The sequence below is a fragment of the Rhizobium sp. Root1334 genome (assembly GCF_001426665.1).
In the GTDB taxonomy this organism is placed as follows: Bacteria; Pseudomonadota; Alphaproteobacteria; order Rhizobiales; family Rhizobiaceae; genus Pararhizobium.
Window position 1 is genome coordinate 1,414,730 of sequence record NZ_LMEY01000001.1, and the last position, 56,574, is coordinate 1,471,303.

The window sequence follows — 56,574 nt, forward strand, 5'->3', positions numbered from 1 at the left end:
CACCGACATGCAGGCCAAGGGCCTTGGCACCGAAATCGACCGTAGCGAGCTTACCCGCGGCGACCTGGTGTTCTGGAAAGGCCACGTGGCGATCATGGAGGACGACAAGACGCTGCTGCATGCCAACGGCCATACGATGACCGTTTCGCATGAGGGTCTTGAAGAATCGATCCAGCGGATCGGCTGGCTCTACAACAAGCCGACGGGTTTCCGCCGGCCCTGATCGATAGAGATCAATAGCCGGCTTTGCGATCGACCAGATGCTCCAGCGGCAGGCCGCTTTCAAAGCGGTCCATCTGCTGCTCGGCATGGACAAACAGCGCCTTCACATCCGAGGATGCCGCCACGTGCGGCGTGACATAGACGTTTTCCATCTCCCAGAACGGGCTGTCGCGATCCAACGGCTCCTGCTCGAACACATCGAGCGAGGCGCCGCCCAATACGCCGGATTGCAGGGCAGCGATGATGTCGGTACCGACCTGGCTGCCGCCACGGCCGCCGTTGATCACGACCGGTGCGCCCAAAGGCCCCTTGCGGCTGAGCTTGGCAAACAGCGATGCATTCAGGATGCCCCTGGTCTCGGCCGTCAGCGGTAACAGGCTGACGAGGAAATCGGTTCTGGCCAGGAAGGCATCCAGCGCGTAGCCATCAAAGGTTTCAACGCCATCGATCGTCTTCTTCGAGCGTGACCAGCCGATCGTCCTGAAGCCCATGACACCGAGTTTGCGGATGGCATCTTGCCCCAAAACACCAAGACCCATGACACCGACGGTCACATCAGCGGCTTCCGGCTGGCTGAGATCCTCCCAGACATGCGCCTTGGCACGCGCCTCGTAGGCCCGGTGCTGGCGCAGATGCATCAGGCAGTTCATCACGACCCATTCGCTCATCCGCGTCGTCAGGCTGCGGTCAACGAAGCGGACGAGTGGCACATCGGGCAGGCCCGGCAGTGTCAGCACGTGATCGACGCCGGCACCGCCCGAGAACACCACCTTGAGATCCGGTGCGCGGGAAAACAGATCCGGATCGGATTTCCAGACGACCGCGTAATCGATGCCGGAGAGATCGCGGCCCTTATGCTGGGGATCGGCGAGGTTCAGAACCTCGCGTCCCGGGAACGCACCCTTCAGGCCGTCCTCGACTTCACGCGGAATGAACTTCAGATCGACGATGACGGGGCTTTTTGCGGACATGACAACGGTCTCTATTGGCGGACGGCGGGCACATCGACCGCCTCCATGTTGAAGGCGGCAGCCATCAGCGCTTTGGTGTAATCTTCCTGCGGCGCGGTGAAGATACGCTCGGAAGGGCCCTGCTCGACCACTTTGCCAAGCCGCATGACGATCATGTCATTGGCAAGGGCGCGGACGACTTTGAGGTCATGGCTGATGAAGAGATAAGCGAGCGAATGCTTGGCCTGCAGATCGCGCAAGAGATCAACCACCTGCGCCTGCACGCTCATGTCCAGAGCGGAGGTCGGCTCATCGAGCATGACGAATTGCGGTTTCAGCACCATGGCGCGGGCAATGGCGATGCGCTGGCGCTGGCCGCCGGAGAACTCATGCGGATAACGCCAGCGGGTTGCCGCGTCGAGACCCACCTCTTCGAGCGACGCAGCCACGCGCGCATCGCGTTCTTTTTCGGAAAGCGACGGCTCATGCACCTTCAGACCCTCGGCGATGATATCGCTGACGGCCATGCGGGGGCTGAGCGAACCGAAGGGATCCTGGAAAACGATCTGCATCCGATTGCGCAACGGGCGCATCTGCTTGAACGAATAGCCGGCGATGTCATTGCCGATAAAGCTCACACGGCCCTTGGACGAGATCAGGCGTGTCAATGCGAGACCGAGCGTCGTTTTGCCCGAACCGGATTCGCCGACGACGCCAAGGGTCTGGCCGGCGCGCAGCGTCAGGTCGATACCATCGACGGCCTTGACATGATCGACGACCTTGCGCAGGAAGCCGGCCTTGATCGGGAACCAAACCTTCATATCCTCAGCCTGCATCACCACCGGCTTCGACGTATCGGAGACCGGCGGCACGCCCTTCGGCTCGGAGGCGAGCAGATGGCGGGTATAGGCATGCTGCGGATTGGCGAAAATCTCCGCCGTCGGGCCGGTTTCGACGATCTTGCCCTTGGTCATGACGCAGACACGGTCGGCGATCTTGCGGACGATGCCAAGATCATGGGTGATGAACAGCATCGACATGCCGTGCTCATCCTTGAGCGTCTTCAACAGCGCCAGGATCTGCGCCTGCACCGTCACGTCGAGCGCGGTGGTCGGCTCGTCGGCGATCAAAAGCTCCGGACGGTTGGCGAGCGCCATGGCGATCATCACACGCTGGCGCTGGCCGCCCGACAGCTCATGCGGATAGGCGGCAAGGCGCTTTTCCGGCTCGCGAATGCCGACCTGATTGAGCAATTCCAACACCCGGGCGCGTGCTGCCGCTCCCGTGATGCCCTGGTGCAAATCAAGAATTTCGGCGATCTGCCGCTCGATCGAATGCAACGGATTGAGCGACGTCATCGGCTCCTGAAAGATCATCGTGATGTCGTTGCCGCGCACCTGGCGCAGGTCCGCATCGGACGCCGTCATCAGGTCCTTGCCATTAAACAGGATTTCACCGCTCGGATGGCTGGCCGACGGATAAGGCAGAAGCTTGAGGATGGAATTGGCCGAGACCGATTTTCCCGAGCCGGATTCGCCGACCAGCGCGACCACTTCGCCACGCTTGATGTCGAAGGAAACGCCATCAACGGCCGTCGTCGTCTTGCCGCCCTGATGGAAGGCGACAGAGAGGTTGCGCACGGAAAGGAGTGTGTCTGTCATCGTCGCGCTCACCGGAAAGTCTTCCTTGGATCGAAGGCATCGCGGGCGGCTTCGCCGATGAAGATCAGCAGCGACAGCATCACCGACATCACCACGAAGGCGGTCAACCCGAGCCACGGCGCCTGCAGATTGGACTTGCCCTGGCTGATCAACTCGCCCAACGAGGCAGAACCCGGCGGCATGCCAAAGCCGAGGAAATCCAGCGACGTCAGCGTCGTGATCGAGCCGGAGAGAATGAACGGCAAGAAAGTCAGTGTTGCCACCATGGCATTGGGCAGAAGATGACGGAACATGATCGTCCGGTTGTTGACGCCGAGCGCGCGGGCGGCGCGCACATATTCGAAGTTTCGCGCCCGCAGAAACTCGGCCCGGACAATACCGACAAAGCCAACCCACGAGAACAGGAGCATGATCCCGAGCAGGATGAAGAAGCCCGGCGGCAGGATCGCGGCGATAATCAAGAGGATGTAGAGCACTGGCATAGACGACCAAATTTCGATGAAGCGCTGCAAGAGAAGATCCGTCCAGCCGCCGAAATACCCCTGCACGGCGCCAGCAGTAACGCCGACGATGGCGGACGCGATCGTGAGGCACAGGCCGAAGAGCACGGAGATGCGGAAGCCGTAGATCATCCGCGCTGCCACGTCGCGCGCCTGATCGTCGGTGCCCAGCCAATTGAGATTGCCGAGCGTGCAGCCGGGATCGTTTTCGCCTTGTGGATAGCCGGAGCAGCGCTCGGCCTTGTCCATCAGCCAGAACGGCTTGGTAGGCGCCGAGTGAGGAATGTTGGAATTGGCCGTCTGGTAGGAATAGCGGATCGGTGGCCAAATCATCCAGCCGTTGGCCTTGATCTCATCTGAGATTTCCGCCGAGCCGTAATCGGTGATCGCCAGGAACCCCATGTCGCCGAGGAATTTCTCTTCCGGATATTGCACCAGCGCCGGGACCAGCAGTTCGCCCTTGTAGGACACCAGGATGGGCTTGTCGTTGGCGATGAACTCGGCGCACAGGCTGAGGCCGAACAAAACAAGGAAGATCCAGAACGACCAGAAGCCGCGACGGTTGGCCTTGAAATTATCCCAGCGGCGGCGGTTGACCGGCGACAGACGGCCGGTGCGGCCGGTCGCAAGAATTGGATCGGTGGAGACGATGTCAGCAGCCATCAGACGTCCCTCCTATCGAAATCGATGCGAGGATCGACCCAGGTATAGACGAGGTCAGACAGCAGGCTGACGAACAGGCCCATCAGCGAGAAGATGTAGAGCGTTGCAAAGACGATTGGATAATCGCGCTTGACGACGGCGTCATAGCCGAGGCGGCCGAGGCCATCGAGCGAGAAGATATATTCCGTCAAAAGCGAGCCGGTGAAGAAGGCGGTGATGAACGCTCCGGGGAAACCGGCGATGATGATCAGCATGGCATTGCGGAAGACGTGACCGTAGAGAACCTGGCGCTCATTAAGCCCCTTCGCCCGCGCAGTCGTGACATACTGCTTCTTGATCTCATCAATGAAGGAATTCTTGGTGAGCAACGTCGTCGTCGCGAATGCCGACATCAACAGCGTGATCAGCGGCAGGGTCATGTGCCAGAAATAGTCGAGAATCTTCTGCCACCAGTTCAACTGGGCGAAATTATCCGAGACGATGCCGCGCAAGGGGAACCAGTCAAGGAACGAACCGCCGGCAAACAGCACGATCAGCAGGATACCGAACAGGAAGCCGGGCACCGCATAGCCGACGATGATGATGCCTGACGTCCAGACATCGAAGGTCGAACCATCGGAAATGGCCTTCTTGATCCCCAGCGGAATGGAAATCGCGTAGGAAAACAACAGGATCCACAGGCCGAGCGAGATCGAGACAGGCATCTTGTCGAGGATCAGATCGACCACAGACGTGTTGCGGAAGAAGCTTTCGCCGAAATCGAAGCGGATATAATTCCACATCATCTCGCCGAAGCGCTCGAGCGGTGGCTTGTCGAAGCCGAACTGCTTTTCCAGCTTCTTGATGAATTCCGGGTCAAGGCCCTGCGCGCCGCGATACCGACCCGAGGAATCATCGGAGAACGACTGCCCGAAATCACCACTGCTCCCGGACAACCGGTCGCCGCCCTGCTGGCCCGTCAGATCGGAAATCACCTGCTCGACGGGCCCGCCAGGCGCGAACTGGATGACGGCGAAGGAAATGGCCATGATGCCGACGATCGTCGGGATCATCAGGAGAAGGCGTCGCAGGATATAGGCACCCATCAGCGGCTACCCGCCAGGATTTGCTGCCGGTCTTTTTGTGCCGGTGCAATCGCGAACGCAAAACCGTTGCGCCCTTTTGCTGGAAGTGCTTTCGCACGCCGCGTGGATTTCAAGTCGGTCAAGCCCAACCCTTCCCGTTTTGCCGCCGCGCATAGCTTGCGGACCGGCAGGCCCCGCCGGCAAGCGGCGGGGGTGATTCGTCATCGCTATATGGAACCCAGCCAGCCTTCCGGCGCAACCCCCAGCTTATTTTGCGGCATTTTTCGACCACCAGACATCCGGGAATCCCATGCTGTAGTAGGGTAAATCCGGCAGATGAGTCAGGTGGTTCCAATAGGCGACCTGCACCGATTTGGAATAAAACATCGGTACCAGATAATGATGGGCGAGCAGCACACGGTCGAGTGCGTGGGTGGTTGCCACCAGCTCTTCCCGGTTTGGCGCGAAGATGATCCTGCGGATGAGTTCGTCAATTGCCGGATCGGCGATGCCCGCATAGTTTCTTGAGCCCTGCTGATCGACAGAGGCGGAGCCCCAGTAGTCGCTCTGCTCGTTGCCCGGCACCAGCGTCTGCGCCCAGATGCCGTAGATCATGTCATAGTCGAAGCTTCTGACGCGATTGGTATATTGTGAGGCGTCGACCGTGCGGATACGGGCATCGATGCCGATATCATTCAAGCTCTTGATGTAGGGCAGGACGGTGCGCTCCTGGGACGCATTGGACAGGAGGATCTCGATACCGAAAGGTTCCCCGGTCTTTGTGTTCACCAGCTTCCTGTTCTTCAGCTCGTAGCCCGCCTCCTTGAAGAGCATCATGGCCTTGCGCAGGTTCTCGCGCGCCTTCTGCGGATCGCCGGCCACCGGATTCGTATAGGGCGTGGTGAAAACAGCGGCAGGAACCTTGTCCTTCAACTCCTCCAGGATTTCCTTCTCGCGGCCCTCCGGCAAGCCTGAGGAGGCAAGCTCGGTGCCCCAGAAATAGCTGTCGATGCGATTGAGCCTGTTATAGGCGAGAGTGCGGTTGAGACCCTCAAAATCATAGGCGTAGTTCAACGCCTCGCGCACCCGCTGATCCTTGAATTTTTCGCGGCGCATGTTCGGTACGAAGGCCTGCATGATGCCGGTGGCGCGCAGGGGATTTGCGATTTCCTCGCGAATGATGCGGCCATCCTTCACGGCGGGAAAATCATAGGCCGTCATCCAGTGGCTGGAGCTGTTGTCCCGGTAGAAATCGACATTGCCGGCGCGGACAGCTTCGAACTCGATGGTCCTGTCGCCGAAGAAGGTGTAGGTGATCGCGGCAAAATTGTTCTGGCCAACGTTCACGTTCAGGTTCTTGCCCCAATAGTCGTCACGCAATTCGAAGCGGATCGAATTGCCCGCGTCGAACGACGCGATCTTGTAAGGTCCGGAGCCCATGACCGGTTCCAGCGTCGTACGGCTGATATCGCGCTTGTTGCCCTTCGCGTCCTCGCCCTCCCACCAATGTTTCGGCACGATCGAAAACTGGCCGAGAATGTTTGGCAGTTCGCGATTGTTCTTCTCGTCGAAGCGGAAGGTAACGTCGCGCTCGCCGGTCTTTTCAGCCGAGATCACATGACGGTAATAGTTGGAAAGAAGGGGGTTATGTTCCTTCGACATCTCGAAGGAGAAAATGACGTCTTCCGGCGTCACCGGCTTGCCGTCCGCCCATTTGGCTTCAGCACGCAACCGGAACGTGGCGGAGGAAAAGTCGTCCGGATACGCGACGCCCTCGGCGAGCAGTCCGTAGGAAGCGGTGATCTCGTCCTCAGCGGATTTTAAAAGCGTGTCGAAGACCAGCGACGCGACACCGGACGCCGCCTCGCCCTTGGACAGGATCGGGTTGAACGTGTCGTAAGTCCCGGTTTCGGAAAGTTTCAGCTCGCCCCCCTTGGGCGCATCTGGATTGACATAATCGAAGCGGGCAAAACCGTCCTTGTGCTTCAGCTCACCGATCGTGGAAATGCCGCCATGCCAGACTGGCTCTTGAGCCACCACCGGTCCCGTTGCCAGAAGGATGGTTGCTGCCAAAGCCAATGCGCGTCTGAGAATCATGCCAATTCGCCTCTTCCGTTTTTCATTTTTTCGCTGCTTGAACGACAGAATAGGCAAAATGCAGGCAATTGACAGAAGCTGCCTCAAATCGGACCGTTTTTTTGGGTCACGGTTGCGTGTCCCGCAAGGCTGACACAAAGACAGTGTGTCAGGGTTGGCACGCAAATCGCAGCTGGCGCCGCTTCTGCGCGGACGGCCACGCGCTATCAGGAAACGGACGGCATATGACATCGACAAAGGCAGGTTTTCTTCGGCATCTCGGATCGGCGGCGCTGGCAGGGATGATCGGGCTGAGCCTTGTTGCAGGCGATACAGCGGCGGCTGACGATACGCCGGCCAAGCAGATTTTCGGCAAGGTTCAGCTCCCAAGCGAAGCAGCGCCAAACCCGATCGGATTTTACGCCAAGGGCTGCATGGCCGGGGCCGTGGCGATCCCGACCGATGGGCCGACCTGGCAGGCGATGCGCCTGTCGCGAAACCGCCGCTGGGGCAATCCGGCAATGATCCAGCTCTTGGAGAAATTTTCGCAAGACGCCGTCCAGCTCGGCTGGGGCTCCGGTATCCTGATCGGCGACATTTCGCAGCCGCGCGGTGGGCCGATGATTACCGGACACGCCTCGCACCAGATCGGGCTCGACGCGGATATCTGGTTTCAGCCCAAGCCCTCACAGCCGCTTTCCGCGCAGACACGCGAGGACATGCCGTTCATCTCGATGCTCGACAAGAAGAAATTCTTGACCGTCAATCCCGACCGCTGGACGCCGACCCATGCCAGACTGGTGATGCAGGCGGCAAGCTATCCGCAGGTGGAGCGCGTGTTCGTCAACCCGGCGATCAAGAAGAAGCTCTGTGATACATGGACCGGCGATCGCGACCTGCTCGGCAAAGTGCGCCCCGTTTATGGCCATGACGAGCATTTCCATATTCGTATGTTCTGCCCGCCGGGCACGCCGAGCTGCAAAGCGCAGGCGCCTGTTGCAAGCGGTGACGGATGCGACAAATCACTTGCCTGGTGGTTTACCAAGGAGCCGTGGGCAGCACCTAAAAAAGACCCGAATGCAAAGCCGGTGAAGCCGCGCTTCACAACCCTGTCGGACCTGCCGAAAGCCTGCACGGCCCTGCTCGCAGCGCCCGCGGCCTCGGAACAGGCGGCCACCTTCGGCTCGGCCTATGTGGCACCGCAGCCAACGGCCGGCGACGCGGCGATCCAGCAGGCCATTCATGCTGCCAACAACGACCTGCCGGACAACGACATTCCAGTTCCCATGGCCCGTCCTGCCCTGCAATAGGCTTAGGGCACTGTACAGTTCGGTGCTTTTCAACTGCCGAGCAGTGCTATAGAGAAAATCAAATCGATTTAATTCGAGACTTTTCTTGATCTGGATGACGCCGGGAGTTCTGTGATGACCAGCCAGAAATGCGTGGCGCTGATTGCGCACGATCAGAAGAAAGACGACATGGCCGCGTTTGCGCAGGCCAATGAAGCCGTCTTTGCCGGCTGGAGAATCGTTGCTACCGGCACGACCGGCGGCCGGGTACAGGAGGCCTGTCCAAGCCTTGACGTGACTCGGCTGAAAAGCGGCCCGCTCGGCGGCGACCAGCAGATCGGGGCGATGATCGCCACCGGCGACGTGCAGATGCTGATCTTCTTCACCGATCCCCTGACCGCGATGCCGCATGATGTCGACGTCAAGGCGCTGATGCGGCTTGCCACCGTCTACGACATCCCGATGGCGCTGAACCGGGCGACGGCAGAACGGTTGATCGACTTCAACCAACCCTGATACAGCTCTTTTCCAGCCTTCAGTCCGCACGATCATAACGGAACCTTCCATGTCCACGCTCCCAGATACCGACAGCGGCCTCACCTTTCCGATCCTGATCGGCGACATTGGTGGCACCAATGCCCGTTTCGCGCTGTTGATCGACGCCTTTGCCGAACCGAAGCTGTTTCCGATCATTCCAACGACCAGCTACGCCAGCATCGAGGAAGCGCTGCAGACCAGCATTCTGGACAAGACCTCCGTCCAGCCGCGCTCGGCGATCATCGCGGTGGCAGGCCCGGTCAAAGGCGACGAGATCCCGCTTACCAATGCCGGATGGGTGATCAAGCCGAAGGACATGCTGACGGCGCTATCATTGGAAGACGTGATCATCATCAACGATTTCGAGGCGCAGGCGCTTGCCATCGCTTCGATCGGCGACGAGGGCCGGGAACAGATCGGCCCCGGCTCTATTCTCGAATCCGCCTCCTGCGCCGTGCTTGGGCCAGGGACCGGTCTTGGCGTCGCAGGCCTTGTCCACGCCCAGCACACTTGGTTTCCGGTTCCCGGCGAAGGCGGCCACGTGGATGTCGGCCCGCGTACGGAACGCGACTACCAGATCTGGCCTTTCCTCGAGCCGATCGAGGGACGCATTTCCGCCGAACAACTGCTCTGCGGCCGTGGCATCATGAACATTTACCGCGCCGTCTGCGAATCAAAGGCGTGGGATCCAAAACTTGCCGATCCGGCCGCTGTGACCACCAATGCACTGGCCGGCACCGATGCGGCAGCGGAAGAGACCATCTCGCTGTTTTCGACCTATCTCGGCCGCGTCGCCGGTGACATGGCGATGATTTTCATGGCGCGCGGCGGCGTCTTCCTTGCCGGCGGCATTTCGCAAAAGATCCTGCCGGCATTGAAGAAACCGGAGTTCCGCCAGGCCTTCGAAGACAAGGCACCCCATTCGGCGTTGCTCAAGACCATCCCAACCTTCGTGGTCACCCATCCGACCGCAGCCCTTTCCGGTCTTGCCGCCTATTCGCGCACGCCGTCACGCTTCGGTGTGGCAACGGAGGGACGGCGCTGGAGAACTTGATGCCGCCACAGCGGCCCAGACTCGCCAAACGGGGATCAAGGTACTATAGAGCCCGGTGAAATAAGGCGCCTCAGAGGCGCGCCGGGTTTTAAGGAAACCAGCTTGAAGCAAGCCAAGACAAAGCTCCCAGCAGTCGATCGTGAGACCATTACCAGCGTCCTCAAGCGCGTGATCGCTGAAAACGGGCGCGCTCATCTGCGTGGCTATATCTTCGCCATCATCTGCCTCGCCGTCGTCGCCGGCACGACCGCCTTTACCGCCTGGATCATGGAATCGGTCGTCAACGAAGCCTTCGCCAACAAGCGCGCAGACATCGTCGTTTATATTTGCGGTGCGATCTTTCTTGCCTTCGTGCTGCGCGGCTTTGCCACATACGGTCAGGCCGTTGCGCTATCGAAGATCGGCAACAATATCGTCGCCAGCTACCAGCGGCGGCTTTACTCGCACCTGATGGCACTGAGTGTCGGTTACTTCAGCGATACGCGCTCGGCCCGCATCTCCGCCCAGATCAGCCAGAACGTTTCCGGCATTCGCGACGTGCTCAACATGACGGTCACGTCGCTCGCACGCGACTTTCTGACATTGGTGGCCCTGATCGGCGTGATGATCAGCAAGGACTGGCTGCTGACGCTGATCGTTTTCGTCGTGGCGCCGCCTTTGCTGATCGGTCTTCGCTACATTTCGCGCCGGCTGCGGCAGGCGACCCGCGAATCGGTCGAGATCAATAGCCACGTGCTCGGCGCCATGCAGGAAACCATTCAGGGCATCACCATCGTCAAGGCGTTTACGATGGAAGATCAACTGAGAACCAAGGTCGAGACGATCATCGACCGGGCCGAAAACCGGGCCAACCGCATTGCCCGCCTCAGCGAACGCACCGCGCCGATGACCGAGACCTTTGCCGGCTTTGCGATTGCCAGCGTGCTGGCCTACGCCGCCTTCCGGTCGATCTATGACGACGTGCAGCCCGGAGCATTCTTCTCCTTCGTGACGGCGCTGCTGATGGCCTATGACCCGGCCCGGCGCCTGGCACGGCTACAGGTTTCGCTGGAGCGCGCCGTTGTCAATGCGCGGATGATCTACGAAATCCTCGATATGGTCCCGCATCAGCGAGACCTTCCGGATGCTCGCCCTCTGCAGCTCGCAGCGGCGGCTATCGAATTCAAGAACGTCCGCTTCTCCTACAACAACGGTGACGAAATCCTCAAGGGTGTCAGCTTCGTCGCAGAAGGCGGCAAGACGACAGCGCTTGTCGGGCCATCCGGCGCCGGCAAATCGACCGTCATCAGTCTCATTCCACGTTTCTACGATCCTTCCGGCGGCGAGATCCTGATCGACGGGCAGGACATCGCCCATGTCACCAAGCAATCGCTGCGCAACGGGCTCGCCTATGTTTCGCAGCAGCCTTACCTGTTTGAAGGCTCGATCCGCGACAACATCCGCTATGGCCGCCCCACAGCCACGGATGCGGAAGTCGAGGAAGCCGCGAAACTGGCCTATGCGCATGACTTCATCCGCATGCAGCCGCAGGGGTACGACACCGCAGTCGGTGAAAACGGGGTGACTCTCTCCGGCGGCCAGCGGCAGCGGCTTTCGATCGCCCGCGCATTGGTGCGAAACGCCCCTATCCTGCTTCTTGATGAAGCAACTTCCGCGCTCGATACCGAATCGGAAGCAGCGGTGCAGAAGGCGCTCGATCACGCCATGAGCGGCCGTACCGTCGTGGTCATCGCCCACCGCCTGTCGACCGTCGTCAATGCCGACAAGATCATCGTCATGAAGGACGGGATCGTCGCCGAGGAAGGCACGCATGAGGCGCTTGCGCGGCGCAGTGACGGCCTCTACGCTCGCCTGCATAATCTGCAAGGCAGCGCAGGGCCACAACCGGTTGCGGACGCCGAAACACTGATTTGAGGAAATGAGACTGGCATGAGCGGGACAGACATGAAACTTGTTGTGGTTGGAGCCGCCGGCCGGATGGGCCAGACGCTGATCCGCACCATCAATGCCATGCCGGGCGCGGCCGTTTTTGCCGCCGTCGAGCGACCGGGCTCGCCTTTCATTGGCCGTGACGCCGGCGAGATTGCCGGGCTTGGACCAACCGGCGTCGTGATTACCGACAAGCCGCTCGAAGCCTTTGTCGAAGCGGAAGGCGTACTCGACTTCACCGCGCCTGCGTCCTCCGTGGATTTTGCCGGTCTCGCAGCCCAGGCCCGCATCGTTCATGTCATCGGCACCACCGGCTGCTCGGTGGAGGATGAAGAAAAGTTCAAGGCTGCCGCCCGCCATGCCCGCATCGTCAAATCCGGCAATATGAGCCTCGGGGTCAACCTTCTCGGCGTGCTGACGCAACAGGCCGCCCGCGCGCTCGGGCCGGAAAGCTGGGATATCGAAATCCTTGAGATGCACCACAGGCACAAGGTGGACGCGCCCTCTGGGACGGCGCTGCTGCTTGGTGAAGCGGCCGCCAGGGGCCGCGAGATCGGCCTCGCAGACCATTCGGTCAGGGTGCGCGACGGCCATACCGGCGCCCGCGTCGCCGGGACCATCGGCTTTGCCACGCTACGCGGCGGTTCCGTCATCGGCGAACATTCCGTCATCCTTGCCGGCGAAGGCGAGCAGGTGACGCTGTCCCATTCTGCGACCGACCGGGCGATCTTTGCCCGTGGCGCCATTACAGCCGCGCTCTGGGCACGCAGCCAGAAACCCGGCTTCTATTCCATGCTCGACGTGCTCGGGCTGTCCTGATCCCTTAAAACTCCCCGGAGGAATTTCTATGAGCGGCACCCTCGTCCTTGTGCGTCACGGCCAGAGCGACTGGAACCTGAAGAACCTGTTTACCGGCTGGAAGGATCCTGACCTGACGCCGCTTGGCATCGAAGAAGCCAATGCCGGTGGCAAGGCGCTCGCCGATTATGGCATCAAGTTTGACGTCGCCTTCACATCGGTGCTCACCCGCGCCCAACACACGCTGAAACTCATCCTCGACAATCTCGGCCAGCCCGATCTGGAAACCATCAAGAACCAGGCGCTCAACGAGCGCGACTATGGCGATCTCTCCGGCCTCAACAAGGACGATGCCCGCGCCAAGTGGGGCGAAGAGCAGGTGCATATCTGGCGCCGTTCCTATGACGTCCCGCCGCCAGGCGGCGAAAGCCTGAAGGATACCGGCGCCCGCGTCTGGCCCTATTACATGACCGACATCCTGCCGCGCGTGCTGGCCGGCGAGAAGGTGCTGGTTGCCGCACACGGCAACTCGCTGCGCTCGCTGCTGATGGTTCTCGACCGGCTGGACCGCGAACAGATCCTCTCGGTCAATCTCGCGACCGGCGTGCCGATGGTCTACAAGCTGAAGGCGGATTCCACTGTCGCTTCCAAGGAAGTGCTCGGCGACATGTCCGGCGCCCATTGAGCGTTGCGATTGGATGAATTCACTGAAAAGGGCCGCTCGAAAGGCTGGCCCTTAACTTGAATGTGAACGTCACTTCGTCGCAAAAACCGGGTTTTGGCGCCTGACTTTTTGCGACGGAAATGCGCTGACTTGGTATCGTTCGCGTTCCGCCGCGGGTTCCGCAATTTTACGGACGCGAATGACACGCTCCTGTTTGTCCTTAAGTCAGTCAGTCTCAGGAAAATGCTGATAGTGCGCGCCGGTAATGCCGGCTGCATCAAAGGCTGCTTTCAGTGCCTCGCTGATTCCCGGGTTCGGCATAACGATGAACTTATCAATCCAGACATGGTGGCCGCCAATCTGCGACCGGTTGAAGACCAGTTCTTTCTTGCTGCCGTCCAGGAACCAGAGATTGCGAAACTCGAATGTCGTCTTGGCGCGATCAACCGTATCCAGGCGGTTGCAGGGAACAAACCAGAAGCGGTGCGCCGCATGACTGCCATCCTCCCATACAAACTCGATGGGAAAGAACTGATGGACGTTTGGTTCAAAGTTCTCGATGACGTCCTTGATCTTCACACTCACGGCCAATCCAAAGGCATCGTAGATATCCAGAATCGGCCGCTTCGGCCCTGAGAGTTCGATCTTCGTTGGAACATGTGCCACCTCGATCGGCCGGCCGTAATACGAGTAGTTGGGCCGAATGCGAACGCCAACATCCCGCGTGACATCGATGGGCCGAATCTTGTCAACATCACCATCCAGGGCTCGGTAAATGTAACTGTAAACCTCTTCGCTCTTGTGGCTGAGAAAATAGACCATGCCGCTCCTGCTCTACCTGGCGCAAAACTGGAGTGTTTTGACTAGGTTTCTTGCTCGATAGTTGCACCATCAGCACCGAACGATTTACAACCATCAGGAGAATGCCTCATGGATTATCCAATAAGTTAACGCACCGGCAACGCCCCTGCCTCCGGCGGATCGCGCTTGATGCGTTTATGTTCTCCTGATTTGGCTGAAGGCCGCGCAAGCGGCCCTTTTCATGTCAGACCTTGCCGGCCTCCCAGCCGAGCATCGCCCGCTTGCGGGTAAGACCCCAGTGATAGCCGGTCAAGGCGCCGCTTTTGCCGAGCGCCCGGTGGCAAGGAACGACGAACGAGATCGGGTTGCGGCCGACGGCAGCACCGACAGCGCGCGAGGCGGTGGGCTGGCCGATATCGCAGGCGATGTCGGAATAGGTGACGGCCTTGCCCATCGGGATCTTCAACAGCGATTCCCAGACGCGGATCTGGAAGTCGGAGCCGATCAACACGACACGCAGCGGTTCCTCAGCACTCCATTCCCTGGCATCGAAAATCCGGGCCGCGTAACCCGCGGTCGCCGCACTGTCTTCTATGAACTGCGCATTCGGCCAGCGGCTGGCCATGTCCTCGAAGCTGGCCTTCTCATCGCCGGCATCGTTGAAGGCCAGACCGGCCAAGCCGCGATCGGTGACCATCACCAGCGCCACGCCGAACGGGCACGGATGGAACCCGTAACGGATGGTTAGACCGCCGCCGCGTAGTTTCCACTCGCCGGGCGACATCGCCTCATGCGTGACGAACAGGTCATGCAGGCGTGACGGGCCTGACAGGCCGAGTTCGAAACTGGTTTCCAGAAGCGGCAGTTCCTCCTGACGCAACAGGCGCTTGGCGTGATCGAGCGTCACAGCCTGAAGGAAGGCCTTGGGCGACAAGCCCGCCCAACGCGTAAAGGTTTTCTGCAGCTGCGTCGGCGACTGGCCGAGATCACTGGCAATGGCATCGAGGGATGGTTGATCGCGGTAATTTTCGGTCAGCAACTCGACCACACGGCTGACCGTCTCGTAATCGCTGCCGTGCGGCGTGATATCGGTAGGCTTCGATGTCTTGATGTCCATGGTCGTATCTCCTTGATGCCAGAGATAATCATTCCAACCAGGGTATCGCCACCCGATTCTTGATCTACCGGCGTTTCACCGTCGCCAGCGCACCGGAAAAGGCCGTGGCAAATGTCTCGCGATCGTCGCGGTTGAGGAAGGAGCCGATATCGGTGGTTCGCTGCCGGTCGCTGAGCTGCATCGAGACGATGCCGATCTCCTGATGGCGCGAAATGTTAAACCGCGTCCAGAAGGGATTGAACCGATGCTCGGTCATCCGGCCTGCCGGGTTGAACTTGCGTACGCAGACATCGGTGCGGGACACGCGGATTTCCTCGCGGGCGCAGGCGGAGCGGTAGTTCAGCCAGAAGGCGCCGAACAGAAGCAGGAAATCCAGCCCGAAGAAAAAGACGATCGGCCAGGCGCCGATGACGACGAAAACGAAGATATGGACGAGACACATCAGGGCGGCGATGAACAGGAAGACCTTGAAGCCCCTGATCCCGAGCGAGCGGTATGGCGTCAGCTCGGCTGCGAAAACCGGCTGTTCTTCCCTGACACTCTCGGCGTTGCCATCGTTCATGACGAATGACTATAGATGCAGGATGAAAAACGTGAAGCCAAAATCAGCAATCAAGCCGGCGAAAGCAAAATCTGCGACAACCGGCCGCTCCAGAACGAAGCCGAAAACGATATACAGCAAGGCGGAAATCGAGGAGATCTTCCGGCGTTTCTCGATCCAGCGGCCCGAGCCGAAGGGTGAACTAGAGCACGTCAATCCGTTTACGCTGGTCGTTGCGGTGGCGCTATCGGCGCAGGCGACCGACGCAGGGGTCAACAAGGCGACGCGGGCGCTTTTTGCCATCGCCGACACACCGCAAAAGATGGTTGATCTGGGAGAGGAGCGCGTTCGCGACTACATCAAGACCATCGGGCTTTATCGCAACAAGGCCAAGAACGTCATTGCGCTCAGTGAAAAACTGATCGCGGATTTTGGCGGCGAAGTGCCGCGCACCCGCGAGGAACTGATCACGTTACCTGGGGTTGGCCGCAAGACTGCCAATGTGGTTCTCTCCATGGCCTTCGGGCAGGCGACCATGGCTGTCGATACCCATATTTTCCGCATCGCCAACCGGCTCTGTCTAGCGCCGGGGAAAACCCCGGACGAGATTGAGCACCAGTTGATGCAGATCATCCCCGATCACTATCTCTACCATGCGCATCATTGGCTGATCCTGCATGGGCGCTATTGCTGCAAGGCGCGCAAGCCGGAATGCCAGCGTTGCGTGATTGCCGATATCTGCAAGGCGGCGGAGAAGACCAGCGAGATGCCCGCACCGCTGGTCGAGCTGCCAGCTCAGATCATCTGATGGAAATGCCGTCAATCAGGGCGGCGATCGCCGCCTCATAGTGGTCGCGCCTGCCGCCTGCTTCGATGGCCAGCGCCGCCCGGTCGAAGGATGCGGACAATAGCTGGGCGAAGGCGTCAAGCAGTGCGACGTCCTTGCCGTTGGCCGAAAACAGATCTGCCAGGCCAGCCTTCAGGCTTGCCTCGACATGCTCCGCATCGATAACCTGCAGGTTGGGCAGGCCGAGAATGGCAGGCCCATCGAGCAGGAGAAGCCGTGTGCGGCCAGGCACGGCCATTGCATCGAAATAACCGCGTGCACCCGTGAGGAGAGCGTCCCGCGCATTGCTCAAGCCAGCGGCCGAGGCCTCGATCTCTGCCCCCACCTGACGCGCCTCGTCTGCGACGATGGCTGCAAACAGCGCCTTCTTGTCCTCGAAATGATGATAGAGCGCGCCGCGTGTGACACCGGCTGCGCTGGCGATGTCAGGCGTCGCCGTCTCGGCATAGCCTTTCTCGACAAAAAGCTGCCGCGCTGCCGCCATCAGGGCAAGACGCATGCTTTCGGTTCGTTCCTTGTTGGTCCGTCGCATTTCCCACCTTTACATACAATCTGAATGTATGTTATTTGCACAAACATACAGACTGTATGATAATTTCACACGGAGGAAAAGAGATGAAAATCACCAGCTACTATCCTGTCATCATGACCCGCGACGTTCTGGGCACCACCAAGTTCTACGTCCGGCATTTCGGCTTCACAGCGCAGTTTACGACCGACTGGTATGTTCACCTGCAATCCACAGAGAACGAGCATGTGACACTCGCCATTCTTGACGGCAGCCACCAGACGATCCCTGAAAAATCACGCGGCACCGCTGCCGGGCTTCTCCTCAATTTCGAAGTCGAGAATCCGGATGCGCTCTATATGGAGTTTCAGGCGGCGGGGCTGCCAATCCTCCTCACACTGCGCAATGAGGATTTCGGCCAGCGGCATTTCATCACTGCTGATCCGAACGGCGTGCTGATCGATGTGATCAAGCCGATCCCGCCAACCGCGGAATTTGCGGTACACTATGAAACATCCATTCTACCAGCTTGATCCGGATCAAGCCGTCTTGCGCTCGCTTAGCGAATAAGCGAGCGCCGAGACCGGCAGTGCAAGTCCAAGCATCGAGGTGGCCCACCAACCTCCCTGTGCATAAAGCCAACCACCAAGCGCCGAACCGGCGGCGCCACCGGCAAAGAACGCGGCCATATAGAGCCCGTTCAGACGGCTGCGATATTCGGCGCCCAGCACGAAAATGGCGCGTTGGCCAAGAACCAGATTGGTAACGACGCCAAAATCAAGCAGGATGGCGGCGAAGGTGAGAAGGCCGAGCGCCCACACCGACCCCACCGGAGCGACATGCGTGACCAGGAAGGCGGCCGCGACGGAGACCATCGACAAGCGCGTTGCCGCATAGCTCCAGCCCTTGTCGGCGAGGCGGCCGCTGATCGGAGCGGCGATGGCGCCGGCGGCGCCTGCCAGCGCGAACAGCGCGATCTGCCCTTGCGACAGGCCAAACTCCGGCCCCGACAGCAAAAGCGGCGTTGTCGTCCAGAACAGGCTGAAGGCCGCGAACATGAAAGCGTGATAAAGTGAGCGGCGGCGCAGGATCGGCGTGTTGGCGACCAGCCGGCCCATCGAGGCGAGCAGGGCGCCATAGCTCAAACCCGCCTCCGGAATGCGCGGCGGCAGGGCGCGGGCGAGAACAAGGGCGAGCACCACCAGCGCCGCTGCCGAAATGAAGAAAACCATATGCCAGGGCAGGAATTCAGCAATGAAGCTCGAGGCTGGCCGTGCCAGCATGATGCCGACCATCAGGCCGCTCATGACATTGCCGACAGCCTGGCCGCGATGCGCCTCCGGCGCCATATGCGCCGCATAGGGCACGATGATCTGGATGGCGACCGAGCCTAACCCGATGAAGAACGCCGAGGCGAGAAACGGCAGCGGCGTCGAGGCGAGGCCCGCCCCGACCACGGCGAGCGTTCCAAGCGCCATGACCGTCAGGATCAGCTTGCGATTTTCAAAGAGATCACCCAACGGCACGATCAACAGGAGACCGAGACCATAACCGATCTGCGTCAGTGTGACGATCAGCCCTGCCGCACCTGGAGACAGGCCCAGCGAGGCGCTGATCGGGCCGATCAGCGGCTGTGCATAATAGAGATTGGCGGCAATCAGGCCGCAGGCGGCGGCCAGAAGGAACATCATTCCCGATGACATCGCCTGCGGTTCCACGGCCTTGAATTCAGAGGGCCTCAATTTAAGGGCTTGGGGTTCTGGGGTCTTGGCAGCAAAATCTGCCGGTCTTGCGATACAGGTCATGATCGTCTCAATTCCATGTCTTAAACTGGTTAGCTGAGCAGTTTCATCGCCACATCGGCGACAGCCATCATTTCTGCGCGGCTGCGGCCGGTTTTCCCGACAATACGCGCGCCCTGCACCAGGCAAAGCAGCGCACGTGCGGTATCGGCGGCATCAATGCCTGCGGGCACCGATCCATCCGCCTGGCCATGCAGAATGCAATCCTTCATCACCGCTTCATTGGCCGCGTGTGCGACATCGACGCGCTCTGCGGCAACCGGATCGGATGCGGCCAGTTCTGCTGCCGTTGCGATAACGAGACAGCCGCGCTGGCCGAGCTCGCCGCAGGCGGCCGCGGCGTAAAATTGCAGCGCTGCCCTGATCTTGTCGCTGCCAAGCGCATGCGGCGCGATCGCCGCCTTCAGCTTCGTGCTGCGCAGGACCCGGTACCGGTCGAACGCCGCAAGCAGGATGCCACGCTTGTCCTTGAAGGCCTTGTAGAGGCTGCCAGGGGTCAATTGCATCGCATCGGCAAGATCGTTGATGGACGTTCCGTGATAGCCGCGCATCGAGAAAATATCGATGGCCCGCTCAAGCGCGCTATCGGCATCAAACTCGCGGGGACGGCCCCGCTGGCGTTGGTCGTGCTGAGTTCTAGCTCTTGTTTCCATGCAGGCTATATAGGAAACGATCATTTCCTATATCAAGTAAAATTTGCGTGTGGCGGCTGTTTTTCGCTTTCCACTTCCAAACTGCCGGAAATCCGCTATTACCGGACACCGACTGACACAAACAATCCAGGCGGTTTCCGGATGACAAAATTCGACGTGCTCACGATCGGCAATGCGATTGTGGATATCATTGCGCGCTGCGACGACGCATTCCTTGTCCACAACGGCATTATCAAAAGCGCGATGAACCTGATCGACGCCGATCGGGCCGAGCTGCTCTACTCGCGCATGGGACCGGCACTCGAAGCCTCCGGCGGCAGCGCCGGCAATACGGCGGCGGGCATTGCCAACCTGGGCGGCCGGGCCGCTTATTTCGGCAAGGTCGCCAACGACCAGCTGGGCGAAATCTTCACCCATGACATTCGCGCCCAGGGCGTGCATTTTGAGACGAAGCCGCTCGATGATCTTCCGCCGACAGCCCGTTCGATGATCTTCGTCACCGAGGACGGCGAGCGTTCGATGAACACCTATCTTGGCGCCTGCGTCGAACTCGGCCCCAAGGATGTCGAGCCGTCCGTGGTTGCGGAAGCGGCCGTCACGTATTTCGAGGGTTATCTGTGGGATCCGCCGCTCGCCAAGGACGCCATCCGCGAATGCGCCCGCATCGCTCATGAGAACGGCCGCGAAGTGGCGATGACGCTGTCCGACAGTTTCTGTGTCCATCGTTACCGGGCGGAATTCCTCGAGTTGATGCGCTCCGGCACCGTCGATATCGTCTTTGCCAACCGGGCTGAAGCACTGGCACTCTACGAGACGGAAGACTTCGAGCACGCTCTGTCGATGATCTCAAAGGATTGCAAGCTGGCTGCTGTCACGTTGAGCGAAGAAGGTTCGATCGTCGTCAAGGGCGACGAGCGCGTCAAGGTCGAGGCGACGACGGTTAGCCGCGTTGTCGATACGACAGGTGCAGGCGACCTCTATGCGGCCGGCTTCCTGCACGGCTACACGACGGGACGGACATTGGCCGATTGCGGCAAGCTCGGCAGCCTGGCGGCGGGTATCGTCATCGAGCAGGTCGGTCCGCGCCCGATGATCTCGCTGTCCGCCGCAGTAAAGGAAGCCGGTCTGCTCTGACCGGCTTGCCGGAGCAAAAATCCTACTTGAAAGCTTCGCCCGGATAAGCGCCCCAGATTTCACCCTGTGAAATCCAGCCTTCCGCGCCTTGCGCCTCGGCGCGGCACCATTCGCCGTTGCACTCGCCGACATGAACGACAACGCCCGGCTCGATGCGGGCGACGATGGCGCCGCCTGCCTGCGGATCGCGCCGCATGTTGACAAAAACGCCCTCGCCCTTGCCGCGCATCCAAGGGGCTGCAACCGCCGTCCGGTCACCCGAAAGCAGCGCCTGATTGACCCAGCCTTCCGTGCCGTCGGCATCGCGGATTTTGCGCCAGTTGTCATATTCCTGTGTCACTTCAACCGGCACGCCAGACTTGAGATAGCGCCAGGCAACCGCATAATCGACACTCGGTCCTACGCGCAGGTTGACGCTCTTGGATTTCAGGCTGACGAAGCGCGGCAATGGCAGGCCGCTGGCCCCCTTGGCTGCCTGGGCAAAGGCCGGTGCCGCCTCGATTGCAACGAGGGACAGGGTGACTGCGGCGACGAAAGCGAGCCTGGAAAGGAACTGACGCATGACAAAATCCATTTTCCAAAAAGATTCAGAAGCTTGCAGTTAAATCTCTGACCGGCCCAATCGAAGACAAGCAAATCGTCCGGGAACATCTCGAGTTTTGTTTGTCTTCCCCACCGGGTCTGGTAGAAAATGGAACTGCAGGGAGAACGATCACTCATCTTGGTTAAAAACCCGTCAACAAGGCGAAGCAGGCAGCAATGACCGCGAAGAAAAAACCGAAGGTCTACATCACCCGCAAACTGCCGGATGTCGTCGAGACGCGCATGCGCGAACTGTTTGACGCAGAACTGAACATTGATGACACACCACGCACGCAGCCTGAACTCGTAGCTGCGGTGAAGCGGGCCGACGTGCTGGTTCCGACCCTCACGGACCGGATCGATGCAGCGCTGATCGAGCAGGCCGGGCCGCAATTGAAACTGATCGCCAGCTTTTCCAACGGCGTCGACCATATCGATGTCGATGCAGCCGCCCGCCGCGGTATCACCGTGACAAACACGCCGAACGTCCTGACCGAAGATACGGCCGACATGACGCTGGCGCTCATTCTTGCCGTGCCGCGCCGCCTGGCCGAAGGTTCGCGGATCCTCACCGACAAGAAAGAGGAATGGGCCGGATGGTCGCCGACCTGGATGCTCGGGCGCCGCATTTCCGGCAAACGCATCGGCATTGTCGGCATGGGCCGGATCGGCACCGCCGTTGCCCGCCGCGCCAAGGCCTTCGGACTGTCGATCCACTATCACAACCGTCATCGCGTCAGCACCGAGACCGAGGAAAAGCTGGAGGCGACCTATTGGGACAGCCTCGACCAGATGCTTGCCCGCGTCGATATCGTCTCGGTCAATTGTCCGTCGACACCCGCAACCTACCACCTGCTTTCGGCACGGCGGCTGGCGCTGATGCAGCCGACTAGCTACATCGTCAACACGGCGCGCGGCGGCATCATCGATGAGACGGCGCTGATCAAATCGCTGCGGGAAGGCAAGATCGCCGGCGCCGGGCTCGACGTGTTCGAGAACGAACCGGCCGTCAACCCGAAGCTCGTCAAGCTGGCCAGCGAAGGCAAGGTCGTGCTGTTGCCGCATATGAGTTCGGCGACGCTCGAGGGACGTGTCGACATGGGCGACAAGGTGGTGATCAACATCCGCACGTTCTTCGACGGGCACCGCCCGCCAGACCGCGTCCTGCCCGGCCGGGATTGATCCCTCAGAGCGTCTTGCGCATCTCGACAAAGGTTGGACGGGCAAAGCCGGGATGGCAGCCTTCCAAGGTTTGGACGAAGCCCCATTTTCCAAAGGCACGGTGGTTTTCCGTCAGCTCGATCCGCGTTTCCAGGCGGAGACACGAAAGGCCGCATTCGGCGGCATAGGTTTCGGCAGCCTGGAGTAACAAGCGGCCGACGCCCCTGCCCTGTGCATCCGGAATGACGGCTAGTTTGCCAATATACAGACAATCCGGCGGCTCCGGCTTGCAGAAGATACAGCCGAGCAAACGGCCATTTTCGATCGCAACGTAGCCCTTCTCACGCTGCACCTTTTCCTGCAACGACGGAAGCGTCAGCAACAGGGCAGACGACGGCGGATCGATGCGGGGCTGCATATAGGCGAAGGAAGCAAGGATAAGCTCCAGTAGCCCGTGCCAATCACCGAACGTTTCATCGATCGGCTGAAGGTTCATCGCGTTTTCCGGCTGTACTTGATGGTCTCAAAGCGCGCCGCCAGCCCGTCATACATCAGCAAGCGGCCGATCAACGGCTCACCGGCGCCTGTAATGATCTTGATGACTTCCATAGCCTGCAATGTACCGAGGACACCGGTCAGTGCGCCAACGATGCCTGCTTCTGCGCAGGAAGGCACCACGCCCGGCGGTGGCGGTTCTGGAAAGAGATCGCGATAGCCCGGGTTCCGCCGGCCATCGGCTGATGTTTTCCAAGGCTGGAGAACCGTGAGGGAACCATCGAAGCGGCCGACGGCGGCGGTTACCAACGTGACCTCCATGCGCTCGGCCGTATCGGCGGCGAGATAACGCGTGGCAAAATTATCGGAACCATCCACCACGATATCATAGGCGGAAAACAGGGCTCCCGCATTCGCCTCCTCAAGGCGTTCCACATGCTGGATCACATCCACATGTGGATTGATCCTTTGCAGCGCATCCTTGGCGCTATCGGCCTTCACGCGGCCAATATCCGGCGTTCCATGGATCACCTGACGCTGGAGGTTGGACAGCGACACCGTATCGTCATCGACAATACCCAGCGTGCCGATACCGGCGGCGGCGAGATATTGCAGCACCGGCGCACCAAGGCCGCCGGCGCCGATAATCAGCACACGCGCCGTCTTCAGCGCCTGCTGCCCCGCCCCGCCGATTTCCGGCAGGATGATATGGCGGGCGTAACGCTGGATTTCTTCAGAGTTCAAAGGCTGTTTGCTCATGATATCGAACTCTCACCCGGAAACGGTGCCGTTGGCAACGTTGAGATAACGCGCGCGTTCGCCAAGAGCTGAAAACATCGACTGGTCGGTGCCGGTCATGAAGGCCTGACCGCCGAGATCGTCGACCAGATCGAACAGCGCTGCCCGCCTGCCCTCGTCGAGATGGGCAGCGATTTCATCGAGCAGCAGGACCGGCGCGTGGCCGGTCATATTGCCGACCAGACGGGCATGCGCAAGGATCAGGCCGACGAGAAGCGCTTTCTGTTCGCCGGTGGAGCAACGCGCGGCCTCCATGTTCTTGGCACGATGGCGGATCAACAGATCACTGCGGTGCGGGCCATCGAGTGTGCGGCCAGCGGCAGCGTCGCGGTATCGGCCAACCCGCATCATCTCCAGATATTGTTCTTCCAGATCGAAAGCCGGGCGATGCCATTCGCGATCGAAGAAGCCGGAGAGCGCCAGATCGGCGGCCGGGAACACGCCACCTTCATGGTTCTTGTCGACCAGTCCGGCCAGAAGCCCGAGCATTTCCTGCCGCGCCAGGGCCATCGAGATACCAAGTTCGGCCATCTGCCGTTCAAGGCCTGTCAACCAGACCGGGTCGGGACGCCCCTCGGACAAAAGCTTGTTGCGGCTGCGCATGGCCCGCTCATAATCGGTGGCGCGGCGGCCATGCTCCGGATCGAGCGACAGGACGAGCCGGTCGAGAAAGCGGCGGCGATCGCCCGAGCCGCCCGTGAACAGGCCGTCCATCGACGGCGTCAACCAGAGCACGCGCAGATGATCGAGCAATTCATCCACCGTCTTTGCCGGTGTGCCGTTCAGGCGCAGACGGCGTGCCTGGCCTTCCTCGGCGCCTGCCGTTCCCGTACCGATCTCGACCGGGCCATCCATGCCTTCCAGTTCTGCAAACACTGAAAATCCGGTGTCGGCACCGACCCGCGCCACATCCGCATAGGCGGCACGGCGCAGCCCGCGCCCGGGAGACAGGAAAGAGACGGCTTCCATCAGGTTGGTTTTGCCCGCCCCGTTCTCGCCGGTCAGCACCACATGACGGGTGTCGAGGTCGAGCGACAGTCCCGCATAATTGCGGAAATCGCTGAGCTTCAGACGGGAAAGAGAAACCTTATGCGGCATGGGGAATCCGGTTGCGTGTTCCGGTGAGAGCTAAGCCGAGAGGAGACCGATGGCAAGGCGGAACATCGTAGCGCGCCAAACAGAAGGCGATGGGGGCGCGCATCACCGAACTGTGACAGAAAAATTGCCGCATCGCACACATGCCTAATTGCGCAGGTGCGAATACTCAAATAAGATTGCTTATCTTATGCATGCTAACAATATGGCGCACAGCCCATGAACCTCACCCCTACCCTGGGTTTTCTGCTTCACGATGTCGCCCGGCTATTACGCAAGCGGTTCGAGCAACGCGCGAAACATATGGGTCTGACGCGCTCGCAATGGCAGACGATCGCCTATCTGGCGCGCAACGAAGGCATCCACCAGAGCGGCCTTGCCGAACTTCTGGAAGTGGAACCGATTACTTTGATGCGGGTGCTCGACAAGCTTGTCGATCGCGGCTTCGTTGAGCGTCGGCGGCATGAGACAGACCGCCGTATCGCGCTTCTCTACACCACCGAACCCGCCCGCGGCCTGTTGGCCGACATGCGCGCCATTGGCGACGCGACGCGGTCCGAAGCCTTGCAAGACATACCCGACGAGGATCGTGAAAAACTCGTCGCCATTCTCGACCTGATGAAATCCAACCTCCTGCAGGCCTGCCGCGCGCCGGCCGATAAAGAAACTCACCATGGCTGACTCCCTCCGCGTACCCGCCAATGCCAATGTCACTGCGCTTGAAACATCCGAAGGCGTGACGGCCGAAGCAAAGATCAACACCGCGCCTCCGGCATCGGCCGCCCCCGCGCCCGCCGCCGGCATCGTTCGCCGCCGCCGCAGCCTGAAACGCCCGATCCTGTTTGCACTGCTGCCAGTCGCGCTCGTTGCCGGCGGCTATTTTTATGTGACCGGCGGCCAGATCATGGAAACCGACAACGCCTACCTGCAGGCAGACATGGTCGGCGTTTCCACAGACGTCGCCGGTACGGTTGCCTCCGTCAATGTGCACGAGAACGAAGAGGTCAAGGCCGGGCAGGTGCTGTTCCAGCTCAAGGCGGATTCGTTCCGCATTGCGCTGGAAGGCGCCGAGGCCAAGCTTGCCGCTTCCCGCAACGAACTTTTGAACCTCAAGGCCAGCTACGCCCAGACACTGGCGCAGATTGCCCAGGTCGAGGCCGATGTTCCCTATTACCTGACCGCCTTCGACCGGCAGCAGACGCTGATGTCCAACTCCGCCGCATCGCACGCGACCTATGACCAGGCCAAGCATGATCTGGACGCCGCCAAGCAGAAGGTGACTGTCGCCAAGGCCCAGGCCGAAACGACGCTGGCGCAGCTGGGTGGCGATGCCAACCAGCCGATCGAACAGAACCCGCTCTATCTGGAAGCCAAATCAGCCGTGGATGATGCGCAGCGCCAGCTGGACGACACGACGGTGCGCGCACCGTTTGACGGTGTGGTGACCAATGTCAACGCTCTGCAGCCCGGCAGCTATCTGGAGGCCGCGCAACAGGCCTTCTCGCTGGTCTCCACCAAGAACATGTGGATCGCGGCCAATCCGAAGGAAACCGAGCTTACCTATGTCAAACCCGGCCAGCCAGTGACGATTACGGTCGATACCTATCCGGGTGTCGAGTGGAAGGGCAAGGTCGCCAGCGTCAGCCCGGCTTCCGGCGCGAGCTTTGCTCTGCTGCCGGCGCAGAACACGTCTGGCAACTGGGTGAAGGTCGTGCAGCGCATTCCGATGCGTGTTACCATCGATGACACCGCCGGCAAACCGCCGCTGCGCGTCGGCATGAGCACGCTCGTCGCCGTCGATACCGGCCGTGCCCGTGGCCTGCCGGACATGATCCAGAAACTTCTCGGCCTTTCGACCGCCCACGCGCAAGAGTAACTGCCATGAGCAGCATCGCTTCTGCGGCAACGGCGCCTGTCGCCAATCGCGGCGCCATCACGGCCTGCATCATCCTTGCGGTGATCATGCAGGCATTGGATACGACCATTGCCAATGTGGCGCTGCCCTATATCCAGGGCAGCGTGGCGGCAAGCGCCGACCAGATCAACTGGGTGCTGACCTCCTACATCGTCGCGGCCGCGATCATGACGCCACCATCCGGGTTTCTGGCCGCAAAATTCGGCCGCAAGCGCGTGCTGCTGGTGGCGATCGTCGGCTTCGTCGTCGCTTCCGTGCTTTGCGGCCTCGCGCAATCGCTGCCGCAGATCGTCGGTTTCCGGTTGCTGCAGGGCCTGTTCGGCGCAGCGCTCGTTCCCCTGTCGCAAGGCATCCTGCTCGACATCTATTCGACCGAAGAGCGTGGCTCGGCGATGGCGCTGTTCGGTGTCTCGGTCATGGTCGGGCCGGTGCTCGGGCCGGTGATCGGCGGTTGGCTGACGGAAAACATCAGCTGGCGCTGGGTGTTCTACATCAACGTGCCGATCGGCGCGCTGGCCTTTGCCGGTATCAGCATTTTCGTCAAGGAAACCAAGCTGGATACGCAGGCGAAGCTCGACTGGTTCGGCTTCGGCATGCTCAGTCTTGCCATCGCCTCGCTGCAGCTTTTCCTCGATCGTGGCGGCCAGCTCGACTGGTTTTCCTCCGGCGAAATCCTGATCGAGGCCATCGTTTGCGCCAGCGCTTTCTATCTGCTGATCATTCACACGCTGACCACGGAAAAATCCTTCATCAACCCACGCCTGTTTCTCGATCAGAACTTTGCCGTCAGCATGCTGTTCATCTTCGTCGTCGGCGTTACCTATCTGGCCTCGCTGGCGCTGATGACGCCCTATCTGCAGTCGCTGATGGGGTATCCGGTCGTCACCGCCGGTATCGTCATGGGGCCGCGCGGACTGGGCACCATGGTCTGCATGTTCGTCGTTGGCCGCCTGATCGGCAAGGTCGATACCCGTATCCTGCTGTTCACCGGCCTCGCGATCACCGCCTGGGCGATGTATGACATGATCGGCTGGACACCCAATGTCTCGCAATGGACGATCATTTCCGTGGGCTTCGTGCAGGGCGCTGGTCTCGGCTTTCTGTTTGTGCCGTTGACCACGATCGCCTTTGCGACGCTGCCCGCCGAGATGCGCGGCGATGGCACCGGGCTCTACAATCTCTCCCGCAATATCGGTTCCAGCGTCGGTATCGCCGTCGTCTCGGCCTTGCTGATCGAGAATACCCAGATCAACCACGCATCGATTGCAGCCTATGTGACGCCGTTCAACCATGCCTTCCAGGCCCCGGCGGCTGCAGGGCTCGATCCGATGACCGCCGTCGGGCGCGCTTCACTCGACAGTATCGTCACACTACAGGCGACAATCATCGCCTATATGGACGACTTCAAGCTCTTGATGATCATGTCGCTGGCGGTGATGCCATTGGTCTTCCTGTTGCGCAAACCGAAGGCGCCACCGGCGATCGACCATAGCGCGGTCATGGAGTGACCGGTCCTATTGCCGGTCAAGCTCCGGATAATAGCGGAAGATACCTCGCTCGTTGAAGGCAAGCCGACGTTCTGAAGCCAGATAGGCCTTGATCCGCGGTAGTTCGCGGACTTGCGCGTTGAGTGCCACGAGAAGCGGGTAATCCGGTTCCACCGCCTCCATCTCGGCTGGGAAAGCGTAGCGCAGGCCTTCGATGAGGTGGAACAGCGACAGGTCGAGATAGGTGAGTGTGCCGCCGAGGGCATGGACCTCACCTTGCCTGTTCTTCGCGAGCTGCCTTTCGAAATAGCCAAGAAATTTCGGAAGGCGCTCTTCACGAAAGTTCTCGGAACGCCGCAACGCTTCGTCCTTCTGGTCCTCGTAGTAGAGCGACACGCCGATCGGATGGTGGGTGTCGTGGATTTCAGCGACAAAATCGGTGATGCCGAGCTGCAGGCCATGCGCCGTTATCCGCCCGGCTTCGTCCTCGGGTCCGAGATCGAGCCGGTTTCCGAGATAGAGCAGGATATTGGCGGCATGGGAGATGACAAGATCTCCATCCTTCAGGAAGGGCGGAGCAAGCGGCGTGACACCCGCCGTCTTGGTCTTCATCATCGCCATCATCCGGGCCATGCCGCCATCGTTGCGGGCGACGTCGATATAATCAGCACCGGCCTGTTCCAGCGCCAGGCGGACGAACTCGCCCCGGCCGGGGATGCCATCCCAATAATAGAGCTCATAGGTCATGATGCACCTTTCGCGTTGGGATATGTCGCGCCTGCGCCGCAGGCCACATACGAAAAAGCCGGAGGCATGACTGCCCCCGGCTAACATATATGGCCGATTATCCGTTCGGCCAGTCGCCGAGCGCGGTGCTTACTCGATGTCGAAGAAATCCTTCATGCGGGAGAAGAAGCCCGCTGATTCCGGATTGTTTTCCTTGGAAGACAGTTCCTCGAATTCGCGCAGCAGTTCGCGCTGACGCTTGGTCAGCTTCTGCGGCGTTTCGATCTGGATCTGGATATAGAGATCGCCGACCTGGCTGGAGCGCAGCACCGGCATGCCCTTGCCCTTGAGGCGGAACTGCTTGCCGGCCTGGGTGCCTTCCGGCACAGAGACGCGCGACTTGGTATTGTCGAGCGTCGCCACGTCGAACTTGCCGCCAAGGGCTGCTGTCGTCATCGAAATCGGCACGCTGCAATAGAGATCGGCGCCATCGCGCTGGTAGAACTCATGCGGCTTGACCGAGAGGAAGATATAGAGATCGCCTGAAGGCCCGCCGCGAAGACCGGCTTCACCTTCACCAGAGAGACGGATACGGGTGCCGTCTTCGATGCCGGCCGGGATATTGACCGAGAGCGAACGTTCTTCGGTGATCCGGCCCTGGCCATGGCACTTGCCACACGGATCAGCGATCGTCTGACCGCGGCCCTGACAGGTCGGGCAGGTGCGCTCGATCGAGAAGAAGCCCTGAGCGGCACGCACGCGGCCGGAGCCCTGGCAGGTGGCGCAGGTTGTCGGCTTGGTGCCGGGCTTGGCGCCCGAGCCGGTGCAGACATCGCAGGTGATCGAGGTTGGAACCCGAATCTGCGCCGTCTTGCCGGCATAGGCCTCTTCCAGCGAGATTTCCATATTGTAGCGAAGATCGGCACCGCGCTCGCGGCCGCCGGACGAACGCCGCTGGCGGCCGCCGCCCATCATCTCGCCAAAGATGTCTTCGAAGATATCGGAGAAACCGCCGGCGCCACCGCCCATGCCGCCACCGCCACCCATGCCGCCCTGTTCGAACGCCGCATGGCCATAACGGTCATAGGCTGCCCGCTTCTGCGGGTCCTTGAGCATCTCATAGGCGAGGCTGATCTCCTTGAACGTCTTTTCAGCTTCCGCATCGCCAGGGTTCTTGTCCGGATGATACTTCATTGCGAGTTTGCGGAAAGCGCTCTTGAGCTCTTTCTCGTCTGCTGTTTTCGCAACGCCGAGCGTTTCGTAAAGATCACGTTTCATACTTGCAGATTGTCCTGTTGAATAGGCGCGTCAAAACCGGCTGCCCGGCGGTCGCCAAATTTCCTTGCAACAGGATTTAGTAAACCTTCAAGCGCGATACCATAGGCAATACACGATCCCGGCCGCTTTTTGTCGGAAAAGCACAGAATCAGGCGGCTTTATCTTTGGCTTTTGCCTTGCCGCAAGGTTGGGCCCGGCTCCCCTCGCGACTTTAACGCCTAATCATGCCGATCGCTGGTCCCGTTGTGGCACGATAGATGCCGAAAACAGAAAAGCCCGGAGCTTGCGGCTCCGGGCTTTCGAGAGGTATTCGAAGAAGAATTAGGCGGACTTCTTGCGGTCGTCCTCGTCCTTGACTTCTTCATAGTCGGCATCGACGATATCGCCGTCGCGGGCCGCATCAGCCTGTGCATCAGCATTGGCCGCTTCGGTCTGCTGCGATTCGTACATTGCCTGACCCAGCTTCATCGAGGCTTCGAGGAGCGTCTGGGTCTTCGCCTTGATGTCTTCAGCGTCCGGCTCGGAGGCTTCGACGGCCGTCTTCAGCGAAGCGATCGCATCGGAGATCGCAGTGCGCTCGGCTTCCGTGACCTTGTCGCCAAATTCCTTCAGCGACTTTTCCGACGAATGGATCAGGCTTTCAGCCTGGTTCTTCGCTTCTACACCTTCACGGCGCTTCTTGTCGTTCTCGGCATTGGCCTCGGCGTCCTTGACCATCTTCTCGATATCCGCGTCGGACAGACCGCCCGATGCCTGGATCCGGATCTGATGTTCCTTGCCGGTACCCTTGTCCTTGGCCGAAACCTGCACGATACCGTTGGCGTCGATATCGAAGGTGACTTCGATCTGCGGAACGCCACGCGGTGCCGGCGGAATGCCAACCAGGTCGAACTGGCCAAGCAGCTTGTTGTCGGCAGCCATTTCGCGCTCGCCCTGTGAAACGCGGATGGTGACGGCATTCTGGCTGTCTTCGGCCGTCGAGAAGGTTTGGCTCTTCTTCGTCGGGATCGTCGTATTGCGTTCGATCAGGCGGGTGAACACGCCACCGAGCGTTTCGATGCCGAGCGACAGCGGGGTCACGTCGAGCAGCAGAACGTCCTTGACGTCGCCCTGCAGAACGCCGGCCTGGATGGCGGCGCCCATGGCGACGACTTCATCCGGGTTGACGCCCTTGTGCGGCTCCTTGCCGAACAGCTGCTTGACGACTTCCTGTACCTTCGGCATGCGGCTCATGCCGCCGACCAGAACGACTTCGTCGATCTCGGCTGCCGTCACGCCGGCATCCTTGAGGGCTGCCTTGCATGGTGCAACGGTGCGCTGAACCAGCTCGTCGACCAGGCTTTCGAACTTGGCGCGCGACAGCTTCATGGTCAGGTGCTTGGGACCGGTCGCATCAGCCGTGATGAACGGCAGGTTGATTTCGGTCTGCTGCGACGAGGACAGTTCGATCTTGGCCTTTTCGGCAGCTTCCTTGAGGCGCTGCAGAGCAAGCTTGTCATTCTTCAGGTCGATGCCCTGGTCCTTCTTGAACTCAGCTGCGAGGTATTCGACCAGACGCATGTCGAAGTCTTCACCGCCGAGGAAGGTGTCGCCGTTGGTGGACTTCACTTCGAAGACGCCGTCGCCGATTTCCAGAACCGAGATATCGAACGTACCACCACCCAAGTCATAAACGGCGATGGTCTTGCCGTCCTTCTTGTCGAGGCCGTAAGCCAGAGCTGCTGCAGTCGGCTCGTTGATGATACGCAACACTTCAAGACCGGCGATACGGCCGGCATCCTTGGTTGCCTGGCGCTGCGCGTCGTTGAAGTAGGCCGGAACGGTGATGACGGCCTGCGTGACCTTTTCACCGAGATAGGATTCTGCGGTTTCCTTCATCTTCTGAAGGATCATGGCGGAGATCTGTGAGGGGGAATAACCCTTGCCCTGCGCTTCAACCCATGCGTCGCCATTATCGCCCTTGACGATCTTGTAAGGCACAAGGGCCTTGTCCTTTTCAACGAGCTTGTCGTCGTAACGGCGGCCAATCAGGCGCTTGACGGCAAACAGCGTATTTTCAGGATTGGTGACGGCCTGGCGCTTGGCCGGCTGGCCTGCCAGACGCTCGCCATCGTCGTTGAACGCGATGATCGACGGCGTGGTGCGCGCACCTTCTGCATTCTCAATGACCTTCGCGTCCTTGCCGTCCATGACGGAGACGCAGGAGTTGGTCGTTCCCAAGTCAATACCGATTACTTTAGCCATGTCGTTCTCTCCTTGCAGCGGACTGTCAGAACCCGGTCAGGCATTCATGCGACAGCCCCTAACGGGATGGTCTGTGGAATATTCGCAGCGAAAACTGCGGTGATGGGGCGTATATAAGGACCAGTGTTTCGGACTGCAAGGCATGAGAACGCCACGAAGCCGAGGAAATCAACGTCTATTATGACGAAGCATCGCGCGCCATTACCGAAATCAGCAATCCTTTCTACAAGGCGATTGCGGTTCCCGCTCCAGAACAGCGGGGACGTCCAGCAGACATGGCGGTATCGACGTGATCGTCTGCTGCGGAAAAATCATCGCAGGTTCATTGGGTTGACCGGAAGATAGGCGTTTCACCGCCTTTTTTCCAGCCTGAATTTATCCCCGCCGTCTCTGCACCACGCACAATTGTCCGACTGAATTGAAAGCGGATGGCGTGGCCAATGATTTCGATAGAACCGGCAGATCTGAGCCTGCGACAACTGAGCTACCGGCAGGCGGCGATGGCCGTCGAATTTCGAGCGCTGGCTTAATGCCTAGAATGGAAGGCCGGTTTTCGCCCCGAGCAGCCGCGGGTGCCGGCCGGCAATCCCGACGGCGGGCAATGGGTCGGAGACGGCTCCGAAAGCCGCCCGATCCGCGTCAGCCGCCGCGGGCCTCGTGGCGCGGGACAAGTCCGTATTCTCGACAGATGGCATCCCGTCACGCCCGGGCAGGAAGCGCGGCTGGCGGTCAGTATCGGCCGGATGCAGGAAGCGTTACGCGCCGTTCAAAGACGTGAGCCAAACTGGCGGCCGCCCCCGCAAGCCTACGAAACGGTCGAGGGGCTGATACGAGCCAATGAATCCGTAGCACAGGAGGCGATGCTCCGTGCACTCCAGTTGAGGCTGCCGCGGATCGGCATCGGACCCTTTGCAAGGGAGTGGATTGTGGCGCCAGCAACCAACAGGCGGCTGACCAGGAGTGAACAGGCGGAAATCGACCGCATCGGCCGTACCTACGGATGCCACTGGTGTGGTATAAGGACATCGGGAACCAAGCGCGGTCATTTTATTGGCGACCATCAGATCCCAAAAACAGTAGGCAGACCGAGTCGAATTTACCCACATTACTGGTCGTGCAGTCAATCACAAGGTGGACTTTTATCGAAAAGGAGATTTTGACACCATGACCGTGCAACACCTGTCGATCGCTCCGGAATATGTGAGCTTTTACGTTGCAGGCCGTCGAAATGTCGATATTCCGACGCACATGGATAGGCGAGGTGTCCTTTCGTCAAAAGACTGCATTCTCATTCCCGCGCTCTATTGGAACGACGGGGACACGGACGTTACGTTCGGACCAATCTCCGAGATCACGGAGGCAAGAAATCCGGATTTCGACGGCATTCTGAACACCCCCAACAACGAGATCATTTTATTTGATGCAAATAACCCTCAATTCGCTGCTTCACGCGTACCGTCCGCGAAAACTCGGATTCGTGTCTGGATCGATCACCCCAGCGAGCCGGAAAACGTTATCATCGCCTGGGGATAGCGACTGTTCAAATTGCCTCGGTCATACATAGTCCCCATCGTCATGAGCACCAAACGGCGGTTGCGGCTCAACCGCCGGTCAGGATGTCGAACAGCGTCGTGCGTCGGGTCGCACCAGTGGTCTCGCCGACATCGGCCGGTGGCGTAAGCCCGGAATTTGCCGCCTGCGCCGGCTGATCGAAATCCTGCGTGCCAGCCGTCTGTCCGTTGGCAACGGGTGCCTGCGGAAATTCATCCGCCGCTCCATTGCCGAACGTTCCGGAGATAACATCGCCAACGCTTTCGGGCGCGGCCTGATTGTCGTCGAATGTCGGCTGGATCCCGGTCGTACCAAAGACCGGTGAAGGCGACAGGCCCTCGTGGGCCGCCGTCATGAAATCATGCCAGGCCTTGGCCGGAAGGCCGCCGCCAGTGACCTTCTTCATCGACTTGCCGTCATCATTGCCGAACCAGACGCCGGTGGTCAGGTTGCTGGTGAAGCCGACGAACAGAGCGTCGCGGAAAGACTGGGTGGTGCCTGATTTGCCGGCTGCCTGCCAGCCCTTCAGCCGGGCGGCCTTGCCGGTGCCATGGTCGATCACGCCGACCATCATCTGGTTCATTTCGCTGACAACGGCCGGATCCAGGACCCTTGGCGGATTGTCATAGGTATTTTCATAGAGCACGGTGCCGTCGGCGGTCGAAATCCGACGGATCACATGCGGCGTCGCTTTGAAACCGCCATTCATGAACGGGGCATAAGCCGACGTCAATTCGACAAGGCTGACCTCCGACGTTCCGAGCGCGATCGACGCATTGGACTGCATTTCGGATTCGATGCCGAGCCGGCGCGCCAGCTTGATGACATTCTGCGGCCCCACTTCCATCACCAGCTGGGCAGCGATGGTGTTGAGCGAATTGGCTAGAGCATTGGCGAGCGAAACCTCGCCGCGATATTTCTGATCGTAATTCTCCGGCGTCCAGTTGCCTATCCGGACCGGCGCATCGTTGCGGATCGACATCGGCGTGCGGCCGATTTCCATCGCGGCAGCATAGACGAAGGGCTTGAAGGCCGAACCCGGCTGGCGCCTCGCCTTGACCGCGCGGTCAAACTGGCTTTCGGCATAATCACGGCCACCAACGAGGGCGCGGATGGCACCGGTGCCATCGATCGAGACCAGCGCTGCCTGCGAGACATCCAGCTTCTGCCCCGATGCATCGAGGCTTTCAGCCAGCGTTTCCTCGGCCTTCTTTTCCAGATTGAGATCGAGCGTGGTATCGACGATCAGATCCTGGCTGATTTCGCCGACCATGCCCGGCAGCTGGTCCATGACCATGTCGGCAACATAATATTGCGCACCGGACCAGAAGCTCTTCGCCTTGGTCGGCGTCTGCGACATCGCAGTCTTGATCTCGCTATCGGTAATGAAGCCTTCCTCGCGCATGGCGCCGAGGACGACCTGAGCCCGCTCTTCCGCAGCTTTTGGATCACGCGCCGGCGACAGGCGCGAAGGCGCTTTCAGCAACCCGGCAAGCAGTGCGGCCTCGCCCAGGTTCACATCACGTGCGGACTTGTTGAAATAACGCCGCGAGGCTGCTTCGACGCCATAGGCGTTCGACCCGAAGAACACACGGTTGAGATACATCGCAAGGATCTGGTCCTTGGTGTATTTCTGTTCCAGCCAGACCGAGAGCAGCACTTCCTGTACCTTGCGCTCCAGCGTGCGCTCCGGCGACAGGAACAGGTTCTTGGCCAGCTGCTGAGTGATTGTCGAGCCGCCCTGCACCATGCGTCCGGTGGTGACATTGGTCAGCATTGCGCGCGCCAGACCGAGCGGATCGACACCGAAATGCGAGTAGAAACGCCGGTCCTCGATGGCAATGACCGCCTGCGGAATATACGGCGACATGTTTTCGAGCGACAGCGCCTCGCCACCGGTAGCACCGCGATTGGCAATGATATCGCCGTTGACGGCGAGGATCTTGACGTTCGGCGGCCGGTCCGGAATGGCCCAGGTGGTGGCGCTCGGCATGCGCGATCCGTAATAGAGCACCAGCCCGCCGACGCCGATGGCGCCCCAGATACCGATAACGACACACCAGTAAACCAGCGACCGGATCAGGCCCGTCAAACCGCCGCCGCCACGCGACCCGCCACGCCCGCGATCCTTCCGTGCCTTGGCCTTCCTGGCCGCAGGCTTTGACCCAGTGGATTTTTTGCCGCCGCCACTGACACGCTCACCAGCAGTCATGCGCAGTTCGCCGTCATCACGACCGCGTCCACCCTCGAAGGAAGGTTCTATCCTCTGCTCTGAAGTCCGGTTTCCTGCCATGTCGGGGTGGGTCTGCTCCAGCTTGTCTTGGGGAGCGCAGACAGCATACAAGCCGCAACGCACGATTTCGCCCCGTGCGATGAAGTGTAAATGCGGCGATTTAAGGGGGCGTTAACTGCACGCTATCACGCACCGCCACATCCTGGAAGCGCAGGTGCACTTGCGGAATGCGGCAGCAATCGCCATGTAATGATCCAGCACCGACTGCGGTGCCTGAAGCAATTCCATCGCTTCAGCGCGGCCAACTCAAAACCGCGCACCGGATTTGGGACATGCGGCAAGCGTGTCCTCAATTCCCCGACCCAGCCTATTGCCCTGCAGTTAAACCGTCTCCCGACGGAAAGGTCGCGTTTGTGACGTGAAGCGGGCCTAAAACAACGATCCAAGGAGACCATCAATGTCGACTTCATCAGACAAGCCATACGAACCGATCTCTTTCGCAAAGAAGCACCGGATATCGGTGGAGGATGCCCGAGATATCCTTGACCAGGCAGCTGGCGACAAAAAGACCGCCGACAAACATGCAAGGCGCGTGAGCCTTTAACCGCGACACCCTGTGGGCGGCGCGCCGGAATTGATGCGCCGCCCAAGAGGCTTTCCGTTCTTGGGAACCATTCCGTCTGCCAATTCGTTTGGCAGGTGGCAACAGGAGAACCGATGATGGCCGAACCAACCAATAGTGACCTTGAATCATTGCGCGCCGAAGTGGCCCGCCTTTCCAAAATCGTCAGCGCTCAGAGCGCGCAGGCCTATAGTGACGTTCGCGAACGTGCGTCCGGCGTCGTGGAGGCCGCAACACCTATCGCGAAAAAGGCGGCACACGTGGCGCGCGCGGAAGGCAGCGCCATTGCGCAGACAGCACGTGAACATCCGGCCGCCGCGGGTAGCGCGCTGACTGTCGCGTTGCTGGTTGGCGGAGCGATTGGCTTTCTGCTGGGTGCCGCCTCGCGGCAAGAGCCCGAGCCGGTGCGTCGCCGATATTGGTAATGATCGAACCGGCGAATGCGCCGACCTGACTGAAAGGCCTCTTCATTGAGGCCTTTTTCATATGGCGTCATGGAACTTTCCTGTCCGAAAGCTGTTTTGCGTCAAACGACAAGGGGAGTTCCGTGGGTCAAATCTATCATCTCAGTTCAGAAAATGACGAACTTCTGTCGGAAGCCGAAAAAGCGTTTGATCTGTCTGCGCGCCGGCGATCTATGTTGAAAAATATACGGGAATTGCCGGAAACGCCGCGACGGCCGCAGGCGTTGAAGAGGCTTGCCGGTCTTTTTGTTCCCACGTTCCGCCATCAACCGAGCTGAACCCCTTTTGCAACGCACCGGAGGCAGTCATGGACATCGACAGAGAAAGCAGAATCCGGCAGCGAGCCTATCAACTATGGCTCGATGAAGGTTCTCCGGAAGGAAAACAGGACGATCACTGGGCGCAGGCCGAGCGCGAAATCGATGACCTCGATACCAGCAACAGAACTGGTGATCCTGCAAGCCCCGGCGTCATGCGCGAAGCAGCCCGTGAACACGCCGACACATTTATCGTGAAATCCGATCTTGAGGATGCGGATCAACGCGAAAGTACGCCGGGTACGCGCGAACAGCCATAGCCGGACAGAACGAGCTTTTCCGGGGTTGAATAGCAGAAGAGAGCGCGTGCGAAACATCAGTTGGTGTTGGCGCGCGCGATCCGGTGTGTTGCGTCATCCAAGGCATTGCTTGTCTGTACACCATCCTGCTTCATGCCCCGCACTGTATTGCCGCATCCGGACAGGGCAAGCAGGGACGCGCACACTGCGGCAATCACCAATTTCGGCATCGTCAGTCCTCCATCAAGGAGCGATGGGATGAGCTCCTCCGATGAACATGATGCGGGACAAGGAAAAATCAATTCTCCAGACCTGCAAAAACATCGTCACCCTTTTCGCATCCGGACAAATGCAACCTCAACCGGTGTCTTCATGTAAAAATAAACCCAATGAAATCTCGACTCTGCGCCGTATAAAACTGAATGAAATCAATGGCCGATGCAAAACAGGAATAATAAAACTTGACTATCTGACCCCGGCAACCTATCTGAGCTTTGGTCGATATTTGTTAGATGACTTTGGTTTTTGCGACTTTGCGCGCAATCGGACGAACTTTCCTTCAGATTCGAACAAAAGCTTTTCCGTAACGTTTACGGGATGGTTCAACATAATTTGCTAGAGAAAGGGATCGTTATGGCCACTGGCACAGTAAAATGGTTTAACTCCACAAAGGGCTTCGGCTTCATTCAGCCGGACGACGGCAGCCAGGACGTTTTCGTCCACATCTCTGCTGTCGAGCGCGCTGGCATGCGTGGCCTCAATGACGGCCAGAAGATCAGCTTCGAGCTCGTCAAGGACCGCAAGTCCGGCAAGATGTCTGCAGACAACCTGCAGGCTGCTTAATACCAAATCTGGCGCGATAATCCGCGCCGGAGAAATGCGCTTCCGCGGTTGACCACGGATGTACTGGCAGAGTGTCGAAGCGCGTTGTGAAAGGTCGGGTTTTCCCGGCCTTTTTGTTTTTCTGGGCCGTGCTTTTCCAGCGCCCGCTTTCAGGCTCCGCGGTTTTGTTTGGCTGAAACCGTCCTGCACCTTCAAATCGCCTTATCCCCGTTGAAACTCACTGTGAACAACAGGAGGCGTGTGCATGAAAGCCATTCTCATTTCTCTTTCGACGGTAGCGGTTCTGGCGAGCTCCGCCGTGTATGCCAGCGCTCAGGATCAGGTAGCTTATGTCGATGATCGCTCGGATGGCCCTGCTCTCGTGCGCTCGCTCTACAATGCCATCAACCGCCACGAATATGCCCGCGCCTACAGCTATTTCAGCGAACCAGCCGATAGCTACGAGTCGTTCGTACAAGGCTATGCCAAGACTGTGGACGTTCAAGTGCTGACCGGTTCCGTGACGCAGGAAGGGGCTGCCGGCAGCATCTATGCGCCAGTGCCGGTTGCGATCAAATCGACGGAGAAAGGCGGCAAGGAAAAGATCTTCGCCGGCTGCTACATTACCCGCATCGCAAATGCCGCCATTCAGGAACCGCCATTCTCGCCGCTGCTTATCGAAAGCGCCGAGCTTGAAAAAGTCGCTGGCCCCTTGGAAAACGCGCTGCCGAAAATCTGCCACCCGCCGTCATAGGACAAGGGCCGGCTCAGCCGCCGTTCTTTTCACTCACCTCGGCCTTGCGCCCCGCGAGGAACTGGCCCCGCTCGAAAATGACCACGACGGCGAGTGCGATCAGGAACGGTACGATCAGATAGAACAGGCGGAAGATGGCAAGCCCGGCAAGCACACCAGCCGGATCCATTTCAGGCAGGGCTGCGATAAACACCAGCTCCAGAACGCCAAGGCCACCCGGCGCATGCGACAGAAGCGCTGCCGAGAACGAGGCGAGAAACACCCCGAGGATCACCATGTAGCCGGGATTTCCGGCCTCCGGCAGGGCGAAATAGATGATCGCGGCAGCGGCGATCAATTCGACGGGGGCGATTACCAGCTGACGCAGCGCCAATGATGGTTTCGGATATTCCAGCCGGAACCAGCGGGTATGCAGCGGCCGGAACCCGACAAGACTACCGACGACATAAAGCGCGATCAGTGCAAGAATGATCAATCCAGTTGAAATGGATGCGCCGATCGGCAGGAACGCGGCGAAACGGGTGGTGATTTCGGGCTCGACCAAAAGCACGATGGCGGCCAACATCAGCGTGCCGAGCGCGAATGTGAAAGAGCAGAACGCGACGAGAATGCCGGTCTCCCCGGCGGTGAGCCCCTTCGATCCATAGGCGCGATACCGCACGACGGCGCCGGAAAAGACCGACGCCCCCACCGTATGCGACAGCGCATAGGCGGTGAAAGAGCAGATGGTGATGAACCAGAGCGAAATCCTGTGGCCGAGATGCTCAAGCGCCAGATGATCGTAGGCTGCCAGCGCCGCATAGGCGGCAAGCGTTGCGGCGGCGGCCAATAGCCAGCTCTTCAGCGATACGGCCTTCAGGCTATCCATGAAATCGGCGGCCGAAAGGCCATGGAGCTCGTGATAGAGGCCATAAAGCGAAAACACGATCGCGGCGAGCCCAATTACCGGCCAGGCAAGTTTGCGTACCGTTTTCATGAGGCAAGTATTCTTGAAATCTGTAGCTGGCAAAATGTCATCTGGACGAAAAGACCACCCCCGACCGGCCCGGTCAAGGGTGCTAACCGTTAACAGACGTCATGCTCAAGCGGCAAGCGCGTCGAGAATCCGGATCCAGGAGCGGATGCCCTTGTGGAAGGACTGCAGCTCATACTTCTCGTTTGGCGAATGAATCCGGTCATCCGACAGGCCAAAGCCCACCAGAAGCGATTCCATGCCGAGCATCTTCTGGAAATCGCCGACAATCGGGATCGATCCACCCATGCCGATCAGAACAGCCGGCTTCGGCCATTCGTCGGAAAGCGCCGTTTTTGCGGTGTTCAGCAGGGCGGAATCATAAGGCAGCTGGATTGCCGGCGAGCCGCCATGCTTGTGAAATTCGACCGAGCAATCGGCTGGAATTTTCGACGTGACATAAGCGCGAAACGCCGCACGGATCTTGTCGGGGTTCTGGGCGCCGACAAGGCGGAAGGAGACTTTGGCGGACGCCTGCGCCGCAATCACGGTCTTGAAGCCTTCGCCGGTATAGCCGCCCCAGATGCCGTTGACTTCTGCCGTCGGCCTTGCCCAGGTCAGCTCCATGACCGAACGGCCCTTTTCGCCGGATGGAATCGACAGGCCGATCTCGCCGAGGAATTTTTCCGTCGTCATGCCCAACGTGTCCCAGGCGGCCTTGATCTGTGTCGGGGTTTCCTCGACACCTTCGTAGAAACCGTCCAGCGTGACGCGGCCAGTCTCGTCGTGCAGACCGGCGAGGATCTGCGACAGGATATGGATGGGGTTGGCAGCGGCACCACCGAAATAGCCGGAATGCAGATCGCGGTCAGCGGCGGTGATCACGATTTCCTCGCCGACGAGGCCGCGCAGACCAGCCGAAATGGCCGGAGTGTCCCGATCCCACATATTGGTATCGCAGACCAGCGCGTAATCTGCCTTCAGCTCGGCGGCGTTGGCTTCCAGGAATGGCTTCAGCGACGGCGAACCGGATTCTTCCTCGCCCTCGAACAGGATCGTGACTTCGCAAGGGAGAGAGCCGTTGACCTCCTTGAAGGCGCGGCAGGCCTCGACGAAGGTGAGGAGCTGGCCCTTGTCGTCAGCCGTTCCACGGCCCGTAATGACCTTGCGGCCACCGTCCAATTCCTTGATCGACGGTTCGAACGGAGCCGTGTCCCACAGATTGAGCGGGTCGACCGGCTGGACATCGTAGTGGCCATAGAACAGCACGTGCGGCGCACCGGCCTTGCCGGCCGCGTGATGGGCAACCACCATCGGATGACCGGGCGTGTCGCGCACCGAAGCGTCGAAACCCAGGGACGTCAACTCGGCGACCAGCCACTCCGCCGCCTTGCGGCACTCCGCCTTGTAAGCCGGATCGGTCGAGATCGACTGGATACGAACCAGATCGAAAAGCCGTTCAAGGCTCTTGGGGAGATTATCGTCCGCGCGGGTGAGAATGCTGGCCGTGGCTGTCATGATCGAATCCTTGTTATCGCGGCGGAACCTAGACAAAGTTGGCGACGGATTTAAGCAAAATATTTTGATCGATGGATCATAGCCGTACTGGAACAGCAAACAGCATCAGCTCTGGGCGCCATTGGCGATCGCCATGCGCATGTATTCGAGCATGAGTTCCCGTTCGAAATGGCGAAAACCGGACAACAACGATTGATCGGCGGCGAGTGCTGCCTCTTTCGCCTCCCGCTCCATCTCCCTTGCCTTGGCTGTCAGGAAAATCTGCTGCGCGCGCTTGTCGGTCGGGTGCTTTTTCCGCAACACCAAACCGTCCCGCTCCATCCGGGCCAGAGTGTTGGCCATCGTTGCCTGCTCGATGTCGAGGCGGTCGAGCAATTGCTTCTGGGTCAGCCCCTCCTCGCTCCACAGCTCCAGAAGAACCGGAAACTGGCCGGGGGCAAAGCCGAGTTTCTGGCCTCTCTCCTGCAGGGCGCGGGAGAAACTTTTCGCCAGAAGGCTGGACAGGTATGTTGCTGAATCCATACGGTCGAAGGCCATGTCTATGGGTACCTCTCCCCAAGCTGGAACACAAGTTACATTGCGGGCGATGGACCGGCAGACAATAGGATTTCACACGGATGTGATGCTTGCCGGGAGCGCAAACAAAAACCGCCATGGCGGAGGCGGGGCCACGGCGGTTTTTGTTATAAATTGGACAAAGGCCCGGAGAGGGGGGATAGGCCTTTGTCCTTACATCTGGCTTCGGCGGGGGACAGGCCTTTAACCAGATGACGGCGCGTTCAGGTGCCGTTGGTTATCATTTGTGGTTCCAAATGTGGCTTTTCAAGGGAGCAAGCACCGGCCGCTGCATTACAAATTCGTAACATTGTCGTGAGGGGCCTCAGTATCGAGAATAGCGATATTCATGCCCGAAAAAGCGGGTCGTTCCGGGAGAGAAAGCCACCTTGCCGCGCGGCCCGTTCTCCCGCCCTGGGACCTTGTATCGCAGCCAACCGCGACAGATAATCCGTCAGACGCCAACTAACCTGTCAGCGCCATGACCAACCCAACCACGACCGGCCCCATCAGCGGCAGCAGAACGTTGGAGATCGCATATGTGACCGTATAGCCGATCACGGGCGTAGAGTTTCCGGCCTGCGAAACGAGGGCGCTGATGGTTGGGGTGCTGCAATGCTGCCCGGCGATTATGCCGAGAAGAATCGGTGCTTCGATCTTCATCAGCTTGGTTCCAACAAACAGCGAAACGAGGGCCGGCAGGAACGAAACAAGGACTCCGAGCACCGGCAGGATCAGGCCGTATTCCATAATCAGATCGATGGCATCAGGGCCGGCACTGAGGCCTATCGCTGCTATGAATGTGGCGAGGCCAAACTCCTTGGCGAACTCGGCCGCGGCCGGTGGCAGACCACCCCGCATCGGGTTGCGCATATTCAGCCAACCGAAGACAAGCCCGGAAATCAAGGCGCCGCCGCCCGCACCGAGCCCCAGTTCAAGGGCGCCAATCTTAAAATGGAAATGCCCGATAACGAGCCCGATTGCGAGCCCAAGGCCGAGAAATATGAAATCGGTACGCTCGCCCGGAGGCACGGGTTTTCCGAGTTCGTGCGCAGCGCGTTCGATGGCAAGTTCCGGGCCGTAAAGAGTGACGATATCCCCGTGTTGCAAAATTGTGCCGGAAAGTGCCGGGATGTTTTGCCCCATGCGCCGAACATGGGATATGAAGATGCCGCGCTGCAATTCAGCCGAGGCCATTTGCCTCAATTGCCGAATCTGACGGCCGAAAACTTCCTTTCGCACCAAAACCACATCGCGGGTTGCAAGCGTAAAGTTTGTGCCTTGCGGAACGGGTACTTCGTCACCGAGCCTGTCCCGCACGGCAATTACCGCGTTGCGGCGCCCCCGGACGAACACGATATCGTCAGGCTCCAGCAGAAAGTCCGGGGTGGTTTCAAGAATATCGCTGCCGCGCTGCAGACGCTCGATGGCAATTGCCCATCCCCGGCTTTTTTCAAAATTTCCGACTGTCTGACCGGCCGCACCGCCAACGCGATAGGCGCGGCCAACAAAGGCCGGGAGGCCTTCTGCCTGCTCCTCATCATCGTCGGTCGATCCCAGTTTGCGCGCGAGTTCCTGCGCTTCTTTCCGCAGATCGATCTTCAACAGCAACGGGGCAATCTGCGTCGTGAAAACCACGATCGCGATGAGACCGAAGAGATAGGTGAGGCTGTAGGCCGTTGCGATATTGGCCTGCAGCTGTTCGATCTCTGGCGTAGAAATCGCAAGACGGGCAATCGCTTCCGATGCTGTGCCAACAACAGCGGATTCTGTCGCGGCTCCTGCAAAAAGCCCTGATGCGGTACCGACGTCGAAATGGAAGAGAAGTACCGCGATGGCCAGCAGCACGAGGACACAGATAACCTCGATGAACGAAAAAATACCGTAGCGCCATCCGCCGCGGATATTGGTGAAAAACTGGGGGCCGGCCGAGAAGCCAAGCGCATAGATGAAAAGGGCGAATGCCGCGTTCTTCAGATCAGGATCAACCCGCACCCCGAATTGGCCGATTGCCAAGGCGACAAACAGTGTTCCGCAGGTCCCACCAAGCTGGATCGGGCCAACGCGTAGTTTGCCAATCAGAAAACCAAGTGCAAGCGACAGGAACAGGGCGATGATGGGATCGGTGAGGAACGACATGAACAGATCCAGTGCCTATGAGCGGGATTGGATGGGGGACATGCAGTAAAAGTAGAAGTTGAAAAGCCAAGCTATTAAAAATTGACCGGCGCCGCCACGGTTTCAACTCTTGCGCAGAGATGCCCGCCGCTTACACCCTGAAGCCTCCGGTTAAGGTGAGCCACCTTTTTCCATGAAGACAAGGGATAGCGCGGGCCGTGGTGGCCGTCCATATCTCATTCCACAGTGGTGAGGAATTTTACGCGATTGCTTAAAAAACCGCCCTCAGGTTGCCGAGGCCAACTTTTCGATGATGGGCAGCCGCCATCATTCATTGTCGACGGAAAGCAGCTGTTCGTTGGGACCCTCCGATCGATCAACACTGGAATATTCCTCCGCAAGGAAATCCAGAAGCGTCCGCACGGAAGGCAGCAGCCCTCGTCTCGATGGAAAGGCGGCGTGGATGATGCCCGACCTTGGAGCCCAATCGGGAAGGATATCCACCAGCCTTCCGGCCTGCACGTCGTCCCTGATCATGAATGTCGGGAACTGACAGACGCCAACGCCGCGAAGCGCCGCAAAACGCAGGGCCATCATATCCTCCGTGACAAGACGGGGATTATGCCGAACGACGGCTGAGGCACCGTTTGGACCATCAAGACACCAATCGTGCTCGGATCTTGCCGGTTCCCAGGCGAGGCTCGGCAACACGGCAAGATCGGCTGGAACGGGAGACCGGGATAAACCTTGCAAAAGAACCGGGCTGGCAACCAGACGCTGGGTGCTGTCGGCCAATTTGCGGATCACCAGATCGCTGTCATCCAGCGGTGGAAAACGCACACGGACAGCGAGATCGAAACCTTCACGGATAACGTCGACACGCCGGTTGGTGCTTTCCAGCAGGACTTCCACTTTGGGATATTTGGCCATAAAACGGGCAATCATCTCGCCGAGCTGAAAATAGATCACCGACGAAGGACAACTGATGCGCACAATACCCTGAGGCCCCGAGCGCGTGCGGTCGATAACCTCTTGCGCCGCGTCAGCCTCCACCGTCATGGCGAGACAATGGCGGTAGTATTCGCGGCCAATCTCGGTCACCGCAAATTGTCGCGTGGAACGTTGAATCAGACGAACGCCGAGACGCTCTTCCAACTGGATTATGCGCCGGCTGAGTTTCGATCTTGGCACGCCGAGCTTTCGAGCGGCTGCAGCAAAGCCGCCCTGCTCGATCACATCGACAAAAAACCGGAGGTCATTGAGGTCTTGCATGACTTTGATTGTCCTATTTTCAGGACAGAGTAACCCGATTTGCCAGTCTACTGCTATCACCGCCACGGCAGTATTTTCTCCTTACACACAGCCTCAATGGCAAAGCGAAAAGGAGAAGCACATGAGAAAGGTTCTCGGAGTTTACAGCAACCCCACGCCGCACTGGGTCGGAGACGGGTTTCCGGTACGCTCGCTGTTTTCACATGCCACGCACGGCGACCATGTCAGCCCCTTCCTGCTGCTGGATTATGCCGGTCCGGCGGAATTCGCGCCGACGAACACGCCGCGTGGCGTCGGTATCCATCCTCACCGCGGATTTGAGACCGTGACCATCGTCTATCGCGGTGAAGTCGAACACCGGGATTCGACCGGCAGCGGTGGCATCATCGGACCAGGCGACGTCCAGTGGATGACGGCCGCCGCCGGTATCCTGCACGAAGAGTTTCATTCGGAGGCCTTTACCCGTAAGGGCGGGAAATTGGAGATGGTTCAGCTCTGGGTAAACCTGCCGGCCAAGGACAAGAATGCCACGCCTGGATATCAGAGCCTGCTCGACCGCGACATTCCCTCCGTGGAACTGCCTGACGGCGCCGGCTCTCTCCGGGTGATCGCCGGCGCCTATGATGGCCACCGCGGACCGGCACAAACCTTCACCCCGATCGATCTCTGGGATGTGCGGCTGCACGAGGGTCGAAGCGTTTCGGTGTCCATGCCAGAGGGATATACTGCCGCAGTGGTCGTCCTGAAGGGCACGGTCGCCATCAACGGCGCTACAGCCGGGGAAGCTCAGTTCGCGCTCCTCGACAGATCGGGCGGCGACATCACGCTGGAGGCTTCAAGCGATGCATCCGTCCTGATCCTGGGCGGCACGCCGATCGACGAGCCGGTCGTGATGCAAGGGCCATTCGTCATGAACACTAACGACGAAATCAGGCAGGCAATGGCCGATTTCCGAAGCGGTCGCTTCGGCGCGATCAGTGCAGCCTAACGCCGATCTCCAGAACCAGGACAGGGTTTCTTTTTCCGCCTTGGGGGAACTGCCCCCGGGCGGCGAAGGCAAAGCCCAGCGCAATTGGAAACGCTCGGCCACCGTACCCGCCTTCACGACCCTGCTCATCAAAACCGGCGTAACCGCCAGCATGCAGTTTTCCTAAAAGCCGACCGAACATGGGGCCTGAAACCGCCCCACATCCCTGAAAGGACATTTCAATGACAACGCAAAATACCGCCGCAAACTTCAACGGCCAGAAACCAGTCATCGATGCCGACGACGCAGTAATGCTGTTGATCGACCACCAGAGCGGCCTTTTCCAGACCATCGGCGACATGCCGATGCCGGTCCTGCGCAACCACGCTGCCGCACTCGCCAAGATGGCCACGCTGAGCAAAATGCCGGTGATCACCACCGCCTCCGTGCCGCAGGGTCCGAACGGTCCGCTGATCCCCGAAATCCATGCAAACGCCCCGCACGCCACCTATATCGCCCGCAAAGGCGAGATCAACGCCTGGGACAATGCCGATTTCGTCGCGGCGGTGAAGGCAACTGGCCGCAAGACGCTGATCATCGCAGGCACCATTACCAGCGTCTGCATGGCCTTCCCGGCGATCGCGGCCGTTCATGACGGCTACAAGGTCTTTGCAGTCATCGATGCCTCCGGCACCTATTCGAAGATGGCCGAGGAAATCACGCTTGCACGTGTCGTCCAGGCCGGTGTCGTTCCGATGGACATGGCTGCGGTCGCGTCCGAGCTGCAGAAGACCTGGCACCGCGCTGATGCGCAGGATTGGGCGGAAATCTACACCAAGATCTTCCCGGCCTATCAGCTTCTGATCGAGAGCTACGCCCGCGCCCAGCAGGTCGTGACCAATCAGGAGCAGCTGGACTCGCAGCGCACCTAACGAAAAATGCGCGGCAGGGCGTAAAACCCTGCCGCGCATTTTAAACTGCAATACCCGACGATAGCCGGCAGGCGCTTCAAGGTGCCCCGGCAATCGCGTAAAATTCCGCGCCGCTCCGGAATGATATGGACGGCCATCGCGGCCCGCGCTATCCCTTGTCGCCATGAAAAAAGGTGATCATCTCTTCCTCGTCGACGGCTCCGGGTTCATTTTCCGGGCGTTCCACGCCATCCCGCCGCTCAACCGCAAATCGGATGGCCTGCCGGTCAATGCCGTCTCTGGTTTCTGCAACATGCTGTGGAAGCTTTTGACCGACGCGCGCGACACGTCCGTCGGTGTGACGCCGACCCATTTCGCCGTTATCTTCGACTATTCCTCGAAGACCTTCCGCAACGAACTCTACGACCAGTACAAGGCAAACCGCACCGCACCGCCGGAAGACCTGATCCCGCAATTCGGGCTGATCCGCCATGCGACACGCGCCTTCAACCTGCCCTGCATCGAAAAGGAAGGGTATGAGGCCGACGACCTGATCGCCACCTATGCGCGGATGGCGGAGGCGGAAGGCGCCGATGTGACGATCATCTCCTCCGACAAAGACCTGATGCAGCTCATCACCGCCAATGTGTCGATGTACGACAGCATGAAGGACAAACAGATCTCGATCCCGGAAGTGATCGAGAAATGGGGCGTGCCGCCGGAAAAGATGATCGACCTGCAGGCGATGACCGGCGACAGCACCGATAACGTGCCCGGCATTCCCGGTATCGGTCCGAAGACAGCGGCCCAGCTTCTGGAAGAGTTCGGCGATCTCGACACGCTGCTTGCCCGCGCCGGTGAGATCAAGCAGCAGAAACGCCGCGAAAACATCATCGCCAATACCGAACTGGCCAAGCTTTCGCGCCAGCTTGTCATGCTGAAGACCGATACGCCGATCGACGTACCGCTGGATGATTTCGAGCTGCATGCGCAGGATGGGCCAAAGCTCGTTGCCTTCCTGAAGACGATGGAATTCACCACGCTCACCCGCCGCGTCGCCGCTGCGACCGAGACGGATGCCGATGCCGTCGAGCCAGCGTCCGTTCCGGTCGAATGGGGCGCACAGGCGCGTGGGCCCGATCTCGACAAGGGCGAAGCGGCCTCCCCATCAGCGCTTTCTTCTGCGAAATCAGCATCCCTTGGAAGCGCAGCGCAAGCGGCAACCTCTCTGGCCGCTACTCCCGATGGAGGCCCGGCAGATGCGACACCGCAAAACCTGGCACAGGGGCGGGCCGAACTCTTTGCAACGGCAAAGATCGACCGCAGCGCCTATGTGACGATCCGCGATATCGCAACGCTCGATGCCTGGATTGCTGCGGCGCGTGAAACCGGCCTCGTTGCCTTCGACACGGAAACCACCTCGCTCGACGCGATGCAGGCTGAACTCGTCGGCTTTTCGCTGGCCATTGCCGATAACAGCAAGGACCCGTCCGGCACCGATATTCGCGCTGCTTATGTGCCGCTCCTCCACAAGACCGGCGGCAACGATCTTTTCAGTGACGGCGTGAAGCTCGCAGAGGGCCAGATTCCGGCCGCAGCCGCGCTCGAGCGATTGAAGGACCTGTTGGAGGACCCATCAGTTCTGAAGATCGCGCAGAACCTCAAATACGATTATCTGGTGATGAAACGCCACGGCATCAGCATTGTCAGCTTCGACGATACGATGCTGATGTCCTACGTTGTCGACGCCGGCGCCGGTACGCACGGCATGGATTCACTGTCGGAAAAATGGCTCGGCCATCAACCTATTCCCTACAAGGATGTTGCCGGCACAGGCAAATCCTCCGTCAGCTTCGATTATGTCGATATCGACAAGGCAACCGCCTATGCGGCCGAAGATGCCGATGTCACACTCAGGCTCTGGCAGGTGCTGAAGCCCCGTCTGGCCGCCAAGAACCTCAACACGGTCTATGAGCGTCTGGAGCGACCGCTGGTGCCGGTGCTGGCTCGCATGGAAGAGCGCGGCATCACCATCGACCGGCAGATCCTGTCGCGGCTGTCGGGTGAATTGGCACAGGGTGCGGCTGGCCTCGAACACGAAATCTACGGGCTTGTCGGCGAAAGCTTCAATATCGGCTCGCCCAAACAGCTTGGCGATATCCTGTTTGGCCGGCTTGGCCTGCCGGGCGGCGCCAAGACCAAGACTGGGCAATGGTCGACCTCGGCCTCGGTGCTTGAAGACCTCGCCGCCGACGGCCATGAGCTCCCGCGCAAGATTGTCGACTGGCGGCAGCTGACCAAGCTGAAATCCACGTACACCGACGCACTTCCTGGTTTCGTGCATCCGGAGACGAAGCGCGTCCACACGTCCTATGCGCTGGCCGCAACGACCACAGGTCGCCTTTCGTCCTCCGACCCGAACCTGCAGAACATTCCGGTGCGCACCGCCGAAGGCCGCAAGATTCGCACGGCCTTTATCTCGACGCCGGGCCACAAGCTGGTTTCGGCTGACTATAGCCAGATCGAACTGCGCGTTCTTGCCCATGTCGCCGAGATTCCACAGCTGAAACAGGCCTTTTCCGATGGTATCGATATCCACGCGATGACGGCCTCGGAAATGTTTGGCGTGCCGGTCGAAGGCATGCCGAGCGAAATCCGCCGCCGTGCCAAGGCAATCAATTTCGGCATCATCTATGGCATCTCCGCCTTCGGCCTTGCCAACCAGCTGTCGATCGAGCGCTCGGAAGCGGGCGACTACATCAAGAAGTACTTCGAACGCTTCCCCGGTATCCGCGACTATATGGAAAGCACCAAGGCGTTTGCGCGGGAAAATGGTTATGTCGAAACCATCTTCGGCCGCCGGGCGCACTATCCGGACATTCGTTCGTCCAACCCCTCGCACCGCGCCTTCAACGAACGCGCCGCGATCAATGCGCCAATCCAGGGCTCGGCCGCCGACATCATCCGTCGCGCGATGGTGAAGATGGAGCCTGCACTCGAACAGGCAGGACTTTCGGCCCGCGCGCGCATGCTTCTGCAGGTGCATGACGAATTGATCTTCGAGGTCGAAGATGCCGATGTCGAACGTTCGATCCCGCTGATCGTCTCGGTCATGGAGAATGCGGCAATGCCGGCGCTCGACATGAAGGTGCCGCTCAAGGTCGATGCGCGGGCTGCGCATAATTGGGATGAAGCGCACTAAATGTTGGGAAGCCGCGGCTTGCATCGCGGCGCTCCACCTGCATGATGGGGTCTATATCCTCATAACGCATTGGAGTCGTTGATATGCCCCTGTCACAATTTCCCGTCTTCGATCTCGGTGCCTTTGAAAAAGCGGATGCCGAGAGGAAGCGGGAATTGGGCAAACAGGTCGATGCCATTTGCCGGACGACCGGATTTCTGGCGATCCGCAATCATGGTGTACCGCAGGCCATCATCGATGCCGTCTGGGGCAAGGCGCACGCCTTTTTCGACCTGCCGCCGGAAGAAAAGCAAAATGCCCGGGCGCCTTACAAGGGCTATCCCTATGGCTATCTCGGCCCCGAGCTGGAGGCTTTGGCAAAATCCCGCGACATCGACAGCCCGCCGGACCTGAAGGAAAGCTTCAACGGCGGACCTTTGACACAGCCGGTATCCATGACCGATCCGGAAGCGCTGGCCTTTTGTTATGCGGCGACGATCTGGCCGGAAAAGCCTGATGGCTTCGTCGAAGCCTGGAAAGCCTATTATGCCTCGCTCGAGGACCTGGCCGCCCGTGTCATGCGCCTCTTTGCCGTAGCGCTTGATCTGCCAGAAAACTACTTCGAGCGTTTCATCGATACGCCGATCAGTGCTTTGCGCGCGCTGAATTATCCGGAGCAACACGTGCCGCCGAAACCCGGCCAGCTGCGCGCCGGTGCGCATACGGATTATGGCAGCCTGACGATCCTCCTTCCGCAGGCGGGATCGAAGGGACTGGAACTGATGACGCCGGACGGCCAGTGGAAGCCTGTACCGCCGGTTCCCGGTGCCTTCGTCATCAATATCGGCGACCTGATGGCGCGCTGGACCAATGACCGCTGGGTTTCGACGCTGCACCGCGTCGTCAATCCATCACCGGAGGATGGCGGCATGGCGCGGCGGCAATCGCTCGCCTTTTTCCATCAGCCCAACTGGGACGCTGAGATTGCCGTGCTGGACGCCTGCCTGAACGAGGGCGAGACAGCAAAACATGCACCGGTTCTGTCGGGGCCTTATCTGATGAGCAAGTTCAAATCGACATCAGCCTGACGCCGCCTGCAAACCGGCTGCGAAACAGGATAGATCAGGAAGCGGCCAGCGCTTCCGCAGTTGCTGGTGTCTGGCGAAAGCTGTCGAACAGACGTTTCAGCCCGTCCTTGCCTTCCGACGCCAGATCAAAGCGGCGGCCAAACAGCAACCACTCGCTGCAAAGGCCTTCCATCATCCAGCGCAGCGCTTTGGTGGCAGACTGAGGCGTCCAGTTTCCATTGAGAAAGCCCTCGCTCCGGGCCGTATCAAAAGCGCTATCGAGCATTACGGTGTGCCGGTCATCGACCTCTTGCTGCTTTTCCAGAACCGGCAGCAGATCCTCGCCGTAAGGGCAGCGCAGAAGAATGGTGAAGATGCGCTGGCGATGTTCGTCGCCGGCCAGTTGGTCGAGCCAGTCTCCGGCTGACTTCTCGATATAGCACAGCACATCAGCACCCGGCTGCACGACATTGCGGGCGATCATGTCTTCCAGCGGCAAGTTTACGGTATTGTAGAGCTCGAGAAACAGATCGGTCTTGTTGGAAAAATGCCAATAGATGGCGCCGCGCGTTACGCCGGCCGCCTTGGCGACATCATCGAGTGATGCAGTGGAAACGCCTTTCTCGAAGAAAACCCGTTCCGCAGCATTCAGAATGCTGTTGCGGGTCTCTTCCGCCTCGGCTTTTGTTCTACGCATGACGCCTCCTCAACCGGAAAAGGCCCGCCTTCCGGCGGGCCGTCTCCATTATTCTGCCGGTGTAGAGGCCGTTTCCGCATCCGCACCGATCGGCTTCAACGTCGTTCTGCGGAACAGCTTCATGATGAACACGAAGAAGACCGGCACGAAGAAGATCGCCAACACCGTCGCCGAGATCATGCCCCCCATGACGCCGGTACCGATGGCGCGCTGGCTGCCGGAGCTTGCGCCGGTGGCAATCGCCAGCGGCAGAACACCGAGGGTAAAGGCCAGCGAGGTCATCAGGATCGGACGGAAGCGCAGGTGCGCCGCCTCGATGGTGGCATCCAGCAACGGTTTTCCGGCCTCCATCTGCTCCTTGGCGAACTCGATGATCAGGATCGCGTTCTTCGCCGATAGTCCGATGATCGCGATCAGGCCGACCTTGAAGTAAACGTCGTTCGGCATGTCCCGCAGGATCACGGCCAAAACCGCACCGATGACGCCAAGCGGCACCACCATCATCACCGCAACGGGGATGCTCCAGCTTTCATAGAGCGCTGCAAGGCACAGGAAGATCAAGAGGCAGGACAGCGCCACCAGAAGCGGTGCCTGAGTGCCCGAGGCGATTTCTTCCCGCGACTGCCCCGTCCACTCATAGCCGAAGCCGGGAGGAAGCTGACTGAACAGACGTTCCATTTCGGCGATCGCTTCACCGGAGGAATAGCCTGCATTGGCCTGGCCGCTGATCGGCACTGACGGGTAGCCGTTATAGCCGACGGTCTGTGTCGGGCCGCTCGTCCACTCGATGCTGGCGAAAGCAGACAGAGGCACCATGCCGTCATTGCTGTTACGCACGTTGAGCTTCAGAAGGTCGGCCGTCTGCATGCGCCGGTTCTCGTCAGCCTGCACCGTCACACGCTGCAGACGTCCCGCATTCGGGAAGTCGTTGACATAGGACGAACCGAGATTGGTCGAGATCGTCGAGTTGATCTCCGCAAAGGTCACACCGAACGTGTTGGCCTTTTCACGGTCGATCAACAGATTGACCTGTGCCGCATCCGGCAGGCCATCGACGCGAACACCAGAGATGACCGGGCTTTGCGCGGCAAGGCCGAGAAGCTGGTCACGCGCTGCGGCGAGTGCCGCGGCCCCTTGACCACCACGATCCTGCAGGCGGAACTCGAAGCCATTGGAGGTGCCGAGACCCTGGATCGGCGGCGGCGAGAGCGCAAAGCTGATCGCATCCTTGATCTGGGACATGGCGCCCGATGCCCGGCCGGCGATGACCGAGGCAACATCGTTGGGTCCACGCTCCGACCAGTCCTTCAGCGTCACGAAGGCGAGGCCGGCATTCTGACCGGTACCGGAGAACGAGAAGCCGCTGATGGCGATGATCCGTTCGACAGCCGGTTCCTGGCTGAAGATGGCTTCCGTCTGCTCGATAACCTCGGTCGTGCGGTTTCCGGTTGCTTCCGACGGCAGCTGCATCGAGACGATGACGAAGCCCTGGTCTTCATCCGGAAGGAACGACGACGGCAGCTGCATGAACAGATACGCCAAACCGCCGAGCAGCACGACATAGATCAGCATGAAGCGCCATGTGCGCGTGACCATGCCGGCGACCCAGCCGCTATAGCCATGCGACGCCTTGTCGAAGCCGCGGTTGAACAGCCCGAAGAAACCGCGCTTGGCGTGATGATGGCCCTTCGGAACCTGCTTGAGGAAGCTGGCGCACAATGCTGGCGTCAGCGTCAAGGCGAGCAGAGCCGAGAACAGGATGGAAACCACCATGGTCAGCGAGAACTGCTGGTAGATGACGCCAACGGCGCCGGGGAAGAAGGCCATCGGAATGAACACGGCCGACAGAACCAGCGTGATGCCGATGACGGCACCGGTGATCTGCTTCATCGCCTTGCGTGTTGCTTCCTTCGGTGTCAGCCCTTCTTCGGACATGATGCGTTCGACGTTTTCGACGACGATGATCGCATCGTCGACGAGAATGCCGATGGCAAGCACCATGCCGAACATCGTCAGAACGTTGATCGAGAAGCCCATGGCGAGCATGGCGGCACACGTGCCGAGCAATGCTACGGGAACGACGAGTGTCGGAATGATGGTGTAGCGGATGTTCTGCAGGAACAGGAACATCACGAGGAACACCAGGGCCACCGCTTCAAGCAGCGTGTGCAGAACCTTTTCGATCGAGATCGCGACGAAGGGCGACGTGTCGTAGGGGACGGAGTATTCGACGCCCGCCGGGAAAAACGTTGCCAGTTCGTCCATACGCGCCTTGATGGCCGTGGACGTGGCCAGCGCGTTGCCGGTTGGGGTCAACTGCACGCCGATAGCCGCGGACGGCTTGCCGTTCAGGCGGGTGGAGAAGCTATAGTCCTGACCGCCGATCTCGATGCGGGCAACATCGCGCAGACGAACCGTGGCACCGTTGAGATTGGCACGCAGGATGATCGCCCCAAACTCTTCAGCCGAGGTGAGCTGGCCCTTGATCAGAACAGGCGCGCTGATCTGCTGTGTGATCGGGTTCGGCTGGGCGCCGATGCTGCCAGACGCGACCTGGGCGTTCTGTGCGGTGATTGCGGCGTTGATGTCGCTGGCCGTCAGATTGAGGCCACGCATCTTGTCCGGATCGAGCCAGATACGCATGGCGCGCTCGGTGGCAAACATCTGCGCACGGCCGACGCCTTCGACGCGCTGGATTTCGTTGAGCACGTTGCGGCTGAGATAGTCGCCGAGCGAAACCGCATCCATGGAACCGTCGGTGGATGTGAGTGCGAGGATCATCAGGAAGCCGGAACCGGCTTCCTCAACCTCGATGCCCTGCTGACGCACGGCATCGGGCAAACGCGCCTCGACGCGGCGAACACGGTTCTGCACGTCGATCGAGGCGTCACCGGAATCAGTGCCCGGAGCAAAGGTCACGTTGATCGACACGCTGCCTGCAGCGCTGGACGTCGACGAGAAATACTGCATTCCCTCGATGCCGTTCAGCTCATTTTCGATGAGCCGCGTCACACTCTGGTAGGTCTCTTCCGACGATGCGCCGGGATAGCTGGTGTTGATGGAAATCTGCGGTGGTGCGACGTTCGGATACTGCGAAATCGGCAGCAGCGGCAGCGCGATGATACCGGAGATCATGATGAAAAGCGCGACGACCCACGCAAAGATCGGCCGGTCGATAAAGAAACTAGGCATCGATCAGATCCTCACTTCGCCTGTTCGGCAGGCTTTGCCTCTTCCGCCGGCTTGGCAGCAGCACCGTCCGTGCCGGCCTGCTCAGCAGCGGGTTTCGCGTCCGCTGGCTTTGCACCGGCAGGCTGGGCATCAGCGACCTTCCAGTCCGCCGGCTCGACGGGCGCGCCAGGGCGAACCTTCTGGAAGCCTTCGACGATCACCTTCTCGCCGGCCTTCAAGCCATTGCGGATGATCCATTGATCACCCAGAACATGGCCGGCAGAGACGGTGCGCAGTTCGGCCGTCTTGTCATCCTTGACGACATAGACCTGTGCATTGCCCGATGTATCGCGCTGCACGGCCTGAGTTGGCACAGCGATGGCATCCTTCTCGACGCCCTGCTGGATGATTACGCGCACATACATGCCGGGCAGCAGGTCGCCGTCCGGATTGGGGAATTCACCACGCAACGTAACCTGGCCGGTTGTCTCATCGACAGCTGCTTCCGAAAACAAAAGCTTACCGGCATGCGGATAGGCACTGCCGTCATCCATCACCAGATTGACCTTGGC

The 56,574-nt window shown here is 59.8% G+C and carries 53 protein-coding genes (2 of these 53 only partly in view); 24 read left to right on the top strand and 29 right to left on the bottom strand.

Annotation, left to right across the window (positions count from 1 at the left end; all coding sequences use genetic code 11):
- Positions 1-223, top strand: the final stretch of a protein-coding gene (locus ASD36_RS06935; RefSeq protein WP_060502895.1) for an NlpC/P60 family protein. The gene continues 632 nt to the left of window position 1, outside the view; 223 of the gene's 855 nt are visible here — the last part of the coding sequence; the start codon falls outside the window, past its left edge; the stop codon is at positions 221-223.
- A 10-nt stretch (positions 224-233) separates the two neighbouring features.
- Here the strand turns inward: ASD36_RS06935 and ASD36_RS06940 are convergent, their stop codons facing one another.
- The 6 genes from ASD36_RS06940 to ASD36_RS06960 all read right to left on the bottom strand — a co-directional run bounded on the left by ASD36_RS06940 (position 234) and on the right by ASD36_RS06960 (position 7,157).
- The gene (locus ASD36_RS06940; protein ID WP_060502896.1) at positions 234-1,193 is read right to left on the bottom strand and encodes a glyoxylate/hydroxypyruvate reductase A; all 960 of its coding nucleotides are present in this window, start codon (positions 1,191-1,193) and stop codon (positions 234-236) included.
- 11 nt (positions 1,194-1,204) lie between these two features.
- Positions 1,205-2,833 carry an ABC transporter ATP-binding protein gene (locus tag ASD36_RS06945; protein WP_060502980.1) on the bottom strand — a complete coding sequence of 543 codons (1,629 nt, stop codon included), beginning with the start codon at positions 2,831-2,833 and terminating at the stop codon, positions 1,205-1,207.
- Positions 2,834-2,841: 8 nt separating this feature from the next.
- Positions 2,842-3,996, bottom strand: coding sequence for an ABC transporter permease (locus tag ASD36_RS06950; RefSeq protein ID WP_060502897.1), 1,155 nt, complete (start codon positions 3,994-3,996; stop codon positions 2,842-2,844).
- A complete protein-coding gene (locus ASD36_RS06955) occupies positions 3,996-5,081 on the bottom strand; it encodes a microcin C ABC transporter permease YejB (RefSeq protein WP_060502898.1) in 1,086 nt (361 codons plus the stop codon). The genes ASD36_RS06950 and ASD36_RS06955 overlap by 1 nt, the downstream gene beginning before the upstream one ends.
- Entirely contained in the window at positions 5,081-5,203 is a 123-nt protein-coding gene (locus ASD36_RS31665; protein WP_277995987.1) for a hypothetical protein, read from the bottom strand. The genes ASD36_RS06955 and ASD36_RS31665 overlap by 1 nt, the downstream gene beginning before the upstream one ends.
- A gap of 124 nt (positions 5,204-5,327) precedes the next feature.
- A complete protein-coding gene (locus tag ASD36_RS06960) occupies positions 5,328-7,157 on the bottom strand; it encodes an extracellular solute-binding protein (RefSeq protein ID WP_060502899.1) in 1,830 nt (609 codons plus the stop codon).
- 224 nt (positions 7,158-7,381) lie between these two features.
- On the opposite strand from ASD36_RS06960, the gene mepA reads away from it, so the two are divergent.
- The 6 genes from mepA (at position 7,382) to ASD36_RS06990 (ending at position 13,428) form a co-directional block, all read left to right on the top strand.
- On the top strand, positions 7,382-8,446 hold the full coding sequence (mepA, locus tag ASD36_RS06965) for a penicillin-insensitive murein endopeptidase (RefSeq protein WP_060502900.1): 1,065 nt from the start codon (positions 7,382-7,384) through the stop codon (positions 8,444-8,446).
- Positions 8,447-8,560: 114 nt separating this feature from the next.
- Positions 8,561-8,941 carry a methylglyoxal synthase gene (locus tag ASD36_RS06970; RefSeq protein WP_060502901.1) on the top strand — a complete coding sequence of 127 codons (381 nt, stop codon included), beginning with the start codon at positions 8,561-8,563 and terminating at the stop codon, positions 8,939-8,941.
- Between the two features lie 49 nt (positions 8,942-8,990).
- Entirely contained in the window at positions 8,991-10,016 is a 1,026-nt protein-coding gene (locus ASD36_RS06975; RefSeq protein WP_060502902.1) for a glucokinase, read from the top strand.
- A 102-nt stretch (positions 10,017-10,118) separates the two neighbouring features.
- Positions 10,119-11,930: an ABC transporter ATP-binding protein gene (locus ASD36_RS06980; protein WP_060502903.1), complete on the top strand. Its 1,812-nt coding sequence runs from the start codon at positions 10,119-10,121 to the stop codon at positions 11,928-11,930.
- 15 nt (positions 11,931-11,945) lie between these two features.
- The gene (gene dapB / locus ASD36_RS06985) at positions 11,946-12,764 is read left to right on the top strand and encodes a 4-hydroxy-tetrahydrodipicolinate reductase (RefSeq protein ID WP_060502904.1); all 819 of its coding nucleotides are present in this window, start codon (positions 11,946-11,948) and stop codon (positions 12,762-12,764) included.
- A 28-nt stretch (positions 12,765-12,792) separates the two neighbouring features.
- Entirely contained in the window at positions 12,793-13,428 is a 636-nt protein-coding gene (locus ASD36_RS06990; RefSeq protein WP_037103805.1) for a 2,3-bisphosphoglycerate-dependent phosphoglycerate mutase, read from the top strand.
- 204 nt (positions 13,429-13,632) lie between these two features.
- On the opposite strand, the gene ASD36_RS06995 is transcribed toward ASD36_RS06990, so the two are convergent.
- The 3 genes from ASD36_RS06995 to ASD36_RS07005 form a co-directional block, all read right to left on the bottom strand.
- On the bottom strand, positions 13,633-14,229 hold the full coding sequence (locus tag ASD36_RS06995) for a DUF1629 domain-containing protein (protein WP_060502905.1): 597 nt from the start codon (positions 14,227-14,229) through the stop codon (positions 13,633-13,635).
- 223 nt (positions 14,230-14,452) lie between these two features.
- Complete coding sequence (locus tag ASD36_RS07000; RefSeq protein ID WP_060502906.1) at positions 14,453-15,325, bottom strand: bifunctional helix-turn-helix domain-containing protein/methylated-DNA--[protein]-cysteine S-methyltransferase; 873 nt, start codon at positions 15,323-15,325, stop codon at positions 14,453-14,455.
- A 64-nt stretch (positions 15,326-15,389) separates the two neighbouring features.
- Entirely contained in the window at positions 15,390-15,887 is a 498-nt protein-coding gene (locus ASD36_RS07005) for a DUF2244 domain-containing protein (protein WP_060502907.1), read from the bottom strand.
- Between the two features lie 22 nt (positions 15,888-15,909).
- Between ASD36_RS07005 and nth the strand changes: the two genes are divergently transcribed.
- On the top strand, positions 15,910-16,674 hold the full coding sequence (gene nth / locus ASD36_RS07010; RefSeq protein WP_060502908.1) for an endonuclease III: 765 nt from the start codon (positions 15,910-15,912) through the stop codon (positions 16,672-16,674).
- Here the strand turns inward: nth and ASD36_RS07015 are convergent.
- Positions 16,667-17,245 carry a TetR family transcriptional regulator gene (locus tag ASD36_RS07015; protein WP_060502909.1) on the bottom strand — a complete coding sequence of 193 codons (579 nt, stop codon included), beginning with the start codon at positions 17,243-17,245 and terminating at the stop codon, positions 16,667-16,669. The two genes, nth and ASD36_RS07015, sit on opposite strands and share 8 nt — an antisense overlap.
- Before the next feature lie 83 nt (positions 17,246-17,328).
- Here ASD36_RS07015 and ASD36_RS07020 point away from each other — a divergent pair, with 83 nt between their 5' ends.
- Positions 17,329-17,754, top strand: coding sequence for a VOC family protein (locus ASD36_RS07020; protein ID WP_060502910.1), 426 nt, complete (start codon positions 17,329-17,331; stop codon positions 17,752-17,754).
- Between the two features lie 6 nt (positions 17,755-17,760).
- On the opposite strand, the gene ASD36_RS07025 is transcribed toward ASD36_RS07020, so the two are convergent.
- Positions 17,761-18,924 (bottom strand): MFS transporter, encoded by a 1,164-nt coding sequence (locus tag ASD36_RS07025; RefSeq protein WP_060502981.1) that lies wholly within the window; start codon positions 18,922-18,924, stop codon positions 17,761-17,763.
- Positions 18,925-19,055: 131 nt separating this feature from the next.
- Positions 19,056-19,700, bottom strand: a complete 645-nt coding sequence (locus ASD36_RS07030; protein WP_060502911.1) for a TetR/AcrR family transcriptional regulator — start codon at positions 19,698-19,700, stop codon at positions 19,056-19,058.
- 117 nt (positions 19,701-19,817) lie between these two features.
- Between ASD36_RS07030 and ASD36_RS07035 the strand changes: the two genes are divergently transcribed.
- Entirely contained in the window at positions 19,818-20,810 is a 993-nt protein-coding gene (locus ASD36_RS07035) for an adenosine kinase (RefSeq protein WP_060502912.1), read from the top strand.
- A gap of 22 nt (positions 20,811-20,832) precedes the next feature.
- Here ASD36_RS07035 and ASD36_RS07040 read toward each other — a convergent pair whose 3' ends face one another.
- Complete coding sequence (locus tag ASD36_RS07040; protein ID WP_244481973.1) at positions 20,833-21,372, bottom strand: SH3 domain-containing protein; 540 nt, start codon at positions 21,370-21,372, stop codon at positions 20,833-20,835.
- Positions 21,373-21,569: 197 nt separating this feature from the next.
- On the opposite strand from ASD36_RS07040, the gene ASD36_RS07045 reads away from it, so the two are divergent.
- Positions 21,570-22,574 carry a D-glycerate dehydrogenase gene (locus ASD36_RS07045; RefSeq protein ID WP_060502914.1) on the top strand — a complete coding sequence of 335 codons (1,005 nt, stop codon included), beginning with the start codon at positions 21,570-21,572 and terminating at the stop codon, positions 22,572-22,574.
- Between the two features lie 4 nt (positions 22,575-22,578).
- Here the strand turns inward: ASD36_RS07045 and ASD36_RS07050 are convergent, their stop codons facing one another.
- From ASD36_RS07050 to recF, 3 genes are read right to left on the bottom strand one after another with little or no spacing between them, the layout of a single operon-like run.
- A complete protein-coding gene (locus ASD36_RS07050; protein WP_060502915.1) occupies positions 22,579-23,049 on the bottom strand; it encodes a GNAT family N-acetyltransferase in 471 nt (156 codons plus the stop codon).
- Positions 23,046-23,807: a molybdopterin-synthase adenylyltransferase MoeB gene (gene moeB / locus ASD36_RS07055; protein ID WP_060502916.1), complete on the bottom strand. Its 762-nt coding sequence runs from the start codon at positions 23,805-23,807 to the stop codon at positions 23,046-23,048. The genes ASD36_RS07050 and moeB overlap by 4 nt, the downstream gene beginning before the upstream one ends.
- A gap of 12 nt (positions 23,808-23,819) precedes the next feature.
- Positions 23,820-24,944, bottom strand: a complete 1,125-nt coding sequence (gene recF / locus ASD36_RS07060; protein WP_060502917.1) for a DNA replication/repair protein RecF — start codon at positions 24,942-24,944, stop codon at positions 23,820-23,822.
- A gap of 216 nt (positions 24,945-25,160) precedes the next feature.
- On the opposite strand from recF, the gene ASD36_RS07065 reads away from it, so the two are divergent.
- Genes ASD36_RS07065 through ASD36_RS07075 form a run of 3 tightly spaced genes read left to right on the top strand, consistent with a single transcriptional unit; the run spans position 25,161 to position 28,364 of the window.
- Complete coding sequence (locus tag ASD36_RS07065; protein ID WP_060502918.1) at positions 25,161-25,622, top strand: MarR family transcriptional regulator; 462 nt, start codon at positions 25,161-25,163, stop codon at positions 25,620-25,622.
- Positions 25,615-26,817, top strand: a complete 1,203-nt coding sequence (locus ASD36_RS07070) for an HlyD family secretion protein (protein ID WP_060502919.1) — start codon at positions 25,615-25,617, stop codon at positions 26,815-26,817. The genes ASD36_RS07065 and ASD36_RS07070 overlap by 8 nt, the downstream gene beginning before the upstream one ends.
- 5 nt (positions 26,818-26,822) lie before the next feature.
- Positions 26,823-28,364, top strand: coding sequence for a DHA2 family efflux MFS transporter permease subunit (locus tag ASD36_RS07075; RefSeq protein ID WP_060502920.1), 1,542 nt, complete (start codon positions 26,823-26,825; stop codon positions 28,362-28,364).
- Between the two features lie 6 nt (positions 28,365-28,370).
- Here the strand turns inward: ASD36_RS07075 and ASD36_RS07080 are convergent, their stop codons facing one another.
- From ASD36_RS07080 to dnaK, 3 genes are all read right to left on the bottom strand, one after another.
- Entirely contained in the window at positions 28,371-29,090 is a 720-nt protein-coding gene (locus ASD36_RS07080; RefSeq protein ID WP_060502921.1) for a glutathione S-transferase, read from the bottom strand.
- A 129-nt stretch (positions 29,091-29,219) separates the two neighbouring features.
- Positions 29,220-30,347, bottom strand: a complete 1,128-nt coding sequence (gene dnaJ / locus ASD36_RS07085) for a molecular chaperone DnaJ (RefSeq protein WP_060502922.1) — start codon at positions 30,345-30,347, stop codon at positions 29,220-29,222.
- 321 nt (positions 30,348-30,668) lie between these two features.
- Complete coding sequence (gene dnaK, locus ASD36_RS07090) at positions 30,669-32,591, bottom strand: molecular chaperone DnaK (RefSeq protein ID WP_060502923.1); 1,923 nt, start codon at positions 32,589-32,591, stop codon at positions 30,669-30,671.
- 1,164 nt (positions 32,592-33,755) lie between these two features.
- Here dnaK and ASD36_RS07095 point away from each other — a divergent pair.
- Positions 33,756-34,124 (top strand): hypothetical protein, encoded by a 369-nt coding sequence (locus ASD36_RS07095; protein WP_060502924.1) that lies wholly within the window; start codon positions 33,756-33,758, stop codon positions 34,122-34,124.
- A 67-nt stretch (positions 34,125-34,191) separates the two neighbouring features.
- Here ASD36_RS07095 and ASD36_RS07100 read toward each other — a convergent pair whose 3' ends face one another.
- The gene (locus tag ASD36_RS07100) at positions 34,192-36,435 is read right to left on the bottom strand and encodes a transglycosylase domain-containing protein (RefSeq protein WP_060502925.1); all 2,244 of its coding nucleotides are present in this window, start codon (positions 36,433-36,435) and stop codon (positions 34,192-34,194) included.
- Positions 36,436-37,092: 657 nt separating this feature from the next.
- Between ASD36_RS07100 and ASD36_RS07105 the strand changes: the two genes are divergently transcribed.
- Entirely contained in the window at positions 37,093-37,422 is a 330-nt protein-coding gene (locus ASD36_RS07105; protein ID WP_060502926.1) for a hypothetical protein, read from the top strand.
- A gap of 346 nt (positions 37,423-37,768) precedes the next feature.
- Positions 37,769-38,038: a DUF2934 domain-containing protein gene (locus ASD36_RS07110; protein ID WP_082512006.1), complete on the top strand. Its 270-nt coding sequence runs from the start codon at positions 37,769-37,771 to the stop codon at positions 38,036-38,038.
- Between the two features lie 56 nt (positions 38,039-38,094).
- On the opposite strand, the gene ASD36_RS07115 is transcribed toward ASD36_RS07110, so the two are convergent.
- On the bottom strand, positions 38,095-38,247 hold the full coding sequence (locus tag ASD36_RS07115) for a hypothetical protein (protein WP_060502928.1): 153 nt from the start codon (positions 38,245-38,247) through the stop codon (positions 38,095-38,097).
- Between the two features lie 41 nt (positions 38,248-38,288).
- On the opposite strand from ASD36_RS07115, the gene ASD36_RS30485 reads away from it, so the two are divergent.
- The 3 genes from ASD36_RS30485 (at position 38,289) to ASD36_RS07125 (ending at position 39,593) form a co-directional block, all read left to right on the top strand.
- Entirely contained in the window at positions 38,289-38,636 is a 348-nt protein-coding gene (locus tag ASD36_RS30485; RefSeq protein WP_156393814.1) for a hypothetical protein, read from the top strand.
- 14 nt (positions 38,637-38,650) lie between these two features.
- Complete coding sequence (locus ASD36_RS07120; RefSeq protein WP_037103743.1) at positions 38,651-38,860, top strand: cold-shock protein; 210 nt, start codon at positions 38,651-38,653, stop codon at positions 38,858-38,860.
- Positions 38,861-39,104: 244 nt separating this feature from the next.
- On the top strand, positions 39,105-39,593 hold the full coding sequence (locus ASD36_RS07125) for a hypothetical protein (RefSeq protein ID WP_060502929.1): 489 nt from the start codon (positions 39,105-39,107) through the stop codon (positions 39,591-39,593).
- A gap of 13 nt (positions 39,594-39,606) precedes the next feature.
- Here the strand turns inward: ASD36_RS07125 and ASD36_RS07130 are convergent, their stop codons facing one another.
- From ASD36_RS07130 to ASD36_RS07150, 5 genes are all read right to left on the bottom strand, one after another.
- Complete coding sequence (locus ASD36_RS07130; protein WP_060502930.1) at positions 39,607-40,569, bottom strand: lysylphosphatidylglycerol synthase domain-containing protein; 963 nt, start codon at positions 40,567-40,569, stop codon at positions 39,607-39,609.
- 105 nt (positions 40,570-40,674) lie between these two features.
- Positions 40,675-42,063: a dipeptidase gene (locus ASD36_RS07135; protein ID WP_060502982.1), complete on the bottom strand. Its 1,389-nt coding sequence runs from the start codon at positions 42,061-42,063 to the stop codon at positions 40,675-40,677.
- Positions 42,064-42,168: 105 nt separating this feature from the next.
- On the bottom strand, positions 42,169-42,600 hold the full coding sequence (locus ASD36_RS07140; protein WP_060502931.1) for a MarR family transcriptional regulator: 432 nt from the start codon (positions 42,598-42,600) through the stop codon (positions 42,169-42,171).
- Positions 42,601-43,083: 483 nt separating this feature from the next.
- Positions 43,084-44,757, bottom strand: coding sequence for an aspartate-alanine antiporter (gene aspT / locus ASD36_RS07145; protein WP_060512003.1), 1,674 nt, complete (start codon positions 44,755-44,757; stop codon positions 43,084-43,086).
- Positions 44,758-45,063: 306 nt separating this feature from the next.
- Positions 45,064-46,008 (bottom strand): LysR family transcriptional regulator, encoded by a 945-nt coding sequence (locus tag ASD36_RS07150; protein ID WP_060502933.1) that lies wholly within the window; start codon positions 46,006-46,008, stop codon positions 45,064-45,066.
- Positions 46,009-46,129: 121 nt separating this feature from the next.
- On the opposite strand from ASD36_RS07150, the gene ASD36_RS07155 reads away from it, so the two are divergent.
- The 4 genes from ASD36_RS07155 to ASD36_RS07175 all read left to right on the top strand — a co-directional run bounded on the left by ASD36_RS07155 (position 46,130) and on the right by ASD36_RS07175 (position 52,155).
- A complete protein-coding gene (locus ASD36_RS07155) occupies positions 46,130-46,996 on the top strand; it encodes a pirin family protein (RefSeq protein WP_060502934.1) in 867 nt (288 codons plus the stop codon).
- A 221-nt stretch (positions 46,997-47,217) separates the two neighbouring features.
- Positions 47,218-47,907, top strand: a complete 690-nt coding sequence (locus tag ASD36_RS07165; protein WP_060502936.1) for an isochorismatase family protein — start codon at positions 47,218-47,220, stop codon at positions 47,905-47,907.
- A gap of 163 nt (positions 47,908-48,070) precedes the next feature.
- Positions 48,071-51,088, top strand: a complete 3,018-nt coding sequence (gene polA / locus ASD36_RS07170) for a DNA polymerase I (RefSeq protein ID WP_060502937.1) — start codon at positions 48,071-48,073, stop codon at positions 51,086-51,088.
- Positions 51,089-51,171: 83 nt separating this feature from the next.
- On the top strand, positions 51,172-52,155 hold the full coding sequence (locus tag ASD36_RS07175; RefSeq protein WP_060502938.1) for a 2OG-Fe(II) oxygenase family protein: 984 nt from the start codon (positions 51,172-51,174) through the stop codon (positions 52,153-52,155).
- Between the two features lie 34 nt (positions 52,156-52,189).
- Here ASD36_RS07175 and ASD36_RS07180 read toward each other — a convergent pair whose 3' ends face one another.
- The 3 genes in view from ASD36_RS07180 to ASD36_RS07190 are tightly spaced (at most 48 nt apart) and all read right to left on the bottom strand, a layout consistent with a single transcriptional unit that may run on beyond the window.
- Positions 52,190-52,831, bottom strand: coding sequence for a TetR family transcriptional regulator (locus tag ASD36_RS07180; protein ID WP_060502939.1), 642 nt, complete (start codon positions 52,829-52,831; stop codon positions 52,190-52,192).
- Between the two features lie 48 nt (positions 52,832-52,879).
- Complete coding sequence (locus ASD36_RS07185; protein ID WP_060502940.1) at positions 52,880-56,023, bottom strand: efflux RND transporter permease subunit; 3,144 nt, start codon at positions 56,021-56,023, stop codon at positions 52,880-52,882.
- Between the two features lie 11 nt (positions 56,024-56,034).
- On the bottom strand, positions 56,035-56,574 hold the end of the coding sequence (locus ASD36_RS07190) for an efflux RND transporter periplasmic adaptor subunit (protein WP_060502941.1). It continues 732 nt past the right edge of the window; the window shows 540 of its 1,272 coding nt (coding positions 733-1,272); its start codon lies beyond the right edge, outside the window; its stop codon occupies positions 56,035-56,037.

Bases quoted from the DNA above. Each gene is read 5' to 3' on its own strand.
- ASD36_RS06940 (WP_060502896.1), bottom strand. From the start codon at position 1,193: ATGTCCGCAAAAAGCCCCGTCATCGTCGATCTGAAGTTCATTCCGCGT.
- ASD36_RS06945 (WP_060502980.1), bottom strand. From the start codon at position 2,833: ATGACAGACACACTCCTTTCCGTGCGCAACCTCTCTGTCGCCTTCCAT.
- ASD36_RS06950 (WP_060502897.1), bottom strand. From the start codon at position 3,996: ATGGCTGCTGACATCGTCTCCACCGATCCAATTCTTGCGACCGGCCGC.
- ASD36_RS06955 (WP_060502898.1), bottom strand. From the start codon at position 5,081: ATGGGTGCCTATATCCTGCGACGCCTTCTCCTGATGATCCCGACGATC.
- ASD36_RS06960 (WP_060502899.1), bottom strand. From the start codon at position 7,157: ATGATTCTCAGACGCGCATTGGCTTTGGCAGCAACCATCCTTCTGGCA.
- mepA (WP_060502900.1), top strand. From the start codon at position 7,382: ATGACATCGACAAAGGCAGGTTTTCTTCGGCATCTCGGATCGGCGGCG.
- ASD36_RS06970 (WP_060502901.1), top strand. From the start codon at position 8,561: ATGACCAGCCAGAAATGCGTGGCGCTGATTGCGCACGATCAGAAGAAA.
- ASD36_RS06975 (WP_060502902.1), top strand. From the start codon at position 8,991: ATGTCCACGCTCCCAGATACCGACAGCGGCCTCACCTTTCCGATCCTG.
- dapB (WP_060502904.1), top strand. From the start codon at position 11,946: ATGAGCGGGACAGACATGAAACTTGTTGTGGTTGGAGCCGCCGGCCGG.
- ASD36_RS06990 (WP_037103805.1), top strand. From the start codon at position 12,793: ATGAGCGGCACCCTCGTCCTTGTGCGTCACGGCCAGAGCGACTGGAAC.
- ASD36_RS06995 (WP_060502905.1), bottom strand. From the start codon at position 14,229: ATGGTCTATTTTCTCAGCCACAAGAGCGAAGAGGTTTACAGTTACATT.
- ASD36_RS07000 (WP_060502906.1), bottom strand. From the start codon at position 15,325: ATGGACATCAAGACATCGAAGCCTACCGATATCACGCCGCACGGCAGC.
- ASD36_RS07005 (WP_060502907.1), bottom strand. From the start codon at position 15,887: ATGAACGATGGCAACGCCGAGAGTGTCAGGGAAGAACAGCCGGTTTTC.
- nth (WP_060502908.1), top strand. From the start codon at position 15,910: ATGAAAAACGTGAAGCCAAAATCAGCAATCAAGCCGGCGAAAGCAAAA.
- ASD36_RS07015 (WP_060502909.1), bottom strand. From the start codon at position 17,245: ATGCGACGGACCAACAAGGAACGAACCGAAAGCATGCGTCTTGCCCTG.
- ASD36_RS07020 (WP_060502910.1), top strand. From the start codon at position 17,329: ATGAAAATCACCAGCTACTATCCTGTCATCATGACCCGCGACGTTCTG.
- ASD36_RS07025 (WP_060502981.1), bottom strand. From the start codon at position 18,924: ATGTCATCGGGAATGATGTTCCTTCTGGCCGCCGCCTGCGGCCTGATT.
- ASD36_RS07030 (WP_060502911.1), bottom strand. From the start codon at position 19,700: ATGATCGTTTCCTATATAGCCTGCATGGAAACAAGAGCTAGAACTCAG.
- ASD36_RS07035 (WP_060502912.1), top strand. From the start codon at position 19,818: ATGACAAAATTCGACGTGCTCACGATCGGCAATGCGATTGTGGATATC.
- ASD36_RS07040 (WP_244481973.1), bottom strand. From the start codon at position 21,372: ATGCGTCAGTTCCTTTCCAGGCTCGCTTTCGTCGCCGCAGTCACCCTG.
- ASD36_RS07045 (WP_060502914.1), top strand. From the start codon at position 21,570: ATGACCGCGAAGAAAAAACCGAAGGTCTACATCACCCGCAAACTGCCG.
- ASD36_RS07050 (WP_060502915.1), bottom strand. From the start codon at position 23,049: ATGAACCTTCAGCCGATCGATGAAACGTTCGGTGATTGGCACGGGCTA.
- moeB (WP_060502916.1), bottom strand. From the start codon at position 23,807: ATGAGCAAACAGCCTTTGAACTCTGAAGAAATCCAGCGTTACGCCCGC.
- recF (WP_060502917.1), bottom strand. From the start codon at position 24,944: ATGCCGCATAAGGTTTCTCTTTCCCGTCTGAAGCTCAGCGATTTCCGC.
- ASD36_RS07065 (WP_060502918.1), top strand. From the start codon at position 25,161: ATGAACCTCACCCCTACCCTGGGTTTTCTGCTTCACGATGTCGCCCGG.
- ASD36_RS07070 (WP_060502919.1), top strand. From the start codon at position 25,615: ATGGCTGACTCCCTCCGCGTACCCGCCAATGCCAATGTCACTGCGCTT.
- ASD36_RS07075 (WP_060502920.1), top strand. From the start codon at position 26,823: ATGAGCAGCATCGCTTCTGCGGCAACGGCGCCTGTCGCCAATCGCGGC.
- ASD36_RS07080 (WP_060502921.1), bottom strand. From the start codon at position 29,090: ATGACCTATGAGCTCTATTATTGGGATGGCATCCCCGGCCGGGGCGAG.
- dnaJ (WP_060502922.1), bottom strand. From the start codon at position 30,347: ATGAAACGTGATCTTTACGAAACGCTCGGCGTTGCGAAAACAGCAGAC.
- dnaK (WP_060502923.1), bottom strand. From the start codon at position 32,591: ATGGCTAAAGTAATCGGTATTGACTTGGGAACGACCAACTCCTGCGTC.
- ASD36_RS07095 (WP_060502924.1), top strand. From the start codon at position 33,756: ATGACCGTGCAACACCTGTCGATCGCTCCGGAATATGTGAGCTTTTAC.
- ASD36_RS07100 (WP_060502925.1), bottom strand. From the start codon at position 36,435: ATGGCAGGAAACCGGACTTCAGAGCAGAGGATAGAACCTTCCTTCGAG.
- ASD36_RS07105 (WP_060502926.1), top strand. From the start codon at position 37,093: ATGATGGCCGAACCAACCAATAGTGACCTTGAATCATTGCGCGCCGAA.
- ASD36_RS07110 (WP_082512006.1), top strand. From the start codon at position 37,769: ATGGACATCGACAGAGAAAGCAGAATCCGGCAGCGAGCCTATCAACTA.
- ASD36_RS07115 (WP_060502928.1), bottom strand. From the start codon at position 38,247: ATGCCGAAATTGGTGATTGCCGCAGTGTGCGCGTCCCTGCTTGCCCTG.
- ASD36_RS30485 (WP_156393814.1), top strand. From the start codon at position 38,289: ATGAACATGATGCGGGACAAGGAAAAATCAATTCTCCAGACCTGCAAA.
- ASD36_RS07120 (WP_037103743.1), top strand. From the start codon at position 38,651: ATGGCCACTGGCACAGTAAAATGGTTTAACTCCACAAAGGGCTTCGGC.
- ASD36_RS07125 (WP_060502929.1), top strand. From the start codon at position 39,105: ATGAAAGCCATTCTCATTTCTCTTTCGACGGTAGCGGTTCTGGCGAGC.
- ASD36_RS07130 (WP_060502930.1), bottom strand. From the start codon at position 40,569: ATGAAAACGGTACGCAAACTTGCCTGGCCGGTAATTGGGCTCGCCGCG.
- ASD36_RS07135 (WP_060502982.1), bottom strand. From the start codon at position 42,063: ATGACAGCCACGGCCAGCATTCTCACCCGCGCGGACGATAATCTCCCC.
- ASD36_RS07140 (WP_060502931.1), bottom strand. From the start codon at position 42,600: ATGGCCTTCGACCGTATGGATTCAGCAACATACCTGTCCAGCCTTCTG.
- aspT (WP_060512003.1), bottom strand. From the start codon at position 44,757: ATGTCGTTCCTCACCGATCCCATCATCGCCCTGTTCCTGTCGCTTGCA.
- ASD36_RS07150 (WP_060502933.1), bottom strand. From the start codon at position 46,008: ATGCAAGACCTCAATGACCTCCGGTTTTTTGTCGATGTGATCGAGCAG.
- ASD36_RS07155 (WP_060502934.1), top strand. From the start codon at position 46,130: ATGAGAAAGGTTCTCGGAGTTTACAGCAACCCCACGCCGCACTGGGTC.
- ASD36_RS07165 (WP_060502936.1), top strand. From the start codon at position 47,218: ATGACAACGCAAAATACCGCCGCAAACTTCAACGGCCAGAAACCAGTC.
- polA (WP_060502937.1), top strand. From the start codon at position 48,071: ATGAAAAAAGGTGATCATCTCTTCCTCGTCGACGGCTCCGGGTTCATT.
- ASD36_RS07175 (WP_060502938.1), top strand. From the start codon at position 51,172: ATGCCCCTGTCACAATTTCCCGTCTTCGATCTCGGTGCCTTTGAAAAA.
- ASD36_RS07180 (WP_060502939.1), bottom strand. From the start codon at position 52,831: ATGCGTAGAACAAAAGCCGAGGCGGAAGAGACCCGCAACAGCATTCTG.
- ASD36_RS07185 (WP_060502940.1), bottom strand. From the start codon at position 56,023: ATGCCTAGTTTCTTTATCGACCGGCCGATCTTTGCGTGGGTCGTCGCG.